At 64.8% G+C, this 55331-nt stretch carries 59 protein-coding genes and 1 pseudogene (1 of these 60 running past the window's edge); 27 read left to right on the forward strand and 33 right to left on the reverse strand.

The genetic code is table 11. The features are described 5' to 3' along the window. Window positions 1-117: 117 nt before the first annotated feature. Entirely contained in the window at window positions 118-2064 is a 1947-nt protein-coding gene (locus tag AX729_RS11170) for a sigma 54-interacting transcriptional regulator (protein ID WP_061022929.1), read from the reverse strand. Window positions 2065-2223: 159 nt separating this feature from the next. On the opposite strand from AX729_RS11170, the gene AX729_RS11175 reads away from it, so the two are divergent. The 5 genes from AX729_RS11175 to AX729_RS41110 all read left to right on the forward strand — a co-directional run bounded on the left by AX729_RS11175 (window position 2224) and on the right by AX729_RS41110 (window position 6392). Continuing rightward, window positions 2224-3606, forward strand: coding sequence for a CmpA/NrtA family ABC transporter substrate-binding protein (locus tag AX729_RS11175; protein ID WP_061022932.1), 1383 nt, complete (start codon window positions 2224-2226; stop codon window positions 3604-3606). 9 nt (window positions 3607-3615) lie between these two features. Continuing rightward, window positions 3616-4455 carry a nitrate ABC transporter permease gene (ntrB, locus tag AX729_RS11180; protein WP_061022935.1) on the forward strand — a complete coding sequence of 280 codons (840 nt, stop codon included), beginning with the start codon at window positions 3616-3618 and terminating at the stop codon, window positions 4453-4455. Window positions 4456-4460: 5 nt separating this feature from the next. Next, window positions 4461-5384 carry an ABC transporter ATP-binding protein gene (locus AX729_RS11185; RefSeq protein WP_061022937.1) on the forward strand — a complete coding sequence of 308 codons (924 nt, stop codon included), beginning with the start codon at window positions 4461-4463 and terminating at the stop codon, window positions 5382-5384. Window positions 5385-5401: 17 nt separating this feature from the next. Beyond that, window positions 5402-5890 carry a cyanase gene (gene cynS, locus AX729_RS11190; protein ID WP_061022938.1) on the forward strand — a complete coding sequence of 163 codons (489 nt, stop codon included), beginning with the start codon at window positions 5402-5404 and terminating at the stop codon, window positions 5888-5890. 112 nt (window positions 5891-6002) lie between these two features. After that, window positions 6003-6392, forward strand: coding sequence for a hypothetical protein (locus tag AX729_RS41110; protein ID WP_061022940.1), 390 nt, complete (start codon window positions 6003-6005; stop codon window positions 6390-6392). Between the two features lie 16 nt (window positions 6393-6408). Here the strand turns inward: AX729_RS41110 and AX729_RS11200 are convergent, their stop codons facing one another. Beyond that, entirely contained in the window at window positions 6409-6732 is a 324-nt protein-coding gene (locus tag AX729_RS11200; protein ID WP_061022941.1) for a DUF1476 domain-containing protein, read from the reverse strand. A gap of 321 nt (window positions 6733-7053) precedes the next feature. Between AX729_RS11200 and purC the strand changes: the two genes are divergently transcribed. Together purC and purS are read left to right on the forward strand one after the other, a co-directional pair. Continuing rightward, window positions 7054-7821 (forward strand): phosphoribosylaminoimidazolesuccinocarboxamide synthase, encoded by a 768-nt coding sequence (gene purC / locus AX729_RS11205; protein ID WP_173015815.1) that lies wholly within the window; start codon window positions 7054-7056, stop codon window positions 7819-7821. Between the two features lie 13 nt (window positions 7822-7834). Then, window positions 7835-8077: a phosphoribosylformylglycinamidine synthase subunit PurS gene (purS, locus tag AX729_RS11210; protein ID WP_061022943.1), complete on the forward strand. Its 243-nt coding sequence runs from the start codon at window positions 7835-7837 to the stop codon at window positions 8075-8077. A 102-nt stretch (window positions 8078-8179) separates the two neighbouring features. Here purS and AX729_RS11215 read toward each other — a convergent pair whose 3' ends face one another. Beyond that, window positions 8180-9196 carry a magnesium and cobalt transport protein CorA gene (locus AX729_RS11215; RefSeq protein ID WP_061022944.1) on the reverse strand — a complete coding sequence of 339 codons (1017 nt, stop codon included), beginning with the start codon at window positions 9194-9196 and terminating at the stop codon, window positions 8180-8182. A gap of 167 nt (window positions 9197-9363) precedes the next feature. On the opposite strand from AX729_RS11215, the gene purQ reads away from it, so the two are divergent. The 3 genes from purQ to AX729_RS11230 all read left to right on the forward strand — a co-directional run bounded on the left by purQ (window position 9364) and on the right by AX729_RS11230 (window position 11954). Further along, window positions 9364-10065, forward strand: a complete 702-nt coding sequence (purQ, locus tag AX729_RS11220; RefSeq protein WP_061022947.1) for a phosphoribosylformylglycinamidine synthase subunit PurQ — start codon at window positions 9364-9366, stop codon at window positions 10063-10065. Then, window positions 10062-11036, forward strand: a complete 975-nt coding sequence (locus AX729_RS11225) for a tripartite tricarboxylate transporter substrate binding protein BugD (RefSeq protein ID WP_061022948.1) — start codon at window positions 10062-10064, stop codon at window positions 11034-11036. Before purQ ends, AX729_RS11225 begins: the two co-directional genes overlap by 4 nt. A 180-nt stretch (window positions 11037-11216) precedes the next feature. Further along, on the forward strand, window positions 11217-11954 hold the full coding sequence (locus AX729_RS11230; protein WP_061022950.1) for a tetratricopeptide repeat protein: 738 nt from the start codon (window positions 11217-11219) through the stop codon (window positions 11952-11954). A gap of 90 nt (window positions 11955-12044) precedes the next feature. On the opposite strand, the gene AX729_RS11235 is transcribed toward AX729_RS11230, so the two are convergent. Beyond that, a complete protein-coding gene (locus tag AX729_RS11235; protein WP_061022951.1) occupies window positions 12045-13010 on the reverse strand; it encodes a DMT family transporter in 966 nt (321 codons plus the stop codon). Between the two features lie 74 nt (window positions 13011-13084). Beyond that, the gene (locus AX729_RS11240) at window positions 13085-13564 is read right to left on the reverse strand and encodes a PaaI family thioesterase (protein ID WP_061022953.1); all 480 of its coding nucleotides are present in this window, start codon (window positions 13562-13564) and stop codon (window positions 13085-13087) included. 184 nt (window positions 13565-13748) lie between these two features. Between AX729_RS11240 and purL the strand changes: the two are divergent. After that, window positions 13749-15988 (forward strand): annotated as a pseudogene (purL, locus tag AX729_RS11245) (phosphoribosylformylglycinamidine synthase subunit PurL). Window positions 15989-16108: 120 nt separating this feature from the next. On the opposite strand, the gene AX729_RS11250 reads toward purL, so the two are convergent. Continuing rightward, window positions 16109-17296, reverse strand: a complete 1188-nt coding sequence (locus AX729_RS11250) for an acyltransferase family protein (protein WP_156456875.1) — start codon at window positions 17294-17296, stop codon at window positions 16109-16111. A gap of 156 nt (window positions 17297-17452) precedes the next feature. Here AX729_RS11250 and AX729_RS11255 point away from each other — a divergent pair, with 156 nt between their 5' ends. Next, on the forward strand, window positions 17453-17626 hold the full coding sequence (locus tag AX729_RS11255; protein WP_035707576.1) for a DUF1328 domain-containing protein: 174 nt from the start codon (window positions 17453-17455) through the stop codon (window positions 17624-17626). A gap of 117 nt (window positions 17627-17743) precedes the next feature. Here the strand turns inward: AX729_RS11255 and AX729_RS11260 are convergent, their stop codons facing one another. Next, entirely contained in the window at window positions 17744-18103 is a 360-nt protein-coding gene (locus AX729_RS11260; protein WP_061022955.1) for a DUF427 domain-containing protein, read from the reverse strand. Between the two features lie 180 nt (window positions 18104-18283). On the opposite strand from AX729_RS11260, the gene AX729_RS11265 reads away from it, so the two are divergent. Continuing rightward, window positions 18284-18520: a BolA family protein gene (locus AX729_RS11265; protein ID WP_011088461.1), complete on the forward strand. Its 237-nt coding sequence runs from the start codon at window positions 18284-18286 to the stop codon at window positions 18518-18520. A 23-nt stretch (window positions 18521-18543) separates the two neighbouring features. Beyond that, entirely contained in the window at window positions 18544-19737 is a 1194-nt protein-coding gene (locus tag AX729_RS11270; RefSeq protein WP_061022957.1) for a low temperature requirement protein A, read from the forward strand. A gap of 9 nt (window positions 19738-19746) precedes the next feature. Here AX729_RS11270 and egtD read toward each other — a convergent pair whose 3' ends face one another. After that, a complete protein-coding gene (gene egtD / locus AX729_RS11275) occupies window positions 19747-20718 on the reverse strand; it encodes an L-histidine N(alpha)-methyltransferase (RefSeq protein ID WP_061023118.1) in 972 nt (323 codons plus the stop codon). A 50-nt stretch (window positions 20719-20768) separates the two neighbouring features. After that, the gene (egtB, locus tag AX729_RS11280; protein ID WP_061022960.1) at window positions 20769-22067 is read right to left on the reverse strand and encodes an ergothioneine biosynthesis protein EgtB; all 1299 of its coding nucleotides are present in this window, start codon (window positions 22065-22067) and stop codon (window positions 20769-20771) included. Between the two features lie 237 nt (window positions 22068-22304). Here egtB and grxD point away from each other — a divergent pair, with 237 nt between their 5' ends. From grxD to AX729_RS11300, 4 genes are read left to right on the forward strand one after another with little or no spacing between them, the layout of a single operon-like run. Further along, a complete protein-coding gene (gene grxD / locus AX729_RS11285) occupies window positions 22305-22631 on the forward strand; it encodes a Grx4 family monothiol glutaredoxin (RefSeq protein WP_014494143.1) in 327 nt (108 codons plus the stop codon). Between the two features lie 3 nt (window positions 22632-22634). Continuing rightward, window positions 22635-23186, forward strand: coding sequence for an O-acetyl-ADP-ribose deacetylase (locus AX729_RS11290; protein WP_061022963.1), 552 nt, complete (start codon window positions 22635-22637; stop codon window positions 23184-23186). Between the two features lie 46 nt (window positions 23187-23232). Further along, window positions 23233-24519, forward strand: coding sequence for a serine hydrolase domain-containing protein (locus AX729_RS11295; protein WP_061022967.1), 1287 nt, complete (start codon window positions 23233-23235; stop codon window positions 24517-24519). After that, window positions 24500-25780, forward strand: a complete 1281-nt coding sequence (locus tag AX729_RS11300) for a serine hydrolase domain-containing protein (RefSeq protein ID WP_061022969.1) — start codon at window positions 24500-24502, stop codon at window positions 25778-25780. Before AX729_RS11295 ends, AX729_RS11300 begins: the two co-directional genes overlap by 20 nt. A gap of 102 nt (window positions 25781-25882) precedes the next feature. Here AX729_RS11300 and AX729_RS11305 read toward each other — a convergent pair whose 3' ends face one another. From AX729_RS11305 to murI, 7 genes are all read right to left on the reverse strand, one after another. Further along, complete coding sequence (locus AX729_RS11305) at window positions 25883-26950, reverse strand: threonine aldolase family protein (RefSeq protein ID WP_061022971.1); 1068 nt, start codon at window positions 26948-26950, stop codon at window positions 25883-25885. A gap of 12 nt (window positions 26951-26962) precedes the next feature. Then, complete coding sequence (locus tag AX729_RS11310) at window positions 26963-27259, reverse strand: type II toxin-antitoxin system RelE/ParE family toxin (protein ID WP_061023123.1); 297 nt, start codon at window positions 27257-27259, stop codon at window positions 26963-26965. Then, on the reverse strand, window positions 27252-27467 hold the full coding sequence (locus AX729_RS11315; protein ID WP_061023121.1) for a hypothetical protein: 216 nt from the start codon (window positions 27465-27467) through the stop codon (window positions 27252-27254). Before AX729_RS11315 ends, AX729_RS11310 begins: the two co-directional genes overlap by 8 nt. 69 nt (window positions 27468-27536) lie before the next feature. Continuing rightward, complete coding sequence (gene rpsD / locus AX729_RS11320; protein ID WP_061022973.1) at window positions 27537-28154, reverse strand: 30S ribosomal protein S4; 618 nt, start codon at window positions 28152-28154, stop codon at window positions 27537-27539. A gap of 283 nt (window positions 28155-28437) precedes the next feature. Then, window positions 28438-29205, reverse strand: coding sequence for a hypothetical protein (locus tag AX729_RS11325; RefSeq protein WP_061022975.1), 768 nt, complete (start codon window positions 29203-29205; stop codon window positions 28438-28440). 343 nt (window positions 29206-29548) lie between these two features. After that, window positions 29549-30322, reverse strand: a complete 774-nt coding sequence (locus tag AX729_RS11330; RefSeq protein WP_061022977.1) for an HpcH/HpaI aldolase family protein — start codon at window positions 30320-30322, stop codon at window positions 29549-29551. Between the two features lie 63 nt (window positions 30323-30385). Then, the gene (gene murI / locus AX729_RS11335) at window positions 30386-31183 is read right to left on the reverse strand and encodes a glutamate racemase (protein ID WP_061022981.1); all 798 of its coding nucleotides are present in this window, start codon (window positions 31181-31183) and stop codon (window positions 30386-30388) included. A 203-nt stretch (window positions 31184-31386) separates the two neighbouring features. Between murI and AX729_RS11340 the strand changes: the two genes are divergently transcribed. Beyond that, window positions 31387-32028, forward strand: coding sequence for a glutathione S-transferase family protein (locus AX729_RS11340; protein WP_061022984.1), 642 nt, complete (start codon window positions 31387-31389; stop codon window positions 32026-32028). 14 nt (window positions 32029-32042) lie between these two features. Here the strand turns inward: AX729_RS11340 and AX729_RS11345 are convergent, their stop codons facing one another. The 8 genes from AX729_RS11345 to AX729_RS11380 all read right to left on the reverse strand — a co-directional run bounded on the left by AX729_RS11345 (window position 32043) and on the right by AX729_RS11380 (window position 39616). Next, window positions 32043-32849 (reverse strand): Crp/Fnr family transcriptional regulator, encoded by an 807-nt coding sequence (locus AX729_RS11345; protein ID WP_061022986.1) that lies wholly within the window; start codon window positions 32847-32849, stop codon window positions 32043-32045. Window positions 32850-33091: 242 nt separating this feature from the next. Continuing rightward, the gene (locus AX729_RS11350; RefSeq protein WP_061022988.1) at window positions 33092-34189 is read right to left on the reverse strand and encodes a SecDF P1 head subdomain-containing protein; all 1098 of its coding nucleotides are present in this window, start codon (window positions 34187-34189) and stop codon (window positions 33092-33094) included. Between the two features lie 115 nt (window positions 34190-34304). Continuing rightward, on the reverse strand, window positions 34305-35060 hold the full coding sequence (gene cnbZ / locus AX729_RS11355) for a 2-amino-5-chloromuconate deaminase CnbZ (RefSeq protein ID WP_061022990.1): 756 nt from the start codon (window positions 35058-35060) through the stop codon (window positions 34305-34307). A gap of 53 nt (window positions 35061-35113) precedes the next feature. Further along, entirely contained in the window at window positions 35114-35845 is a 732-nt protein-coding gene (locus tag AX729_RS11360) for an ABC transporter ATP-binding protein (RefSeq protein WP_061022992.1), read from the reverse strand. Continuing rightward, a complete protein-coding gene (locus AX729_RS11365; RefSeq protein WP_061022994.1) occupies window positions 35838-36587 on the reverse strand; it encodes an ABC transporter ATP-binding protein in 750 nt (249 codons plus the stop codon). Before AX729_RS11365 ends, AX729_RS11360 begins: the two co-directional genes overlap by 8 nt. Beyond that, a complete protein-coding gene (locus tag AX729_RS11370) occupies window positions 36580-37515 on the reverse strand; it encodes a branched-chain amino acid ABC transporter permease (RefSeq protein WP_061022996.1) in 936 nt (311 codons plus the stop codon). Before AX729_RS11370 ends, AX729_RS11365 begins: the two co-directional genes overlap by 8 nt. Beyond that, window positions 37512-38378, reverse strand: a complete 867-nt coding sequence (locus tag AX729_RS11375; protein ID WP_061022998.1) for a branched-chain amino acid ABC transporter permease — start codon at window positions 38376-38378, stop codon at window positions 37512-37514. Before AX729_RS11375 ends, AX729_RS11370 begins: the two co-directional genes overlap by 4 nt. Window positions 38379-38395: 17 nt before the next feature. After that, window positions 38396-39616: an amino acid ABC transporter substrate-binding protein gene (locus tag AX729_RS11380; protein ID WP_061023000.1), complete on the reverse strand. Its 1221-nt coding sequence runs from the start codon at window positions 39614-39616 to the stop codon at window positions 38396-38398. A 162-nt stretch (window positions 39617-39778) separates the two neighbouring features. On the opposite strand from AX729_RS11380, the gene AX729_RS11385 reads away from it, so the two are divergent. Both AX729_RS11385 and AX729_RS11390 read left to right on the forward strand, forming a co-directional pair. Then, window positions 39779-40681, forward strand: coding sequence for a LysR family transcriptional regulator (locus tag AX729_RS11385; RefSeq protein WP_061023001.1), 903 nt, complete (start codon window positions 39779-39781; stop codon window positions 40679-40681). A gap of 164 nt (window positions 40682-40845) precedes the next feature. After that, on the forward strand, window positions 40846-42753 hold the full coding sequence (locus tag AX729_RS11390) for an acyl-CoA synthetase (protein ID WP_061023003.1): 1908 nt from the start codon (window positions 40846-40848) through the stop codon (window positions 42751-42753). A 124-nt stretch (window positions 42754-42877) separates the two neighbouring features. Here AX729_RS11390 and AX729_RS11395 read toward each other — a convergent pair whose 3' ends face one another. Continuing rightward, window positions 42878-44050 carry a M20 aminoacylase family protein gene (locus AX729_RS11395; RefSeq protein ID WP_061023005.1) on the reverse strand — a complete coding sequence of 391 codons (1173 nt, stop codon included), beginning with the start codon at window positions 44048-44050 and terminating at the stop codon, window positions 42878-42880. 112 nt (window positions 44051-44162) lie between these two features. After that, on the reverse strand, window positions 44163-45470 hold the full coding sequence (gene purB, locus AX729_RS11400) for an adenylosuccinate lyase (RefSeq protein WP_061023007.1): 1308 nt from the start codon (window positions 45468-45470) through the stop codon (window positions 44163-44165). Between the two features lie 581 nt (window positions 45471-46051). On the opposite strand from purB, the gene AX729_RS11405 reads away from it, so the two are divergent. Continuing rightward, window positions 46052-46639, forward strand: coding sequence for a TetR/AcrR family transcriptional regulator (locus AX729_RS11405; protein WP_061023009.1), 588 nt, complete (start codon window positions 46052-46054; stop codon window positions 46637-46639). Between the two features lie 44 nt (window positions 46640-46683). Here AX729_RS11405 and AX729_RS38555 read toward each other — a convergent pair whose 3' ends face one another. The 3 genes from AX729_RS38555 to AX729_RS11420 form a co-directional block, all read right to left on the reverse strand. After that, window positions 46684-46989: a hypothetical protein gene (locus AX729_RS38555; RefSeq protein ID WP_082770407.1), complete on the reverse strand. Its 306-nt coding sequence runs from the start codon at window positions 46987-46989 to the stop codon at window positions 46684-46686. Window positions 46990-47096: 107 nt separating this feature from the next. Continuing rightward, complete coding sequence (locus AX729_RS11415; protein ID WP_061023015.1) at window positions 47097-47750, reverse strand: response regulator; 654 nt, start codon at window positions 47748-47750, stop codon at window positions 47097-47099. Window positions 47751-47757: 7 nt separating this feature from the next. Beyond that, window positions 47758-49128 (reverse strand): sensor histidine kinase, encoded by a 1371-nt coding sequence (locus tag AX729_RS11420; protein ID WP_061023016.1) that lies wholly within the window; start codon window positions 49126-49128, stop codon window positions 47758-47760. A gap of 196 nt (window positions 49129-49324) precedes the next feature. On the opposite strand from AX729_RS11420, the gene AX729_RS11425 reads away from it, so the two are divergent. From AX729_RS11425 to AX729_RS11445, 5 genes are all read left to right on the forward strand, one after another. After that, window positions 49325-50095, forward strand: a complete 771-nt coding sequence (locus tag AX729_RS11425; protein WP_061023018.1) for a MotA/TolQ/ExbB proton channel family protein — start codon at window positions 49325-49327, stop codon at window positions 50093-50095. Further along, window positions 50092-50763 carry a DUF2135 domain-containing protein gene (locus tag AX729_RS11430; protein WP_061023020.1) on the forward strand — a complete coding sequence of 224 codons (672 nt, stop codon included), beginning with the start codon at window positions 50092-50094 and terminating at the stop codon, window positions 50761-50763. The genes AX729_RS11425 and AX729_RS11430 overlap by 4 nt, the downstream gene beginning before the upstream one ends. Further along, window positions 50756-51361, forward strand: coding sequence for a hypothetical protein (locus tag AX729_RS11435; RefSeq protein WP_061023022.1), 606 nt, complete (start codon window positions 50756-50758; stop codon window positions 51359-51361). Before AX729_RS11430 ends, AX729_RS11435 begins: the two co-directional genes overlap by 8 nt. Before the next feature lie 116 nt (window positions 51362-51477). Beyond that, complete coding sequence (locus AX729_RS11440; RefSeq protein WP_061023024.1) at window positions 51478-52218, forward strand: metallophosphoesterase family protein; 741 nt, start codon at window positions 51478-51480, stop codon at window positions 52216-52218. A gap of 5 nt (window positions 52219-52223) precedes the next feature. Further along, complete coding sequence (locus tag AX729_RS11445) at window positions 52224-53663, forward strand: serine/threonine protein kinase (protein ID WP_061023026.1); 1440 nt, start codon at window positions 52224-52226, stop codon at window positions 53661-53663. Window positions 53664-53698: 35 nt separating this feature from the next. Here the strand turns inward: AX729_RS11445 and AX729_RS11450 are convergent, their stop codons facing one another. The 4 genes from AX729_RS11450 to rpe all read right to left on the reverse strand — a co-directional run. Further along, window positions 53699-53890: a hypothetical protein gene (locus tag AX729_RS11450; protein ID WP_061023027.1), complete on the reverse strand. Its 192-nt coding sequence runs from the start codon at window positions 53888-53890 to the stop codon at window positions 53699-53701. 209 nt (window positions 53891-54099) lie between these two features. Next, window positions 54100-54234, reverse strand: a complete 135-nt coding sequence (locus AX729_RS41510; protein WP_283807791.1) for a hypothetical protein — start codon at window positions 54232-54234, stop codon at window positions 54100-54102. A 92-nt stretch (window positions 54235-54326) separates the two neighbouring features. Continuing rightward, window positions 54327-54926, reverse strand: a complete 600-nt coding sequence (locus AX729_RS11460) for a hypothetical protein (protein WP_061023031.1) — start codon at window positions 54924-54926, stop codon at window positions 54327-54329. Between the two features lie 49 nt (window positions 54927-54975). Then, on the reverse strand, window positions 54976-55331 hold the 3' portion of the coding sequence (gene rpe, locus AX729_RS11465) for a ribulose-phosphate 3-epimerase (RefSeq protein WP_061023033.1). It continues 346 nt past the right edge of the window; the window shows 356 of its 702 coding nt (coding positions 347-702); its start codon lies off the right edge, out of view; it ends in the stop codon at window positions 54976-54978.

Consider the following 55331-nt stretch of genomic DNA (forward strand, 5'->3'; position numbering starts at 1 on the left):
GCGCACGCCTCGTCCTTCGAGACGACCGCTTCGCGGTCTCCTCAGGATGAGGCTACGCGGTATCAGTGCACGCTGATACTGCTGCCGCACGCTCCGTCCTCATCCTGAGGAGCCCGCCTAAAGCGGGCGTCTCGAAGGATGGGCCGCTTGCGGACGAGGCGCAATCCCCAGCGCCTTGATCCGCGAGGCCAGTGTGGTCGGCTTGAGATCGAGCATCTCGGCCGCGCCGCCGGGACCAAAGACCTTTCCCGCGCAGGCCTCGAGTGCGGCGAGAATGTTGGCGCGCTCGTGATCGCGCATCTCGGATGAGGTCATGATCGCCGGGCGGGCGTCGGCCTTCGGGCGCGCGGCGCCGGTCAGAACTTGTGCGCCGGAAACGTCAGGCAGATCGATGCGCAGACGGCCGTTCTGGGACAGGATCGCAGCGCGCTCGATCACATTCTGCAATTCGCGGACGTTGCCGGGCCAGTCGTAGCGGGTCAGCCGCCGCGCATCGCCCTCGGACAGACGCAGGTTCGACTTCAGCGCCTTGCCCTCGCGCGTCAGGAAATGCTGGGCGAGCAGGGGGATGTCCTCGCGCCGTTCGCGCAAGGGGACGGTCTCGATCGGAAACACGTTGAGGCGAAAATAGAGGTCCTCGCGGAAACGGCCGCGCTGCACTTCCTGCTTGAGGTCGCGATTGGTCGCGGCGATGACGCGGACATCGACCGCGCGCGTGCGCTCCTGGCCGACGCGCTCGAAATGGCCTTCCTGCAACACGCGCAGCAGCTTGCCCTGCAGCTCGAGCGGGATCTCCCCGACCTCGTCGAGGAACAGCGTGCCGCCGTCAGCGAGCTCGAAGCGGCCGATGCGGTCGCGCGTCGCGCCGGTGAAGGCGCCGCGGACATGGCCGAAGAACTCGCTCTCGAACAATTCGCGCGGGATCGCGGCGCAGTTGACGCGGATCAGCGGCCGGTCGCTGCGGGTGGAATCCTCGTGGATGGCGCGCGCGATCAGCTCCTTGCCCGTGCCGGATTCGCCGGTGATCATTACCGCCGCCGTGGTCGGCGCCACCAGCTTGACCTGGCGCAGCGTCTTCTGGATGGCCTCGCTCTGGCCGATGATGCCGCGGGGATTGGTCTCGATGCGGATTTCCTCCTGGAGATAGGCGTTCTCCAGCTCGAGCCGCTCGCGCAGACGGTCGACTTCGGCAAGCGCCGCGTGCAGCTTCTCGTCGGCCTCGCGCCGCTGGCTGACGTCGCGAAACACGACCACCGCGCCGACCACGACACCGCGGTCGCGGATGGGAGTGGAGGTGTATTCCACCCAGGCCGGCGAGCCGTCCTTGCGCCAGAACACCTCGCCGTCGACCTGGTGCACCGCGCCGTCGCGGAACGCCGCATAGATCGGGCAATCATGGTTGTGATAGTGCCGGCCGTCGTGATGGGTGTGGTGGACGATCGGGTGGATTTCCTTGCCGACCAGCTCTTCCGCGGTCCAGCCGAGCATGCGTTCGGCTGCCGGGTTCACGAAGGTGGTCTTGCCTTCGGCGTTGACGCCATAGATGCCTTCGCCGGCGGCGCGCAGGATCAACTGGTTCTCGCGCTCGATGTCCTGGAACACGCGCTCGACCCGCTGCCAGGTCGAGATGCCGCTGCGCATGTGGTCTTCGGCAGCGGCATCGACGTTGCGGCGGCGGCGCGCTTCGAGGTCGGTCAGGGTGAGCAGCAGCAGGGTGCGGTCGTCATGGCTGACGAGGCAGCCCGAATATTCGACCTGCAGAGTCTCGCCCGTGGCGTGCCGCGGGGTCAGTGCGGTGGTCCAGTACGCGCCCTTGTGCATCACCGCCTGGGTGAAGACGGTCAGCGCCGGAAGCTGGCCGGCGTGAAGGATGCTGGCCCTGGTCTGCCGGAGCAGCGCGCGGTCGTAGCCGAGCAGCGCGCAGGCGGCCGGATTGGCGTCGATGATCTGGTCGCCGTAGGGATCGACCAGCAGCGTCGCCTCGATGGAGGATTCGAAGACCGCGGCACGCAAATCGAGGTCTTGGGCCGCTTCGCCGGGGCCCAGCGTTGGCGTCGTTGCCATTACGAAATCTCGTTATTCGACTACGAATTTTCGTATATCACGAGTTTTCGTAGTCACCAAGCCGCAGCGAAATCTTTGAGTCATCAACATGCTGGCCTGAGCCGAAGGGGTGGCATGCTCCTTGCGTAATTCCTCCTGCGATGACGCGCAGGAGGTCCGATGTCCACGTTCGACAACCCGTTTGATCCAGATCGACGCCTGCAGGCCGGCTGTGCCTGCGGCCAGCATCGTTCCGCCGCCGAACACGAGCAATCGGCCGCGGCATTGCGTTGTGCCCCCGTCGAGAGCGAGGAGAAGCGCTACGAGGACGTCGTCGCCTCCGCAGTGATGCGCGCGATGTTTCCGCAGGACATGGCGCGGCGCGCGTTCCTCAAGTCGGTCGGCGCTTCGACTGCGCTTGCGGCACTGTCGCAGTTCTTCCCGCTGCAGACTGCAACCGAGGTGTTCGCGCAGGCCGGCGCGCCCGAGAAGAAGGACCTCAAGGTCGGCTTCATTCCGATCACATGCGCGACGCCGATCATCATGGCGGCGCCGATGGGTTTCTATTCCAAGCACGGCCTCAATGTCGAAGTGGTCAAGACCGCCGGCTGGGCGGTGATCCGCGACAAGACCATCAACAAGGAATACGACGCCGCACACATGCTGGCGCCGATGCCGATTGCGATCTCGCTGGGCCTGGGTGCCAACGCCATCCCGTTCGCCGTTCCCGCGATCGAGAACATCAACGGGCAGGGCATCGTGCTGGCGACCAAGCACAAGGACAAGCGCGATCCGAAGGACTGGAAGGGCCTGAAGTTCGCGATCCCCTTCGACTATTCCATGCACAATTACCTGCTGCGGTATTATCTCGCCGAGCACGGCATCGATCCCGATACCGACGTGCAGCTGCGCTCGGTGCCGCCGCCGGAGATGGTCGCCAATCTCCGCGCCGACAACATCGACGGCTTCCTCGCGCCGGACAACATCTGCCAGCGCGCGATCTATGACGGCGTCGGCTTCATGCATCTGCTGTCCAAGGAGATCTGGGACGGCCATCCCTGCTGCAGCTTCGCCGCCAGCAAGGAGTTCATCACGACAGCGCCGAACAGCTTCGCGGCGCTGACGCGGGCCATCGTCGATGCCACCGCCTACGCGTCGAAGGCGGAGAATCGCAAGCAGATCGCCGAAGCCATCGCGCCGGCCAATTACATCAACGCGCCGGTCACGGTGCTGGAGCAGGTTCTGACCGGCACCTATGCCGACGGCCTCGGCGGGGTGAAGACCGATCCCAAGCGGGTCGATTTCGATCCGTTCCCCTGGCAGTCCTTCGCGGTGTGGATGCTGACGCAGATGAAGCGCTGGGGCCAGATCAAGGGCGAGGTCGATTACAAGGCGATCGCCGAGCAGGTGTACCTCGCCACCGACACCAAGAAGCTGATGACCGAGATGGGGCTGTCGCCGCCTGCGAGCAGCTACAAATCCTTCGCGGTGATGGGCAAGACGTTCGATCCGGCCAAGCCGGAGGATTACGTCGCGAGCTTCAAGATCAGGAAGGCGTCGTGAGGTGAGGAGATGACCACCTCTCTCCGCCTCCGCGCCGGCCTCGTCTCCATCGTGCTGCTCGCCGCGTTCCTCGGCGTCTGGCATCTCGCCACGCGCTCGACGGCCCCGGTTGCCACGATGAGTCCGGAATACGCCAAGCTGATGGGTTTGACCGCGACGCAGGGCAAATCGGCGATGCCCGGGCCGCTCGACGTCGGCGCCAAGCTCTGGGATCATCTGAAGCGGCCGTTCTACGACAACGGTCCGAACGACAAGGGGCTCGGCATCCAGCTCGGCTATTCCATCGCGCGGGTCGGCACCGGCTATCTGCTCGCCGTGCTGGTCGCGATCCCGCTCGGCTTCCTGATCGGCATGTCGCCGCTGCTCAGCAAGGCGCTCGATCCCTTCATCCAGGTGCTGAAGCCGATCTCGCCGCTGGCCTGGATGCCGCTCGCGCTCTACACCATCAAGGATTCCTCGGTTTCGGCGATCTTCGTCATCTTCATCTGCTCGATCTGGCCGATGCTGCTCAACACCGTCTTCGGCGTTGCGAGCGTGCGCAAGGAATGGATCAACGTCGCGCGCACGCTCGAAGTGGGGACCGTCAGGCGCGCCTTCACGGTGATCCTGCCGGCGGCGGCGCCGACGATCCTGACCGGCATGCGCATCTCGATCGGCATCGCCTGGCTGGTGATCGTCGCCGCCGAGATGCTCGTCGGCGGCACAGGCATCGGCTATTTCGTCTGGAACGAGTGGAATAATTTGTCGATCACCAACGTCATCATCGCGATCCTGCTGATCGGGGTCGTCGGCATGCTGCTCGACCAGATCCTCGCGCGCTTCACGCGCATGGTCACGTTTCCGGAGTAGGGCAAGTGACCGACAAATTCGTCTCCATCGAAGGCATCGCCAAGCGTTATCCCGGTACGGGCGGCGCGACGACGACCGTGTTCGAGAATTTGTGGCTGTCCATGGCGCGCGGCGAATTCGCTTGTGTGATCGGCCATTCCGGCTGCGGAAAGACCACGGTGCTCAACATTCTCGCCGGCCTCGATGCGCCGAGCGAGGGCGCCGTCATCGTCGACGGGCAGGCGATCTCGGGCACCAGCCTCGACCGCGCCGTCATCTTCCAGAGCCACGCGCTTCTGCCCTGGCGCACCGTGCTCGGCAATGTCGCTTACGCCGTCAGCTCGAAATGGCGAAGCTGGGATCGCGCCAAGGTGAAGGCGCATGCGCAGACCTTCATCGATCTCGTCGGTCTCACCGGCTCCGAGCACAAGCGCCCCTCGGAACTGTCGGGCGGCATGAAGCAGCGCGTCGGCATCGCGCGGGCGCTGTCGATCACGCCGAAGATGATGTTGATGGACGAGCCGTTCTCGGCGCTGGATGCGCTGACGCGCGGCACGCTCCAGGACGAGGTGCGGCGCATCTGCCTCGAGACCGGGCAGACCGCGTTCATGATCACCCATGACGTCGACGAGGCGATCTATCTCGCCGACAAGATTTTCCTGATGACCAACGGCCCGGGCGCGGTGCTGGCCGAGGTCGTCGAGAATCCGCTGCCGCGCGACCGCGGCCGCACCGATCTGCACCGCCATCCGCTCTACTATGCCTTGCGCAATCACATCATCGATTTCCTGGTGACGCGCAGCAAGACCTTCAACACGGAAAAGCCCGATCACGATCCGCGCAACGTGCCGGTGGTGCAGATCGGCAAGCCCGGACTGACGATCGCGGCCGGCAGCGACGAGCCGCGGCAGACCTGGATGCCCGGGACCAGCCCCGGATTGAGTGCCTAACCCAAGGAGACCCCGACATGAAACGCGAAGACCTCACCGAGAAGCTGCTCGACATCAAGCGCGAGAAGGGCTGGAGCTGGAAGCACATCTGCGAGAGGATCGGCGGCTATTCCGAAGTGCTGATCGTCGGCGCGATCATGGGCCAGATGAAGCTGACCAAGCCGCAGGCTGCCAATGCCGGCGAGCTGTTCGGCCTGTCGAAGGCGGAAGTTGCGATGCTCAACGAGGTGCCGATGCGCGGTACCGGCACGCCGATGCCGCCGACCGATCCGCTGATCTATCGCTTCTACGAGATGGTGATGGTGAACGGTCCGGCCTGGAAGGCGCTGATCGAGGAAGAGTTCGGCGACGGCATCATGTCGGCGATCGACTTCGACATGGGCATCGAACGCGTCGCCAACCCGAAGGGCGACCGCGTCAAGATCACGATGAGCGGCAAGTTCCTGCCGTACAAATATTACGGCGCCAGCGGCAACGTGCCGGAATACGGCTTCAAGGAGGAGTGAGGAGCGGTTAACCGGTGGTGAAGCGACGCAACGCTGTTTGCGATCCAGAGTTTGCCTGATCGCAACCTCTGAGAGCTAGCAACGGAGCGTCACTTCAACCACAGGCAATGCAATGAAAGTCAGCTCGCTCCTTGTTTCGGCAGGCATTGGTCTATTGATCGTGACCACCGCCGCCATGGCTCAGTCAGTTGGCCAGCGCGTCATGGTCGAGCAGGGCGGTAGTGCTTCACGGCAGGAAGGATCGGTCCGCGTGCAGACGTCGATCAACTTCTTTGTCGCCGGTCCGACCGGGGACAGCGAGGAGGCCCAGAAATTGCGGGAGCGCGCACGGCGCACGGTCTACGACATGGCCGCGCGCGAATGCGATCTCCTGCGCGAGGTGCTTGCCCGCGATTGCCGGATGGAGTCGGTCAACACCAACATCAACCGGCAATTCGGACCCCAACAAACGGAGGGCTTCAATATCAGCGGCTCGATGTCTTTTCAGATCACGCTGAAATAGAAGCAAAGGGCGGGGTTTACTTCCCCGCCTTCACCTCGGCAGCCGCCACTGCGAGCAGTTCGCTCATCCTGGCACGAATCGCCTGCTCGGTGACGGCGACGTTCTTGGCGGCGAAATCGCCCATGATCTTGCGCAGGACGTCCGCATCGCCGGCCTCCTCGAAATCGGACGCGACCACCTCCTTGGCATAGGCGGTGGCGGCGTCACCGGTAATGCCGAGCTTTTCGGCTGCCCAAAGGCCGAGCAGCCGGTTGCGGCGGGCCTCTGCCTTGAATTTCTGCTCCTCGTCGAGGGCAAACTTCTTCTCGAAGCCTTCCTGGCGCTTGTCGAACTCGCTCATACCTGTTCCAAATCCCCTGCTGAATGGCGCGGGAGCCTTCCGTTGCGGCGACCCGGCTGCATGCCTACATAGATAGCACGAATCGGCAAAACAACGGGCCGTTAAGCCGCAGGCAAGACGGTATAAGTTGGCGCCGGACGGCCGGATCGATTGTGCTCGGACTGCCAATCGGATAGGTTGCCTAAGGCTTGGTTCCCGTTCTGTTTCCAAGGGTTTATGAATGGGTTTCGAGCTGTTCACGGCAGCTCCGCTGTGGGTCGTAGTCCTAGTCAACCGGAGCACACCAAATTCATGGATTTCAACAAAACACGGTACATCCCCATGAGCCGTCGGCGTCGCATTTATGAAGGCAAGGCAAAGGTTCTTTACGAAGGCCCCGAGCCCGGTACCCTGATTCAGCACTTCAAGGACGACGCCACCGCGTTCAATGCGAAGAAGCATCAGGTGATCGAGGGCAAGGGAGTCCTCAACAACCGGATCTCGGAGTACCTGTTTCAGCACCTCAACGACATCGGGGTGCCGACCCATTTCATCCGCCGCCTCAACATGCGCGAGCAGTTGATTCGCGAGGTCGAGATCGTGCCGCTCGAGGTGGTGGTGCGGAACGTCGCCGCCGGCTCGCTGTCGCAGCGCCTCGGCATCGAGGAGGGCACGCAGCTGCCTCGCTCGATCATCGAATTCTACTACAAGAACGACCAGCTCAACGACCCCATGGTGTCGGAAGAGCACATCACCGCCTTCGGCTGGGCCACGCCGCAGGAGATCGACGACATCATGGCGCTCGCCATCCGCGTCAACGATTTCCTCACAGGTCTCTTCCTCGGCATCGGCATCCGCCTCGTCGACTTCAAGATGGAGTGCGGGCGCCTGTTCGAGAACGAGATGATGCGCATCATCGTCGCCGACGAGATCTCGCCGGATAGCTGCCGTCTGTGGGACATCAAGTCGAACGAGAAGCTCGACAAGGATCGCTTCCGCAGGGATCTCGGCGGCCTGCTCGAGGCCTATACCGAGGTCGCAAAGCGTCTCGGCATTCTCATGGAGAACGAGCGTCCGCAGGGCTCCGGCCCGGTGCTGGTGAAGAGCTGAGAGAGGTTTGGACGTGAAGGCACGTGTCACCGTTACCTTGAAGACGGGCATCCTCGATCCGCAAGGCAAGGCCATCGAAGGCGCGCTGAAGTCGCTCGGCGTCGACGGCGTCGCCAGCGTCCGCCAGGGCAAGGTGTTCGACATCGAACTCGCCGGCGCCGACAAGGCCAAGGCCGAAGCCGCGCTGAAGGAGGCCGCCGACAAGCTGCTGGCGAACACCGTGATCGAGAATTATCGGGTCGAGCTGATCAGCTAGGCCTGCGCTCGTAGCCCGGATGGAGCGAAGCGAAATCCGGGTCGATCCGCGGTGGCACTGTCCCGGATTGCGCTTCGCTCCATCCGGGCTACAAGGCAATGCTCACAGCCAACCCACCCGCCGAAAACGCCAGTACAGCGAGCCGCATGCCGTCAGCATCACGCCGAGCAGCATGTAATAGCCGTACTCCCATTCCAGCTCCGGCATGTGCTTGAAGTTCATGCCGTAGATGCCGGCGAGCGCGGTCGGGATGGCGATGATCGCGAGCCACGAGGCGAGCTTCTTGGAGACCGCCGTCTCCTGGGCCTGGCCGACTAGCAGGCTCGCCTCGAAGGCGAACGCTAGCACCTCGCGCATGGAATCGATGCGTTCCTGGATGTTGCGGACGTGGTCGGTGACGTCGCGGAACAGCGGCTGCATGGCCTGCCGCACCATCGCCAGCTCGTCATGCTCGAGCCGGCGGCAGACCTCCACCAGCGGGCCGATCGCGGTCCTGAGCCGCAGCAGGTCGCGGCGCAGCATGTAGAGCCGCTCGATCTGCGCCTTGCTGAGCGGCTTGGAGAGCACGTCGTCCTCGATGCCCTCGACCTCGTCGTGGATGCTCTCGAGCACGGGCGAGTAATTGTCGACGATGAAATCGAGAATGGCGTAGAGGATGTAATCCTCGCCGCGCGCGAGCGCCCGCGGGCAGCTCTCGCAGCGTTCGCGTACCGGTGTGTAGGACGTCGAGGCGCCGTGGCGCACCGAGACCAGATAGCCTTCGCCGATGAAGATGTGCGTCTCGCCAAAGGCGATCCGGCCCTCGATCAGTTGCGCCGTGCGCGCGACGATGAACAGGGCCTCGCCATATTGCTCGATCTTGGGCCGCTGATGGGCGTGGTTGGCGTCCTCGATCGCGAGCTCGTGCAGGTCGAACTGCTTCTGCACCGCGCCGAGCAGCGTCATGTCCGGCTCGTGCAGGCCGATCCAGACCACGTGGCCGGGCTTGGCCCGCCAGCTCGAGGCCTCGCTGATGGCGATGTTGGCGACGCGCCGGCCATCGACATAGGCGCCGGCGGCAACGACCCCCTCGGTGGACACCGGTTCGGCGGGGGATGTGGGCAGCGACGGGACATTCATGGCTTCAATCCCAGGCGATCGATCGGCCAGACTGCGTGCGACGATGGCCTGTGTACAAGGCCCTCTGCTGAGGCTAGCACTGGTAAAATCCCCGTCAAATGGTTATGTCTCTTCACGAATTGGCCCGTTGGCCAACCCCGATTCCCAGCTCCATCGGAACCTCTGCCATGAAAGCCGCCATCCTCGTCTTTCCCGGAATCAACCGCGAGCGCGACATGGCGCGTGCGTTGAGGCTGATCTCGGGCAGCGAGCCCGCGATGGTGTGGCACGCCGAAACGTCGCTGCCTGCGGGGACCGATCTCGTGGTGGTGCCGGGCGGCTTTTCCTACGGCGATTACCTGCGCTGCGGCGCGATCGCGGCGCGCGCCCCGGTAATGGATGCGGTGCGCGACTATGCGGGCAAGGGCGGCCTCGTGCTCGGCGTCTGCAACGGTTTCCAGATCCTCTGCGAGTCGGGCCTGCTGCCCGGCGTCCTGATGCGCAACGCGCGGCTGAAATTCATCTGCAAGGACGTGCATCTGCGCGTCGAGCGCTCCGATACGCCGTTCACCCGTGGCTACAATGCCGGGCAGGTGATCCGCGTGCCCGTCGCCCACGGTGAGGGCAACTACGAGGCGGACGAAGAGACCATCAAGCGGCTCGAAGGCGAGGGGCGGGTGCTCTATCGCTACTGCTCGGCTGACGGCGTGGTCGACGAGAGCCACAACATCAACGGCGCGGCGCACTCCATCGCCGGCATCGTCAACGACGGTGGCAACGTGCTCGGCATGATGCCGCATCCGGAAAACCACGTCGAAGACATCATGGGCTGCACCGACGGCCGCGGCCTGTTCGCCGGCCTCGTCCAGCACCTGGAAAAGGCTGCGTGATCTCGTCCGTGCTGAAGCGGCTGTCCGCCGCCGTCGCCGTCATTGTGATCGCGACGGCCGCATTCGCGCAGGACTTCCCCAAACGCCCGATCACCATGATCGTGCCGTTCGCGGCCGGCGGCACCTCGGACGTGATCGCGCGTGCGGTTGCCGAGCAGATGGGCATCGCCCTCGGCCAGACCATCGTGATCGAGAACGTTGCCGGCGCCGGCGGCTCGACCGCGCTGGCGCGGGCCTCCCGGGCCGAGCCCGACGGTTACACCATCGCGATTGGCAATGCCGGCACCAATGCCGCGGCCTACACGATCTATCCAAAACTGCCGTTCACGCCTGAATCCTTCGTGCCGATCGCCATGGTGGCGAAGACGTTCGGCATCATCGCTCTGCGCAAGGACTTTCCGACCAAGGACCTCAAGGAATTCATCGCCTACGCCAAGGCCAACCCGGGCAAGATCAATCTCGGCCATGCCGGCGTCGGCTCCTCGAACTATTTGATCTGCAAGAGCTTCGTGACCGCTGCCGGGATCGACGCGACACTGGTCGGCTATCGCGGCGCCGCGCCTGCGCTGACCGATGCCGTCGGCAGCCAGATCGACGGCGTCTGCGATGCGGCGGCCTCTGTCTCGCAGTCGATCAACGAGAAGCTGGTGAAGGGTCTGGTGGTCGGCTCGACCGCGCGGCTCGCCACGCTGCCGGATCTGCCGACCTCTGCTGAAGCGGGCCTGCCCGAATTCGAGGCGCAGGGCTGGAACGGCCTGTTCGCGCCCAAGGGCACGCCGCCGGCAATCATCGCCAAGCTGAATGCCGCCGCGCGCACGGCTGTGGAAACCGACGCGGTGAAGAAGCGCTTCGCCGACCTCTCGACCGTTGCGCCCGATCCCGACGAGCATACGCCCGAGGTGCTGCAGAAGCTCGTGACCCGCGACGTCGAAAAGTACCGGAAGATGCTGGCGGACGACGCCAAGCAGTAGATGCATTCGGCTGCAATCCCATGAACCCGCATCGCGTTTGGGACGACTGACTCCTCGTCGCCGTCAAGGCGCGGCGTGCGGGTTCGCTGATTTCAGCGGGTGATGGCAACTCAAAGTTGTTTCATCGCTTCAGCTGCGATATCAGGAGGCCGACGCTTTCGTTGTGCTCGTGGATGTCACATGCCCGTCGCTTTGGTCGTTCTGCTGCTCGATATCAGTCTGATCTATCACGCCTCGCGGACCGGACGGTTGCGGCCCTGGGCCTTCATCATCCTGATGGTGCCTCTGATGGGGGCGCTGGCCTATATCGCGGTCGAGCTCATTCCCGAATGGTTCTCCAGCCCCGGCGCGCGCCAGGCGCGCCAGCGTGTCGCCAATCGCCTCGATCCCGAGAAGCGCTATCGCGAGTTGTCCGACCGGTTGACCGGCGCCGACACCATCGCCAATCGCGCGGCGCTGGCGGAGGAGTGCGCAAATATCGGCCGGTTCACCGAAGCGGAAGCGCATTATGATCACATCCTGAAGCTGCCTATGGGCCACGATCCCGCCTATGCGCTCCGCAAGGCGCAGACCGAGTTTGCCGCCAAGCGCCCCGCCGATGCGCTCGCGACGCTCGATGATCTCCAGAAGCAATGGCCGGATTTCGATTCCGCCGACGCGCATCTCCTGTATGCCCGCGCTCTCACCGAGGTCGGGCGTCTCGACGAGGCGCTCGAGGAATATCACGCTCTCTCCAGCTATTTTCCCGGCGCCGAAGCACGGGTGCGCTACGGTCTGCTGCTGCAAACGGTCGGCCGCAGTGCCGAGGCGCGGATGGTCTTCAACGAGTTGCTGATCCAGATGCGCCGCGCGCCGAAATATCTGCGCAAGACTCAGGCCGAGTGGCTGTCGATCGCGGAGAAGCAGCTCTCGACGTGAGCGGTGGCCGGACTCGGCTCCCTCTTCCGCCTGCGGGAGAGGTGATCCGTGTGCTGGGCCCGGACCGATTCAAGCAAGGCTCATCCAGCTTCATCGCAATTTCAGCCGCTCCGCGGGCACCGTCATCGCGGCGACACCGGCCATCACGAGCAGCAGGCCCAGCGCCAAATTCGACGGCACGCTTTCGCCGAGCAGCAGCACGGAGAGGCCAACGCCGATCGGAATGCGCAAATAGCCCTGCGCGTTCGTCGTCAGCGTGCCGAGCCTGCCGAGGCAGACATAGAACAGCATCAACCCCAGCGCACTGGAGACGATGCCCATGACGATGGTGGCGACGATCGCGGTCGGCGTCGGGTGCAGCGTCCAGGGCTGGTCGATCAGCAGCGAGGGCGGCAGCAGGATCATGCCGCCGAACAGCAGCGAGCCGGCCGCGACCACCATCGGGTCGTAGTCCGACAGCCTGAGGCCAAAGATCGTCGCGCAGGCAAAGGAGATGGTGGCGAGCAGGATCGCGATCTCCGCCACGATCTCGCTTTCGAAGCCGCGCAGCGCATCGAGGCCGACGATAACGATGGTCCCGGCAAGTCCGAGGATCGCGCCGGCGAGCTTGAGCAGCGTTGCCGGCTCGTGCCGCGTGATCAGCGAGGTGATCAGGAACGCGAAGATCGGCGTCGTCGAGGCCAGCACGACCGTGTTCGACGCGGGCACATATTGCTGCGACCAGGTGATGATCAGGAACGGGAAGGTCGAGTTGATCAATTGCTGGGTCGCGAACAGTTTCCAGGCTTTTGCGTCGGTCGGGATCCTGACGCCGCGCATCCACAGGATTGCGAACAGGAAGGCGGCCGCGATCAGCGAGCGCGCAGAGATGAAGGTGATGGGAGGGATCGTATCCAACGCCAGCTTCGCCAGCGGATAGGTGGAGCTCCAGCAGCAAGCCAGCGCGAGCAACAAGGCGTAGTCGCGCCAGCTGCGCGCGCCGGTGGCGGGCATGGACGGCAACGGCGTTGATGCGGATGCCGCCGCGCGACCCGCCTTCGATGTGCTCTGCGGCACCTTGTTCCTGCTCCCCGGCGCACGAGCGCTCGGCCAACTGTGGGCGAGGGGGCACGAAAAGGGAAGCGGTCGAGCTATGCGTTTGGCTGTGGTGCCGGTTTCCGCTTCACCCGCTTGATCGTACCGGAGAAGGTGAACAGCGGCCGTCCGCCGGATGTCAGCCTCCCGCGCAGGAAGATCAGCGAGCCGCCGGCGCGAGACACTTCGCCGACGCATTCGACCAGCTCGCCCTCGCGGGCCGCGTCGAGAAAATCGCAGGCAAAATTGGTCGTCACCGCCGGTCCGTCCAGCTCGTGGGTGGCGATTGCGAACAGGCAATAGTCGGCAAACGCCATGAAGCAGCCGCCGTGGACGTTGCCGGAGCCGTTGAGGTGCTTTTTCTCGACCCGGAAGGCGCAGCGGACGCTGCCGTCCGCCTCGATCCGGTGCCAGAAGGGGCCGACATGGGACTCAAAACTGTCGCGAATCCAGGTCCGCCAGCCCTGAAATTCTCCCTCGGTGGCAACGTGGAGGTCCGGGCGGCGCGGCGGGGGTGATTTGGTCAATTCGTGCAAGGAAATAGGCCTTCAATTGCGGGTGTTGAGTCCTTAAATCCGATCCGTTCGCGCAGTGCAATTCCTGTTCCCGCGGGGTCCCCGGCGCAAAACGTGGGACAGCGGGAAAATGCGCCATAAAGGGCTTTTCCAAGCCGCCCGATGTTCCTAAGAACGGCCAACCGCCGCCGAAAGCCCCGAATCCATGAAGAACGAACCCAAGATCACCCCCGAACTGGTTGCCGCCCACGGGCTCAAGCCCGACGAGTATGAGCGCATCCTGAAGCTGATCGGGCGGGAGCCGACCTTCACCGAACTCGGCATCTTCTCGGCGATGTGGAACGAGCACTGCTCGTACAAGTCCTCGCGCATCCATCTGCGCGGCCTGCCGACCAAGGCGCCCTGGGTGATCCAGGGCCCCGGCGAAAATGCCGGCGTGATCGACATCGGCGACGGCCAGGCCGTGGTCTTCAAGATGGAGAGCCACAACCACCCGAGCTATATCGAGCCGTATCAGGGCGCGACCACCGGCGTCGGTGGTATCCTGCGTGACGTCTTCACCATGGGCGCACGTCCCATCGCCTGCCTCAATGCGCTCAGCTTCGGCGCTCCCGAGCACCCGAAGACGCGGCATCTCGTCTCCGGCGTCGTGGCGGGCGTCGGCGGCTACGGCAATTCCTTCGGCGTGCCGACGGTTGGCGGCCAGGTGCGCTTTCACACCCGCTATGACGGCAACATCCTCGTCAACGCGATGGCTGTGGGCCTCGCGGACACCGACAAGATTTTCTATGCGGCCGCCTCCGGCGTGAACATGCCGATCGTTTATCTCGGCTCCAAGACGGGGCGCGACGGCATCCACGGCGCCTCGATGGCGTCGGCCGAGTTCGACGACAAGTCCGAGGAGAAGCGCCCGACCGTGCAGGTCGGCGATCCCTTCGCCGAGAAGCTGCTGCTGGAGGCCTGCCTCGAGATCATGGAAAAGGGCTGCGTCATCGCCATCCAGGACATGGGCGCGGCGGGCCTGACCTGTTCGGCGGTGGAGATGGGCGCCAAGGGCGACCTCGGCGTCGACCTCGATCTCGACGCGGTGCCGACCCGCGAGACCGGCATGAGCGCCTACGAGATGATGCTCTCGGAGAGCCAGGAGCGCATGCTCATGGTGCTCAAGCCCGAGAAGGAGCAGGAAGCCGAGGCGATCTTCCGGAAGTGGGGACTCGACTTCGCGGTGGTCGGCTACACCACGCCGAGCAAGCGTTTCGTGGTCAAGCATGGCGGTGACGTCATGGCCGACCTGCCGATCAAGGAGCTCGGCGACGAGGCGCCGCTCTATGACCGCCCGCATGTCCCATCCGCGGCGCTGCCGGTCGTGCACGCGCGAGATGTGCCGGCGCCGATGGGCCTCGGCGCTGCGCTGGAGAAGTTGATCGGCACGCCGGATATGTGCAGCAAGCGCTGGGTCTGGGAGCAGTACGACCACGTCATCCTCGGCAACACCATGCAGCGCCCCGGCGGCGATGCCGCCGTGGTGCGCGTGCAGGACGGGCCGAAGGGCCTGGCGCTGACCGTCGACGTTACGCCGCGCTATTGCGAGGCCGATCCGTTCGAAGGCGGCAAGCAGGCGGTGGCGGAAGCCTGGCGCAACATCACCGCCGTCGGCGGCAAGCCGCTCGCGATCTGGCCCATGATCTCCGGCCGCTCGCGATCACCGACAACCTCAATTTCGGCAATCCCGAGCGGCCGGAGATCATGGGCCAGTTCGTCGGCTGCCTGAAGGGCATCTCCGAAGCCTGCCGTACGCTGGATTTCCCGGTCGTCTCGGGCAACGTGTCCCTCTACAACGAGACCAACGGCCGCGCGATCCTGCCGACGCCCTCGATCGGCGGCGTCGGCCTGCTCGACGATTTCACCAAGTCAGCTTCGCTCGCCTTCAAGGCCGAAGGCGAGGCGATCCTCTTGATCGGCGAGACTCACGGCTGGCTCGGCCAGTCCGTCTACCTGCGCGACATCTGCGGCCGCGAGGAGGGCGCACCGCCGCCGGTCGATCTCGCCGCCGAGAAGCGCAACGGCGATTGCGTGCGCGGCATGATCCATGCGGGCACTGCGACCGCCGTGCACGACCTCTCCGACGGCGGCCTCCTGATCGCGCTCGCCGAGATGGCGATGGCGAGCGGCATCGGTGCCAAGCTGCTGGCGGCGCCGACTGCGCTGGTGCCGCAAGCCTACTGGTTCGGCGAGGATCAGGCGCGCTATCTCGTCACCGTGCCGGAAGCGGAGGCAGGCCGCGTGCTCGCCAAGATGCGCGGCTGCGAGGTGCCCTGCGTGCGTATCGGCACGACCGGCGGGGACGCAATTGCCATCGCGGGCGAGGCGCCGGTTGCGATCGACAGCTTGCGGGCATCGTTCGAGCGGTGGCTGCCGGACTATATGGGCGGCAAGGCGGCGTAAGGCGCTGCCACACACGTCGTCATTGCGAGGAGCAAAGCGACGAGGCAATCCAGACTACCTCCGCGGAGGGATTCTGGATTGCTTCGCTGCGCTCGCAATGACGAGTGGAGAGACCGCGCCTCACAACACTTTCGATGCCCCCGGGATCTGCCGCAACGCTCGCGTCAGCGCCCAGCTCGCCGCGACAGTCAGCACAAACCCGATCGTGGCCTTGACGATCGCCGGCAGGTCATAGTCGAACAGCCAGTATTGCAGCCACAGCGCGATCGGATAGTGCACCAGGAACATGCCGAACGCGTCGCCCTGCATTGGATCGAGCAGCCTGGCCGAGCCTGATTGCTTGAATCTCTGAAAGAAGGCCAAGATCAGAAACATGATGGCCACGCTGAAGACAGTGAAGAAGATGGCATAGAGCGCTTCATACCAGTCCGGCAAAGGCGACGGGTTGCCCAGTATTTCGCGCTTGATGAAGATCAGCACCCACAAGAGGCAATACGGAACGATCGCCAGCACCATCCAGTCCCAGCTGACCTTCGCCATGCGGCCGTCGACAGCTAGCAGCCCGCGATCCATTTGCGCAACGCCGATGCCGGCACCGAAAAAGAAGTAAGTCGCATACAGCATCACGCGCCCGTGCTGGACCGAGAACGGCCCGAACTCGAACCAGTTGCTCGGTCCGAAGTGAACCCGCCCGGGAATGTAGAACGCCGCCGTGACCGCCAGCATGACCGCGAAGAACACGGCGGGCCGGCGGCGACCATGCAGCGAGAGGCGATTGATGGGATCGAGCAGATTGGGTGACAGCCGGTACATCAGGCAGGCCACCAGGTCGAAGCCGAACAAGACCCACAGGAACCAGATCGGCCCGCTAGGCCACGGGCCCTTCGTGACCATATTCCACCAGAATTCCGCAAACCCGATCTCGGGATGCTGCCGCAGGGAGATCGCGTAGTAGGCGAGCGGAATGACCGTAAGGGCGCAGATCGCGAACGGTAGGCCAAGCCGAAGCAGGCGATCTGCCATGTAGCTCCGGACTCCCTTCCGGGCGATGCCGGACCAGGCGAACAACCCCGACAGGAAGAAGAACATCGCCATGAAGAAACTGTCGGTGGCGAGCACGATCATGTCGAAGCCGAAGAAATAGGTCGGATCGGTATGACCAAAATAAGTATAGGGGATCACCGCGTGATGCAGCAGCACCACCAGGGTCAGGAAGGTGCGGGCGCGATCAATCGCCAAATTGCGCACCTTGCTCTGCGGCGCGGCATGCACTTCTGCGCCGATCGTCGCTGAATGTGACATCGTCATCGTGGCCGCCCACACTTTCTGTCTCGGCCGGACTCTGCCGCCGGGAACCTGATTCAGCAAGGGCCCCGGACTACCTCTAGGAACCAGTTCCGCGCAACCACGTTGGCATCCGCCGGATGGCGAGGGCCGCACGAAAGCGGCAGTTTGGAGCTGGCGATGACGATCCTGAAATGGGCGCTGATCTTCCTCCTGGTCTCGATCGTGGCCGGCGTGCTCGGCTTCACCGGCATTTCGGCCGCCTCCGCCGACATCGCCCGTTTCCTGTTCTACGTCTTCGTGGTGATCTTCCTGGTGCTGCTGGTACTGGGGCTCACGATCTTCAGGGCGTAGTTGCAGTACCCATTCCGGCGCTCCGCAGGACCGAACGATGGTGCGCAATTGCGCATCTAAGAATATCGGGATTCCGGGTTCGATGCTTCGCATCGCCCCGGAATGACGCATCCAAGACTACCCCACTTCCTCGATCTTCACCTTGTCCGGATAGAAGGCGAGACGGCCGGAAATCTCCGCCATCGCGGGGAAGGGGGTCTCATAGCTCCAGATCGCGTTGTCCAGCGTCTTGCCGTCGGCCTTGACGCTGTAATAGCTCGCGTCCCCCTTGTAAGGGCAGTGGGTGACACGGTCGGTGCGCTCCAGCAGGGCCATGTTGGTGTCCTCCCGTGGCACATATTGCACCGCCGGATATCTGGCTTCCTTCAAGGTCAGCGCCTTTTCGGTCTCGGCGATCACGATGTCGCCCGCGGTCACACGAACGCGCCGGGGATTTGGGGTGATGGTGATGGGGTGGTCGGGCCCTGGAAGCTTCATGATTTCACGCCTTTTCGATCAATCTGCCGCGCGCGGCACTTTGTCGTGCCTTTATCCTGATGGGATCATGGATATAGTGCCGGAAGGCGTGACCTAGAAGGCCGTTCACGCTAAGTTTGGGCCTGCCGGCGAGGGGACCCCGGCAGCGATTCGAACGCCTAGAGAAGGAGCACGACCCGAATGCCCATGGACGCCCACGATATCGAGGCGATGATCAAGGCGGCGATCCCCGATGCCGAGGTGACCATCCGTGACCTCGCCGGCGACGGCGACCACTATGCCGCGACCGTGATCTCGGAATCCTTCCGCGGCAAGTCCCGCGTCCAGCAGCACCAGATCGTCTACCAGTCGCTGCGCGGCCAGATGGGCGGCGTGCTGCACGCGCTTGCCCTGCAAACCGGGGTACCCGGCACCTGATCCAAGCGCGACGGGGGGCGACGATGGCTGCGGACAATCCACGCGGCGCGATGTTTCGCGTCACCGGTCCGAACCAGCACAGCCGCGTCACCTATGCCGAGCTGTTCTTCGACCTCGTCTTCGTCTTCGCCGTCACGCAGATCTCGCACACGCTGCTGCACCATTTCACGCCGCTCGGCGCGGTGCACGTCCTGGTGCTGTTTCTGGCGGTGTGGTGGGTTTGGGTCTTCACTGCCTGGGTCACCAACTGGCTCAATCCCGACCTGACGCCGGTCCGCATCCTGCTCTTTGCGATGATGCTGGGCGGCCTCGTGCTGTCGACCACGATCCCCACTGCGTTCGAGGGGCGTGGCCTCTGGTTTGCAATTGCCTACGCGACCATGCAGGTCGGACGTACCGCGTTCTGGCTGTTCGCGACCCCGCATCACCAAACCGCGGTGCGGCACAACGCGATCCGTATCCTGACCTGGCTCTCGGTTTCCGCGGTCTTGTGGATCGCAGGCGGTCTGTCCGAGGGAGATACGCGGCTATGGCTGTGGATCGCGGCGGTGAGCTGGGAGTACATCTCGCCGGCGGTGCGGTTCTGGGTCCCGAAGCTGGGCTTCTCTTCGGTCGAGGCCTGGGCCGTCGAAGGCGCGCACATGGCCGAGCGCTGCTCGCTGTTCGTCATCATCGCGCTCGGCGAGGCCATCGTGGTCAACGGCGCGACCTTCGCTGAACTGGAGTGGACCGCGAGCAATATCCTGGCCTTCGTCTCGGCGCTGGTCGGCGCCATCGCGATGTGGTGGATCTATTTTCACAAGGGCGCCGAGGCCGGCTCCGAGCGCATCTCGAAGTCCGCCGAATCCGGCCGGCTGGCCCGGCTCGCATACACCTATCTGCACACGCCGATCGTCGCTGGCATCATCCTGACGGCGGTGTCGGACGAACTGGTGCTGAAGCATCCGGCCGGACACTCCGACATGCGCACGGTCGTGAGCACGATCGGCGGGCCCCTGGTGTTCTTGGTCGGCACCATCCTGTTCAAGCATGCGATCCGCGGCTTCCTCCAGCTCTCGCATGGCATCGGCATCATGCTGCTGCTGGCGCTGTGGTGGTTTGCCGCCGACCTCTCGCCGCTCTGGCTGTCGGTCGCGACGACCGCGATCATGATCGTGGTGGCGGTCTGGGAGTCGGTGTCGCTGGGATCTCAGCCGGAAGAGCAGGCGGGGCATTGAACCCCGGCGCTACTCCGCAACCTCCAGCGCATGCACCGAGAACATCTTTGCCGCGTCCGTCCAGCTCTCCCGCACGCGCCAGCCGGCGCCCTGCGCCAGCGCGGCGAAGCGCTCGAGGCTGTATTTGTAGCTGTTCTCGGTGTGAATGCTCTCGCCCGGCTTGAACGAGAAGCTGGTGCCGAGCAGCCGCACGGTCTGGCTCTTCCTGCTGATCAGGTGCATCTCGATGCGGTGCCGCTCGCGATTGTAGATCGCGCGGTGGGTGAAGGCGGACAGGTCGAAATTGCCGCCGAGCTCGCGGTTGATCCGCACCAGCACATTGAGGTTGAAGCGCGCGGTGACGCCGGCGGCATCGTTATAGGCGTCGTGCAGCACGCGCTCTTCTTTCTCGAGGTCGGCGCCGATGATCATCTGCGCGCCCTTGCCGAGGATCTTGCGGGCGCTCTTCAGGAAAGCCTGCGCTTCCTGCGGCTCGAAATTGCCGATGGTCGAGCCGGGAAAAAAGCCGACCTTGGGCATGGACGCGACCTGCCTGGGCAGCTCGAACGGCGTCGTGAAGTCGGCTGCGACCGGATAGATGCCGAGCGAGGGGAAATCCCGCTTCAGCCCGTTCGCCTGCGCCTTCAGGAAGTCCCCGGAGATGTCGACGGGGACATAGGCCGCGAACTTGCAATGACCCAGCAGCAGGCGAACCTTCGTGGTCGCGCCGGCGCCGAACTCGACCAGGGCCGCGTGCTCCGGAATGATCTTCGCGATCTCGCCGCCGCGCTCTTTCAGGATCGCAAGTTCGGTGCGCGTCGGATAATATTCCGGCAGCCGGGTGATCGCCTCGAACAGCTCCGACCCGGTCGCATCGTAGAAATATTTCGGCGACAGCTTCTTCGGCTGCCGCGAGAGGTCCTCGATGGCCTCGCGGGCGAAGGCGGTGGTTTGCTCGTCGGGAAGATGGGCTTCGGCCAAGGCGCTGGCGTGCACATTCATGATACTCTCCTGAACGCGCTGTCCGGCGCGCATTTGTCGTCGGATGATTTCTACTCGTAGTCGGCGAGCCGCAGCCCCGTGAATTGCCAGCGGTGGTGCGGATAGAAGAAATTACGATAGGTAATACGGCTGTGGCCCTCGGGAGTTGCAAGCGAGGAGCCGCGCAGCACCAATTGATTGACCATGAACTTGCCGTTGTATTCGCCGAGCGCCCCTTCGATGGCGCGATAACCGGGGTAGGGCGAATAAGAAGAGCGGGTCCATTGCCAGACGATGCCGAAGGCGTCGTTGAGCTGACCCGCGCGTGCGGCGACCTCCCATTCCATCTCGGTCGGCAGGTGTTTTCCGGCCCAGCGCGCGAAGGCGTCGGCTTCGTAATAGCTGACGTGGCAGACAGGCGCGTTGGGATCGACCGGCTTGAGGCCGGCGAGCGTCATCACATGCCATGCGCCATCGACCTCGCGCCAATGCCCCGGGGCCTGCCAGTCTTCCTTGCCGGCGGCGGCAAAGCCGTCCATCAGCCACAGCGTTGCAGTCCGATAGCCGCCATCCTGCATGAAGGCGAGCCATTCGGCGTTGGTCACCAGATTGCGGGCGAGCTTGACCGGACCGACGAGGGCGCGATGCGCCGGTTTCTCGTTGTCGAAATGGAAACTGTCGTCGACGTGGCCGACGGTGTGGATGCCCTCGTTGAGTTGCAGCCAGTCTTCGCCCCTGCGCGTGGCGGTTGGGAAGCGCCAGTTGGGGTCGTACGCGGGGTAGACCGGGTTCTGCGCAAAGGCGTGCAGGATGTCCGTGAACATCAATTCCTGATGCTGCTGCTCGTGATTGAGCCCGACCTCGACCAGCGGCGCCAAGGCCTGGAGCTTGCCTGCCTCGGCCTCGCGGAAGAATGTGACGACGGCGGCATCGACGTATTTGCGATATGCGCCGACCTCGTCGGCACCGGGCCGGGTGATGTCGCCGCGATGGTTGCGGGCATGGCGCGGGCCGGCGCTGACGTAATACGAGTTGAACAGAAACGCGAAATCGGGATGGAAGGGCCGGTAGCCCGGACAGTGCTCGCCGAGCAGGAATTGCTCCCAGAACCAGGTGGTATGCGCCCGATGCCATTTCGCCGGGCTCGCATCGGGCATCGACTGGATCTGCTGGTCCTCCGGCGACAGCGGCGCCGCCCGCCGCTCGGTCTCGTTGCGGACGGTGAGAAACGCCTCTTCCAGCCGCCGGGCGAGGTCGCCCCGGTCGAAGGACGGCGACGAAAGCTGGGGGGCGGCCGTAGCGGAGGCTGGTTTCGTCACGTTTTTCTCCAGACAGGACAAGAGAACGTTGTTCGCCTCAGCCGGTTCCACGACCAGGGTTCGTCCTAGATAGGGGCTCCGTTACGGTATGAAAGTCCTCTCCGGCGATGATATTGATGTCGTCAGCCTATGGACCTGGTGGGCTCCAGTTGCGCCCGTGTGGCGTGTCGCCGCCATTTTACTTTGGATGCACAACGGTTTGGGCTACATATATGGGCAGGTATCGGGTTAAATCGGCTGAGCCGGCCCGAGGGATCGTTGAGGGCTCAGCCCCAGAAGGACACGGATATGAGCATCGAGGAATTCATCGCCAACGAAGTGAAGTCGAACGACGTGGTTCTGTTCATGAAGGGCACGCCGCAATTTCCGCAGTGCGGTTTCTCCGGCCAGGTCGTCCAGATCCTCGACCACATCGGCGTGGGCTATAAGGGCCTCAACGTTCTCGAATCCGCCGAGCTGCGCAACGGCATCAAGGAATACTCGAACTGGCCGACCATCCCGCAGCTCTATGTGAAGGGCGAGTTCGTCGGCGGATGCGACATTGTCCGCGAGATGTTCCAGGCCGGCGAATTGCAGCAGCTCTTCTCCGAAAAGGGCGTCGCCGTCGCGGCCTGATCCGTGACCCGGCTGAGGCGCCGGATCGGCGGCGCCGAGCTTGAGGTCATCGTTGCCGACATCACCACGCTCGGCGTTGACGCCATCGTCAACGCCGCCAATGCGTCGCTCCTCGGCGGAGGCGGCGTGGACGGTGCAATCCACGACGCTGCCGGTCCCGAGCTTCTTGCCGAGTGTCAAACGCTCGGAGGATGCCCGACCGGGGATGCCAGGATCACCAAGGGTTATCGTCTGCCCGCACGCCATGTGATCCACGCGGTCGGCCCCGTCTGGTACGGCGGCAGCCGTGGCGAGGCGCAGGCGCTGCGCTCCTGCTATCGCCGTGCGCTCGAGCTCTGCCAAGCCAATCAGTTGACCTCGCTGGCCTTCTCCGCGATCTCGACCGGCGTGTATCGCTTCCCGTCCGACCAGGCCGCGAAGATTGCGGTTCTCGCGACCATTGAAGCCCTGACGGCGCCGCCGCTGGTTACCCGTGTCATATTCTGTTGTTTTTCGGAGAGCAGCGCCGCTCTCCACACCGACGTTTTGGCGCGGCATGGCAGCCCTTGTGCCTGATGGCGCGGCCGGTACACTCCGTCCGAACGTGTTCCGGGGAGGGGATATGATTTCACAGTATGGGTTGCGTGTGCTCGCCTGCGGCGCGCTGGTGTCGCTTGCCGCGATGTCGTCCGCGCGGGCGGAGGGCACATACGAGATTCCGGCCGGCGCGCATTTCAATCGGGACAAGCTCGCCAAGGTGAGCGAGTTCTTCAAGAACGAGGTCGCGACCGGCAAGATCGCCGGTGCAAACGTGCTGATTCAGCAGCATGGCAAGCCGGTCTATCACGAAGTCTTCGGCGTGCAGGACGTGGTGAGCAAGGCCCCCATCACCGACAAGACGATCTTCCGCCTGTTCTCGATGACCAAGGCGATCACCTCGGTGGTCGCGATGCAATTGATCGAGGACGGCAAGATCAAGCTCGACGATCCCGTCTCGAAATACATTCCGTCCTTCGCCAACGTGAAGGTCGGTGTCGAGAAGAAGGCCGATGACGGCAGCAAGTCGCTCGAGCTGGTGCCGCCCAACCGGCCGATGACGGTGCTCGACCTGATGCGCCATACCTCGGGCATCACCTATGGATTCTACGGCGACAGCCTGGTGCGCAAGGCCTATCGCGAAGCCAACATCTATGCCGGCGATTTCGATCTTGCCGAGTTCGCCGAACGCATCGCCAAGCTGCCGTTGCACAACCAGCCGGGCGCGCTCTGGCAATACGGTCACTCCACCGACGTGCTGGCGCGCGTGATGGAGGTCGCCGCCGGCAAGCCGCTGATCGAGATCATGCGCGAGAAGCTGCTCGATCCGCTCGGCATGGTCGATACCGGCTTCTTCGTGGCCGACCCCGAGAAGCAGAAGCTGCTGGCGCAGCCGGTGCCGAACGACTCCGATTTCCGGGTCGGCCGGATCAATGATCCGACGGTGGTCAAGAAGATCCAGTACGCCAGCGGCGGCATGGTGACGACCATGGCGGATTATCAGCGCTTCGCGCAGATGCTGCTCAATGGCGGCAGCCTGGACGGCAAGACCATTCTCAAGCCCGAGACGTTCAAGCTGATGGTGACCGATCAGGTCGGGCCCAACTCCGGCGTCGATCGAGACTTCTTCTACTTCCCCGGCGACGGTTTCGGCTTCGGCCTCGGCCTTGCGGTCCGCACCGATCCCGGCAATGCCAAGCCGCCGCCGCCCGGCAATCTCGGTGAGTTGAAGTGGGACGGCGCCTCCGGCTGCTACTTCGTGATCGACCCCAAGCAGGACATGTTCTTCGTCCTCCTGGAGCAGACCCCGAGCGAGCGCCAGCGCGTGCAGCGGACATTGAAGCAGTTGGTCTATGAAGCCATGGAGAAGTGACTGGAGCGGGCCCCGTGCGTTCATCGCGGCGCTCGTTCTTCTGGTTGGCGTGGTCGGCGCGCATGCGGGCTCCGAGCGTGCTGAGCACAGGTTCTCGCCTGAGGGCCTCGCCAAGGTCTCCGACTACATTCGCAACGAGATTGCGACCGGGAGGATTCCCGGCGCCATCCTGCTGATTCAACAGCACGGCGAGCCGGTCTACTACGAGAATTTCGGCGTCCGCGATGTCGCGACCCAGCTTTCGATGAGCGCGGACACGATCTTCCGCCTCTATTCGATGTCGAAGCCGATCACCTCCGTCATGGCGATGATGCTGGTCGAGGACGGCAAGCTTTCGCTCGACGATCCGGTGTCCAAATACATTCCGGCGTTTGCCGGCATGAAGGTGGGCATCGAGAGGAAAACAGCGGATGGCAAGGTTTCGCTGACGCTGGAGCCGCAGGAACGCCCGATCACCATCAAGGACCTCTTGCGCCACACCGCGGGGCTGCCTTACGGCTTTCATGGCGGTGGACTGGTGCGCGAGCTCCACGCTGCGGCGGACCTCTTCAACAGCGATCTTTCCAATGCCGAGTTCGTCGCGAAGATCGCCACGCTGCCGCTCGCCGAGCAGCCTGGTACGGCGTGGACCTACGGTTTTGCCACCGATGTGCTCGGCCGCGTCGTCGAGGTGATCTCGGGCAAGACGCTGCTCCAGTTCGAGAAGGAGCGGCTGCTCGATCCACTCGGCATGACCGAGACGGCGTTCTACGTTGCCGATCCGGCCGGGTTTGCCCGTATCGCCGAGCCGATGCCCGAGGACCGCAACATCAGCCCGACGACTGAGGTCCGCGACATCAGGCGGCCCGTGAAATGGGAATCGGGCGGCGCCGGCATGGTCGGTACCATCGGCGACTATGCCCGTTTCGCCCAGATGCTGCTGAATGGCGGCACTTATCAGGGCCGTCGCTATCTCAAGCCCGAGACCGTTGCGCTGATGGCTTCGGACCACGTCGGACCCGAGACAAAGATCGCACGCGACCAGATGTACTATCCGGGCGGAAACTCGGGCTTCGGCCTCGGCTTTGCGGTGCGCACCTCGGTGCCGCCGGGGACGTCCTGGCCTACAGGCGAATATCGCTGGGACGGCGTCGGCGGCACGTTCTTCTTCATCGATCCCGAAGACGATCTGTTCGGAATCTTCATGGTGCAGACGCCCTCTCAGCGCGGCCGGATTCAACTCGCGCTGAAGACGCTGATCTATCAGGCCATGGGGCGGTAAATTCTCGCGGTCTGCGTAGCCCGGATGAGCGCAGCGATATCCGGGACTTCTGCGCGCGGATTCCCGGGTGTCGCTGCGCTCACCCGGGCTACGGGACTACGTCTACGCTCCGCGCACGATCTCTCTGATGTGGCCGATCGTCTCCTCGATCTGACTCGCATTGACGTCGAGATGGGTGCAGGCGCGGATGCGGCCGTCCATCATCGCAAGCGTCACGCCGCGCTGGCGCAGTGCTGCGACCATCTTGTCGCCGGCAATGCCGGCGCCGTCGGGCTTGAAGAACACGAGATTGGTTTCGGGCTCCTGCACCTCGATGCCTGAGATCTGCGACATCCCGCGGGCGAGCGCACGCGCATTGGCGTGGTCGTCGGCGAGGCGCTCGACGTGATGGTCGAGCGCGTAGATGCAGGCCGCGGCGCAGATTCCGGCCTGCCGCATCGAGCCGCCGAGGCGCTGCTTCCATTGCCACACCGCGTCGATGAAGGCGCGCGAGCCTGCAAGCACGCCGCCGATCGGCGCGCCCAGGCCCTTGGAGAAATCGATCCAGGCCGAATCCCATCCCGCGGTCATGTCGCGGGGCGAGATGCCGCTCGCCACCGTGGCGTTGAGCAGGCGCGCGCCGTCCATGTGGGTCACGAGGCCGTGCTGCTTGGCGATCGCCACGATTTCGTCGAGCGCCGCCTTCTTCCAGATCGTGCCGCCGCCGATATTGGCGGTCTGCTCGACGCTGACGACGGTCTGCGGCGGCTGGTAGCGCGTGCGCGGATGTAGCGCCTTGCGAAGAGTCTCCGGCGTGAACTGGCCGCCCTCGCCCTTGAGCTGGGTGACCTGGAAGCCGCCGATTGCGGCATGCGCGCCGCCCTCGCGGGCGATGATGTGCGCGGTTTCATGAGCCAGGATCTCGTCGCCGGGACGGCAATGCACCAGCGTCGCGGTCACGTTGCACATCGTGCCCGAGGGCATGTAGACCGCCGCTTCCTTGCCGAGCAGATCGGCCACGCGCTCGCACAGCGCATTCACGGTCGGGTCGTCGCCGACCTGCTCGTCGCCGACCTCCGCCCGCGCCATGGCCTCGCGCATCCCGGCCGTCGGCTTGGTCTGCGTGTCCGAGAGCAGGTTGATGCGCACCGGCGGCGCCTTGGGATCGATCGGGGGAGGGGTGTAGAGCATGGCTGGTCTCGTCTAGTCGAACAGTTGCGGCCTGATGTCTTGCGCACCGTGGAGAATGGCGCGGATTTCGACGTGGTCGGATTGCACCGTGTAGAAAATCAGATGTGATTGGAAGCGGAAACGCCGATAGCCAGCCGCGAGTTCATCCACTTGTTGGCCAATGAGAGGGAAATCGGCGAGAAGCCCGAAGGAGCGGATCAGACCTGCATAGTAAGCCTCGGCCTGATATTTGCCGAACCGGCTTTCGGTGAAGTCGTAGATGTCGATCAAATCGGTTCGGGTACGCTCCGATAACCGGTATTCAGCCATGGCGGCGTTGAGCAACGCGTTGGCGTGCGGCAGCCAGAATGTCGTCCGGCGTGTCCGAGGTGAATTCGTTGCAATCGGGCTGCGCAAACAGCGCTTGATATCGGCGGACCTGTTCGTCGCGGGGCAGCTTGGCCCACGCCTCAAGCTCCGCCTCGCTAGGCGTAGCCGATGGGGTGATGTTGGCGAACTGGTCGGTCGTCTGGGACATCGACAGCACGTTACCACAACAAAAAGGCCCCGGAAACCGGGGCCTTTGAACGTTGATCTGCCGAAACTATCAGCGCGAATAGAATTCGACGACCAGATGCGGCTCCATCTGCACCGGGAAGGGCACGTCGGAGAGGTGGGGGATGCGCGTGTATTTCGCGGTCATCTTGCCGTGGTCGACTTCGAGATAGTCGGGCACGTCGCGCTCCGGGAGCTGGCTGGCTTCGAGGACGTGGGCGAGCTGCTTGGAGGCTTCCTTCACCTCGACGACGTCGCCGACCTTGAGCTGGTAGCTCGAGATGTTGACCTTGCGGCCGTTCACCTTGACGTGGCCGTGGTTGATGAACTGGCGCGCGGCGAAGATCGTGGAGACGAACTTGGCGCGGTACACGACCGCGTCGAGACGACGCTCCAAAAGGCCGATCAGGTTTTCGCCGGTGTCACCCTTGAGGCGACTGGCTTCCACGTAGATGCCGTGGAACTGGCGCTCGCTGATGTTGGCGTAGTAGCCCTTCAGCTTCTGCTTGGCACGGAGCTGCACGCCGAAGTCGGAGAGCTTGCCCTTGCGGCGCTGGCCATGCTGGCCGGGGCCGTATTCGCGGCGGTTCACGGGGCTCTTCGGGCGGCCCCAGATGTTCTGGCCCATACGGCGATCGATCTTGTACTTCGCCTCACTGCGCTTAGTCATCGCGTCCTCTTCAGGTGCATGGTTTGAGGAAACGCGCCCTCCTGTGTGACGGGATGATCCCGGCACCGACAGGTCCGATCCCCAAAGCTTAAGGGATAGGACCACGGGTCGCGAAACGCTTCGCGGGCCGAAACCGGCCCGCGAGCAGGCGGCTTTTAGGGGAGTTTGGGGCTCGCTGTCAATTCTTTAGCCGTCATTCCGGGGCGATGCGCGAGCGGCGAACCCGGGCTCTCAAGATCCCAGATCGGTGCTATCGCACCGCTCCGTGATGACCGCTACGCCGTCAGGTGCCCACCGCCCGGATCGGCTTCGTCCCGGCCGACCGCAATTCGGCAGCGATCTCAGTGTTCAACACCTGTTCCAGCCGGGTCAGGACGCGGGCGATCGGGGCGGCGTCGGTGACCCGATGGTCCCAGCGGATCACGACATGGATGGTTTGATCGGGCTCGACGAGCCCATAGCTGAGGATAAAGGGGCCCGGCGTGATCGGGTGGAGCTCGCCGCCGCCATAGGCGGCCACCGAGCTCACCGCGAAGCTGCCGAACCAGTTGCCGCGCTGACGGCCGAAGTTCAGACCGATGGCCCAGCACAGGCGCCGGAGCGGCAGCGGCAGGCGCGTCGCCCGCATGATCTTGCGGAACATGCGGACGTCCTCAACCGGGGCCGTCTTGCCGCGCCGGATCTCCGCGTCGACCGCAGCCAGCGAAAGGGCCTCAGGCGCGGCGATTCGCTGCGGCAGCACGCATTCCTCGCCTTCCTCGACCCGGGCGATGGCGACCGTCGCAACGCTCTTCGGCAGCTCATACAGGGCCGGCCAGGGCCATTTGACGTAGACGGTGCGCAGGATCGGCTCGTCCCTGGCGACCAGGGCGAAAGCCTTGACGAATATTGCGGCCCAGCCGGCGGGTGCCGTTGTTCCTGCGCGGGCCTCCACCACAGGGCGAATATGGAGAGAACGGGATAACGACACGAAGGGGATGCCCATCGAGGCGTGCATGAGGTCGCAGATCAGACGGCGTCGCAGCGAGATGGTCTTGGGTGTCCCGCGCATTGGGCTCCGGTTCCTGAGGATCAAAGGATTAAAATATGTGCAGCGAGCGGCCGCCCGCTCGTTGGCTCTAGCACGAACCAACCCGCTTGGGGCCGGTCGGTTCGCCGCATCAAGGCGCAAGCGAGGCCAGCGGCCTGGTTTTATCAACGACGTAAATGAGAAGCAATTTCAATAACTTGTTGCCATGAGTCCGCCGCCTTCAGACGTTGGCCGGCTGCCCGTCGACGAGGAAATCGAGCTCGTCACCAGTACAATGTTTTCTCGAGCATGGCCCTCCTCACTGACCGCGGACCTTGGCAGCGTCGCGGTTCCCGGCAAGGCCGACCACACCTGTCGCGGTGATTCAGCGCTTGATCCCCTCGAACGCCGTCATGATGCCCCGCTGGAACAGCGACCAGTCGAAGCCAAGCGCGATCGCGCGGTAGCCGCGGTCGATCAGGGCATTGGCCTGGTCGGCGGTGCGCGCCACGCCGCCGATCGGCACGCCGCTTCTGAGAATGCCGGCCTCGGCGCGCGCGATCAGCTCGAGCAATTCCGGGTCGTCCATCTGGCCGCGCTTGTTGATGGATGTCGCGAGATCGCCGGGGCCGATGACGGCGACGTCGATGCCGGGCGTGGCCATGATCTCGTCGATGCGGTTGACCGCGTCGACATGCTCGATGGTGATCATGCAGATCATCTCGTCGTCGGCGCCCGCCATGTAGTCCGGCATCGACTGGCCCCAGCGGAACGGCGCGTGGAACGGACCCCAGAGACGGTCGCCGCGCGGTGGATAGCGCACGCTGCGCACCGCTTTCTCAGCCTCCGCGCGATTGGTGATCATGGGGAAGTTGATGCCGAAGGCGCCGATGTCCATCGGCGCCTTGGCAAGCCATGGCTCGTTCGCCGCGATCCGCACCAGCGGCGTGCAAGGCGTGCCGGTCGTTGCCGCGATCATCGCATGGGCTTCGGTCAAGCCGATCGGTCCATGCTCGAGATCGACGATGATCCAGTCGAGCGAGCGCGCCATGATCTGCACCGTCTGCACGCTCGGGATGGTCGCGATCGCGCCGAAGGCGGGTCGTCCCTCGCGCCACAATTGGCGGAGACGGTTGAGCGGTGTTGACGGGACCGACATGGAAATAGCCTGCGGGAAAGATGACGACGGCGGAGCCTAGCAGCGGCGCGTTGCCGCGCAAGGTCAGGCCAATGCGCGGCCGCCGAAGAACGGCGTCAGCGTGGCCGACAGGCCGTGCGCGCGGTTCGAGGTGAAGATCATCTCGGCGCCCGACTGTGCGATCGCGCCGATCCGCGGGCCAAGCAGATCGGAGACGCGGCGGGCGATCGCCGGGGCCGGATCGATCCAATCGACCGGCCAGGGTGCGAGCCGCCTGAGCCGATCGAGCAGCAGCGGATAATGCGTGCAGGCGAGCACCACGGTGTCGGTGCGCGACGTCGTATCGGCGGGATCGCCGACGAAACAGGGCGCCAGTTCGGCGGCGATGGCCTCGTCGCTGACCGGCGTGCCGCTGAGCTCAGCTTCGGCCAGCGACGCAAGCTCGGGCGAGCCGACCAGCGTCACCTCGCAGCCTTGCGCGAAATCGCGGATCAGCGCCTTGGTGTATTCCCGCTTCACCGTGCCCTTGGTGCCGAGCACCGAGACGCGGCGGGTCCTCGACTTCGCGCAGGCCGGCTTGATCGCCGGCACCGTGCCGACGAAGGGCAGGGGATAGGCGGCGCGCAAGTGAGACAGAACCAGGGTTGAGGCCGTGTTGCAGGCGATGACGACGAGGTCGGGATCATGCGTGCCGATCAACTCGCCCATCAGCGGCACCACGCGGGCGATGATCTCAGCCTCGTCATGGTGGCCATAGGGGAAGAAGGCGTCGTCGGCGACGTAGACGTAATGCGCATCCGGGCGTGCGGCCACGACCTCACGAAGCACCGTGAGCCCGCCAAGGCCGGAATCGAACACCAGGATGGTCTCAGAATTGGTCACGCTGTTACCCTAGGGCGATATGGTTACCATTGAGTTTTTGGGGCGATTTTGCGGCGGGCTGCCCTGGGCCCCTAATGCAAGGACTCGACTTTGCTGGCCTATCCCCGGGGGCGCGGTTGCGGGGAATACCATGGAATCGACATCGCAATCGCGGAGTATGATGCGGTACCACAGTGCTGTAATTTGCGCTCGCAGGAGGCTTCATGCTCACCGTCCATCATCTCGGCAAGTCTCAGTCGGAGCGCATCGTCTGGCTATGCGAGGAGCTGGGACTTCCCTACGAGCTGAAGCGCTATGCGCGCGATCCCGCGAACATGCTGGCGCCGCCGGAGTACAAGGCGCTGCATCCGGCCGGGACGGCGCCGGTCATCAGCGACGGCGATCTGGTGCTGGCCGAATCCGGCGCCGTCGTCGACTATATCGTTGCGAAATATGGCGACGGCCGGCTCGTGCTCGGCCCCAATGATCCCGCCTTCACGCAGTTTCTGTATTGGCTTCATTTTGCCAACGGCACCTTGCAGCCCGCCATGGGGCGGATGATGATCCTGAGCCGGCTCGACCTCGCCAAGGACAACCCGACCCTTCTCGCGATGAAGCGGCGCCTCGATCGGGCCTACGACCTTCTCGAAGCAAGGCTTTGCGAGGCGGACTATCTGGCTGGCAACGCCTTCACAACCGCCGACATCATGACGGTGTTCTCGCTCACGACGATGCGCTACTTCCAGCCCTATGATCTCGCGCGCTGCCCGAACGTGGTCAAATATCTCGGCCGCATCGGCGCCCGCCCGGCCTACAGGCGGGCCATGGAGAAGGGCGATCCCGGCATGGCGCTGCTCTTGAGCTGAGCGGCGGCGGGCCCTCACGCGATCTTGTTGGTGGTGGCCGCACGCTCGGCGGCCAGCTGCTTCTGCAAGCGATCGATGTTCTGCAACAGGCGCTGGCTGGTCAGCACCAGGAAATAGTAGCCGAACTGCGGATCCTGGAAATAGATCTCGAGCAACCGGTCATAGGTGATCGTCAGCACCTGGCCGTCTTCGATGCATTCGACCGTTCCCGTGCGCCGGTTGTCCGGCGTGAGGAAGCCGAGCTCGCCCATGAGCGATCCGGGCAGGATCTCGACATTGATTTCCTTGACAAGGAACTTGCCGGTGACGGTGAGGAACATCTCCTTCGCGGGATCGCGCAGCTTGAACAGCGTGTCGCCCCGGCGATATTTGCGCTCGGTCATGAACGGCTTGAGCCACTCGATCGACATGTCGCCTTCGGCCGCATGGCGTGCCTTCTTGACCAGCTTGAGCATCTGCCGCAGGCGCAGGGCGTTGATCGGAAGCAGCAGGAGATAGAGAAGGAACGTCGCAACGTTGGCGGAGAGCGCGCCGAAGACGGCGAAGAACCCGCAGCCGATCATGTTGGCGACACGCAGCGGCACCATCGTCCGCATCAAGAGCGTAGCGACGAAGAAGCCGGCGCCGACCGCGGCAAACAGATTGGCCAGCGTGATGTTCTGGACGAAGATCTCCAGCAGCCGGTTGAACAGCGCCTCATAGGTGATGTTGTCGGGATCGAGGCCCATCTGGACCAAAATCTTCGCGATCCTGAGATTGTCCGCCGCCGCGTTGAGAATGCGGTCGAGGATCGACGAAATGTCTGCGCTGCCGGACGGCATGGTACTAACCCCGCGTAAGGCCTTCAGTCCTGGTCGGTATGCTCGCCACGTATAGCCGAAATCGGATGACGACCGCTTGAATGAAGCCTTTGGCCGTCATGCCGCAAGAGGCAAATTTTAGCCTGATCGGGCGTTTCGGCCAATCGCTCGTTGGTGGACGCATGGCCATGGCACCGGCGATTCGGTCGGTGCGGGAGTGGTGGATGCATCAGGGTGCCGGCGAGGCGAGGGGGGCCTCTGCCTTAGGGCTTGGCGGCGGGGGGCACGACCTGCTGCTCGACGAGGCCAAGGCGTCCCGGCAGCGAACCCGCGCGCAGCAGCATGGCGACGCTGTTGGCCTCCTCCAGGGTGAAGTTGCCGGCGATCTGGCCGGAGCCCCCGGTGATCGGCTCGCGGATCACGGGAGCAGAGATCACCTTGTCCTCGAGCACGATGGCGAAAGGCTTACCAACGTTCTCGGCGGTGATGTGGGCGAAACGCCGCGTACCGCGGCCGTTGAAGCGGAACGACGCGATCGGTTCCTTCGTGTCGCGCGTAAATCCCGGTCCCGCATAGCTGATATCGTCGCCGTCGAGCGCGCTGTCCTTGGCGACCAGATATGGCAGCTTGTCCTTGAAGCCGAGCAGGACTTCCGTGCCTGTCGGGGGCGTGCCGGTCTTTGCCTGCTCGGCCGGCATCGAGAGGTCGATCAGGCGGAAGCCGACCCGCACCTTCCTGGCGAAGATCGCCGTGATGCGTTCGGGCTCCATCACGCCCGGCAGAACGATGCGGATGCGGTCCGCTCCCTCCGGCTGAACGCTGGCGAGCGTGATGCCGGCGTCCTTGAGGCGCTGCTCGATCATCGCAATGGAATCTTCCACGAGGTCACGGAGCCGCGCGGCGGATGCGGGAGCGGTCGGCGCGAGCCTGATCAGACCATCTCCGCCATCGGTCACGGTGAGCGCGTAGCCGGGCAGCCCCTCCGCCGCCGACGTAAGCTTGCGCGTGAGCTGTTCGCGGCCCTTCGCGTCGGCGATCTTTACGTCGACGCCGCCGTCGCGGATCGCAAGCCCGGAGAAGGCGATCCGGCCCTCGCGCAGGGTCTTGTAGACGTCGTCGCGCAGATCCGTGACGACCGCCTCCCGCAAGCCATCAGTGTCGACCTTGTAGACGATGCGGGACCCGCCAAGCTTCTCCATCTTGTCGGCGACGAAAGCCGCGATCCTGGCGCGCATCTTGTCGAACTGGCCGTCATCGGCGAGCGCGGAGCGGGGCAGGGTGATCGCTGCAGCCATGACCGCTGCTGTCATGGTCAGCGCGGCGATCAATCGTGTCATCCGGTCCCGCAGGAGCAGGGTCATGGTGGTGTCCTCGCGCGTCGCAGCAGGGGGAGGCCGGCAACTCTCCCGCCAGTCCTTGGTCCTGCGATCGCACGAGGAGGTTCAATCGGCCCGCAGCTGGCCCGACTCTCCTCCTTTAACCCTGGATCACCCGCTCGGTGTGGACGCAGCGGCAGTCCATCTCGTAGTCTAGGCCGACGACCGGGGGCCGGTTGAAGTGCCAGGTCACGCCGTGACGCACTGCGCCGCGCCGTCCCAGTTCGCTGGCGAGGAACGGGTGGATATCTTGCACGGTATATATCTGGACGCCGGTGGTGTCGCGCCAGGTGCCGCCAAAGGCGCTCATCCGGCGCTCCATCTCGCCGAGCACGTACTTTGCCTTTTCCAGCATGCCCTCGGGGCTGGTGTCGCCCAGCCGCACCGTGTGGTCGCGGTAGTTCGCCTTGCCTTCGACGGATTCGCCGCTGCCGGCGACAATGAAGGAGGGGCCTGCGTCCTTCGCCGGTACGGTGAAGGAGAACGCGTGAAAGCTCGGCTCCGCGGGTGGGTCGATCTCGGGACAGACATTGCTGCGTGCCACGGGGTTGACGCCGTCCTTCATGACGCCCCATTCGATCAGGGTCTCGATGTAGATCTCGTTGAAGGCCTTGAACCCGTCTTCGGTGAACGGCGCGGGTGAGCGCAATTCGCAGGCACCGAACGCGGTCAGCGGGCGGCCGGCCTGCTTCAGGATTTCGGCGATCCGCTCAAAGCCTGCCTTGAGGGGGACGGGATCGGCGAAGCGCACCCGCTCGATCGAGAAACCGGGCAGGGCGGCGACGCCGCAGGAATACTGGCTGACGCCCGGCATGAACCGATAGCCGCTGTTGGGGGCTTCGACAGTGCTGATCATGGTGCCTCTTTGACCTCAGGGATCGACGGGTTGATAGCGCGCTCACTCGCTCATCATTCCTGGAGCACGCCGAGATAGGCGTCGCGCACGATGGGGTCGGCGAGCAACTCGGTGCCGGATCCTTCGCGAACGATGCGCCCCATGTCCATGACGAAAGCGTGGTGACAGAGATCGAGCGCGGTGGTGACGTCCTGCTCGACCAGCAGGATCGACATGCCCTTGTCGTTGAGGGCGCGGAGTGCGGCGACAAGCTGCTCGACCAGAAGCGGTGAAAGGCCCAGTGACAATTCGTCGATCATCAGCAGCAGAGGCGCGCTCATCAGGCCGCGGCCGATGGCGCACATCTGCTGCTCGCCGCCCGAGAGCGTCGCAGCGGCCTGGCGGCGCCGTTCGAGGAGCCGGGGGAAGGTGGCGTAGACCTGATCGAGATCCCGCGCGACCGCAGCCCGGCCGTCCTTGCGCAGATAGGCGCCCATCAGCAGGTTTTCCTCGACGCTCATGGCGCCGAACAGCCGCCGTCCTTCCGGCACATGCACGATGCCGTGGCCGAGGATCTCCGCCGCACTGTTGCCGGTGAGGTCGCGGCCTTCGGAGAAGCAACTGCCTGCCGACATCGGCACCAGGCCGGAGAGCACGCGCATCAGGGTGGACTTGCCGGCGCCGTTGGAGCCGATCAGCGCGGTGATCTCGCCGCGGCGCACGGTGATGTCGACGCCCCACAGCACCTGGATCTCGCCGTAGCCCGCGCACAGCCCCTTGGTTTCCAGGATCAGCGAGCTAGCCATGGCCGGCGCTCCGCTGCGCGTATTTCTGTCCGAGATAGGCTTCGACCACTGCGGGATTGCTGATCACCTCGCGCGGTGCACCGTCGGCAATGAGCGCCCCGTTGTGCAGGACCACGATTCTCGTGCAGACGTTGAGCACGACCTTCATCAGATGCTCGATCATCACGATGGTGATGCCGCCAGCCGCAAGCCCGTGGATCAGTCTGGTGGCGCGCTCGATTTCGGCGCTGTTGAGTCCCGCATTGACCTCGTCGAGGAACAGCAGCTTCGGCTTCATCGCGAGCGCCTTGGCCAGCTCCAGCCGCTTGCGCATCGCAAGCGTCAGGGTCGCGGCGGGCTGCAAGGCCTGCGCCTCCAGCCCGACGAAGGCCAGATGCGCGCGCGCGGCCTCACGCGCTCCCTTCAGGCTGGCGCCCGGCTGCGAGAACAGCGCGGCGGCCGCGACATTGTCGAGCGCGGTGAACTCGGAGAAGGGCTGCACGATCTGGAACGTGCGCGACAAGCCCAAGCGGGCGGCCTGATAGGTCTTGATGCGGGTGATGTCGGTGCCGTCGAAGGTCACGGTGCCGGAATTGGCGGGCGTGACGCCGCAAATCGTGTTCACCAGCGTGGTCTTGCCGGCGCCATTCGGGCCGATCAGGCCGAGGACCTCGCCCCTGTCGACGGACAGCGTGACGTCGCGCAGCGCCTGGAGGCCCGAGAAGTGCCGCGATACGCGCTCGAGGCGGAGCAGCTCAGGCATGCCTCAGCCTCCGCCAGAGACGGTCGGCACGAAGCGAGCTCAGCCCGTGCGGCAGGAACAACAGCAGCAGCACGATGAGCAGGCCGAGCACGCCGGTGTGAATCTGGATGTAGTTGCGCCAGACCACCTCCTCGAGGCCGAGATAGAGGAATGCGCCGCAGGCCACGCCGAAAGGCGATCCGAGCCCGCCCATCAGCGCCATGACGATCGGCTTGACCGAGTAGAGCACGTCGAACACGTCGGACGGGTCAATGTAGTGGACCCAGGCGGCATAGATGCCGCCGGCCGCGCTGACGAAGCATGCCGACAGGCCGAAGGCGATGGCCTTGTAGAGCGTGGTGTTGAGCCCGACCATGCTGGAGGCCGTCTCGTTCTGCCTGATGCAGGCTAGCGCGAAGCCGAGCTTGGAGCCACCGACGATGATCGCCATCAGCGCCGTCGCCAGCAGCACACCCCACATCGCGAAGAAGAAGAAGGTCGCCTCCGCCATGATGCCAGCGCCGGCGGCGAGCGGAATGTTGAGACCCATGCCGCCACCGGTGAGATCAGTGGCGTTGTTGACGAGCTCGCGCAGAACTTCGGCCAGCGACAGGCTGGCGATCGCGAAGTAGTGCCCCCGCAGCCGCAGCAGCACCGCGCCGAGTGTGCCGGCCGCGACGAGCGCGCTCAGCGTTGCAAACGCGATCGCAGCCCATAGCGGCCATCCGTGGCCGAGCAGGACGCCGGCGGCATAGGCGCCGTATCCGAAGAACGCGGCCGTCGCGAAGGACGGATAGCCGGCGAGCCCGCCGACGATGTTCCAGGACAGCGCCAGCACGGCATAGAGGCAGGCAATCGTTCCGAGCCGCAGCGCGTAGGCGCCGCCGAATAGCGGCAGCGCGGCAACGCAGGCGACCAGGACCAGAAGTGCGATGTTGCCCCGGGTCATTCGAAACCCTTCCGGCCGACCAGGCCCTGCGGCCGCAGGATCAGGAAGACGATGAGCAGGATGAAGGACAGCGTCGTCGCGTGCGACGGGCCGAGGAAGGTCGATCCCACGCCCTCGACGAGCGCCAGCAACAGGCCTCCGGCGAGCGCGCCGGAGACGCTGCCGAGGCCGCCGAGCACGCAGACCACGAAGGCCTTGCCGAGATAGGCCGACGACGTCAGCGGCGAGATCGGGAAGATCAGCGCCATCAGCACGCCGGCGCAGCCCGCGAGCGCGGCGCCGAGGCCGAAGGCGACGGCGTAGATCGAGGGCACGTTGACGCCCATCAGCACGGCGGCGTCGCGGTCGAGCCGGACCGCAACGATGGCACGGCCGATCCTGGAACGGCGCAGCAGCAGGTAAAGCAGGCCGGTCAGCGCCAGCGCCGCTGCGGTCGCGATCAGGCGGTCGATCGGCACCACGACATCGAAGATCGAGACCGACCCCAGCGACGGTGTCAGCGTCAGCTTGCGATAGTCGGCCTTGAAGAAATAGATCATCGCGTTGTTGAGGATCAGGTCGAGGCCGAAGGTCAGCGTCAGGGTCACCAGCACGGGCGCAGTGATGACGCGGTTGAGGATCAGCCGCTGCAGGAGATAGCCGAGCGCGAAGAACAACGGCGCTGCGACGATGACGGCGTACCAGGGCGGGATATGCAGGGCGTTGTAGAGCCCGAACGCCAGATAGGCGCCGAGCACGATGAAGGAGCCGTGGATCAGGTTGATGACGTTGAGAACGCCCCAGACCAGCGAAAAGCCGATCGCGATACAGGCATACAGGCAGCCCAGAACGAGTGCGTTGATCAGGATCTGGGCGGCTTGCATGAGAGCGGCGGCGCGGATCAGTTGACGCCGATCTTCAGGTCGCCCTGCTGGATCGCCTGCGGAAACAGCACCACGGGCTTGCCCCCCTGGATCTGGAAGACCGGCGGGTCAAGCGAATTGATCTGGCCGTTGGCGCCGAACTTCACGGGGCCGAAGAAGGTGACGACGTCGAGCTTGGCGAGCTCGTCGCGCACCTTGTCGCGATCGAGCGTGCCGGCCTTTTCGATCGCGATCTGGAACAGCGCGCCGCACAGCGCAGCAGAGGCCTGGCCGTAATCGGGCTCGCTGTTGTACTTGGCCTTGAACAGCTTCACGAAATTCGCGGTCGTGCCGAAGATGTCCTTGCCGTCATATTGCTCGGCCGGGTGCCACCAGGCGGCGCTGGAGACGTTCTCGGCTGCAGGTCCCAGTGCGTCGATGAACTCCTGATAGGCGGGGCCCGCGATCATCGTGACGACGGGCGCCTTCATCTGCTGGTCGATCATCTGCTTGCGCACCAGCAGCAGGTCGTTGGTGTAGCCGGTGACGAAGATCCATTGCGGCCCCAGCGACTTGATCTGCGACAAGGCTGCCGAATGATCGAGCGTGCCGATCGCATATTTCTCGGAATAGACCACCTCGTAGCCTGCCGCCTTCGCCGACTTTTCCATCTCCTGCGCGATCGCGAGCGGAAACAGATCGTTGCGGGCGAGGATCGCGACCTTTTTCACGTCGGGGACTTTGGCCTTGATGATCTTGGTCAGCGGGGTGGTAAGTGTGTCGTTCGGTGTGAAGGTCCCGAACAGGTATTTGTAACCCTGGTCGTAGACCTGCGACGACGAGGCGGTCGCGGCCAGCGTCGGCACCTTGTACTTCTCGGACACCGTGCTTGCCGCCTTCGCAGCGCCCGAGCCGAAGGCGCCGAACATGAAGTTGACGTTGTCCTGGCTGATCATCTGCTCAGTGGCCTGCACCGCGCGCGGCGTGTTCGACTGATAGTCGGTGTAGACGATCTGTACTTTGTACTTCTTGCCGCCGACCGAGATGCCGCCGGCCTTGTTGGCCTGCTCGGCCCAGAGATCGTAGCCCTGCTGCTGCTTGACCGCCTCGGGCGCCAGCGCGCCGGTGATCGGCAGCGGTGCGCCGAAGCGGATGACGTCCTCGGCGGCGGCCACAGACAATTGCGCTCCCAGCGCCAGCACGGCGGCGCTCAAGGGTGCGGATTGGCGAACGCAGCGAGCAACCCACGACTGATTCATCTCAGGAATTCTCCATGGCGATCTCTCTGCGATGAAGCATTGCAAATCCACCATTCGAATAAAAGCATTGAAATTAGACATGTTGGGTCGAATAATTAGAACGATAGCCACGCGCCTGCTCCCCGGTTGAGCAGCGCTGATGTCTCGAGGAAAGGCCCGCCCGTGATCGAGTCCGCCGCCGTCCGTTATTTTCGCGAAGTGACCGAAAGCGGCTCGATCAAGCAGGCCGCGGCTGCACTGCGGATCGCGCCGAGCGCCATCAGCCGGCAGGTCCAGGCGCTCGAGGAGGAGTTGTCGGTCAAGCTGTTCGAACGCGGGGCGCGCGGCATGATGCTGACCGACGCGGGCCGGTTGCTCTATCGCTATGCAGTCGAGAACCGCCACCAGCTCGACGGTATCCGGGTCAAGGTGCAGGAATTCGAGACCATGCGCCGCGGCCAGGTCAAGTTCGCAGCCGTCGAGGGCATGGTGACGAACTTCCTGTCCAATTTCGTGATCGATCTGTCCGCCGACTATCCCGGCATTTCGACGTCGATGACGGTGGTCGGTTCGCGCGCCGTTGCGGAGATGGTCAGCCGCAACGAGGCCGATCTCGGGCTGGTGTTCGGACGCGCGCCGCGCCGCGAGCTAATCGAGCTTTCGCGCATGCGCCAGTCGCTGTGCCTGATCGTCTCACCGAAACACTCGCTGGCCTACCGCGAGAGCTGTTCGGTCAAGGAGCTCGCCGGCCTGCGGGTGGTCGTGCCCGATCCATCCTTCGGCATCCGCCAGGAGATCGATCGCGCCTGCGCCAATGCCAAGGTGCGGCTCGAAATCTGCAACGAGACGAATTCGCTCGCCTTCGCGCAGACACTGGCTGCGCGTACGGACCTGGCGACGTTCCTGCCGCGCGATACCGCAATGCCGTCGATCGAGGCGGGCCGGCTGGTCGCCGTGCCCTTGCGCGACAAGCGGCTGGAAGCGACGCAGGTGACGCTGGTCCAGCTTGCCGGCCGCAACATGTCGCCATCGTGCAGGCTGGTGGCGGACCTGCTGATCGGCCGGATGAAGGCCTCGCGGGAGTGACGGTGCTCGCATGCTGTCTCGCGATTCCTGCGCGACGAGCCATGGACGAACGCCAAATCATCCATCATTGTGCTCCCGCTTGACCGGCCAATCGGTCGAGGCCTCGCCGAACCAAGATGTCAAAAGACAAGGGCGGGGAATGCACTGAGGGAGGACGGAATTCCATGGCGGGCATCCACGCGCTCGATCGGCTGATCGGCAACGACTATCCGGACCTGGCGACCGACGAAGAGGTCCGCGCGTTCGAGCAGGTCCCTTACGCTGACCGCGTCGCGGCCGAGAGCACCTATGATGCGATCCGGTTAGGCGCAGCGCGCAACCCCGACGGGGCGGCGATCCAGTTCCTGCAAAACGCCGATCCCGCCGACACGCCGGTCGTGGTCACGTACCGCGACTTCGTCGCGCGCGTCACGCAGGCCGCCAACATGTTCCACGCACTCGGCGCGGAGAAGGGCGACGTCATCAGCTTCATGCTGCCGCTCGTCCCCGATGCCTTCGTGACACTGTTCGGCGCCGAGGCCGCGGGCATTGCCAATCCCGTCAATCCGCTGCTCGAGCCGCACCAGATCGCCGAGATCCTGGAGGCCGCGAACACGAAGATCCTGGTCGCGCTCGGGCCGATGCCCGGCACCGACATCTGGCAGAAGGTCGAGCAGATCCGCCCGCAGCTCAAGCACCTCAAGGCCATCGTGCAGGTGTTTGGCGGCGGCGATCCCGCCAAGGGCATCTTCGCCTTCGGCGATCTGATCAAGCAGCAGCCCTCGGACCGGCTGCTCAGCGGGCGCAAGATTATGGGCAGCGACATTGCCGCCTATTTCCACACCGGCGGCACCACCGGTACGCCGAAGCTGGTGCGGCACACCCATACCAACCAGGTCTACCAGGCCTGGGCGCTCAACCTGCTGCTGAAGGCGAAGCCGGGCGCGAACCTGCTGTTCGGCATGCCGCTGTTTCACGTCGGGGGCTCGCTGACGCAGGTGCTGCTGACGCTGTCGAGCGGCGGCTCGCTGGTCGTGCTGTCGCCGAGCGGCTGGCGCAACCCGAATGCGGTGAAGAACATCTGGAAGCTCGTCGAGCGCTTCAAGCCGGACGCGCTGTCGAGCGTGCCGACCGTGCTTGCCGCCACGCTCGCGGTGCCGCCGGGCGATGCCGACATTTCCAGCCTGAAATATGCCGCCGGTGGCGGCTCGGCGATCCCCGTCGCCGTGGGCTCGGCGATCCAGGACAAGCTGAAGCTGCCGGTGGTCGAGGTCTACGGCATGACCGAGACCTCGAGTGTGCACACCCTGGCCTATCCGTCGCGGCCAATCCGGCTCGGCTCGGTCGGCCTGCCGATGCCCTATGCGCGCGTACGCGTCGTGCAGCTCGATGCCGAGGGGCGCCTGATCCGCGACTGCGCGCCGGACGAGATCGGCGTCGTCATCATGGCCGGGCCCGGCGTGTTCGGGGGCTATCTCAACGACGAGCACAACAAGGGCGCTTTCGTCGACGAGGTCTGGGTCAACTCGGGCGATCTCGGCCGGCTCGATGCCGACGGCTATCTCTGGATCACCGGCCGCGCCAAGGATCTCGTGATCCGCGGCGGCCACAATATCGATCCCGCGCCGGTCGAGGAGATCATGTTCCGACATCCCGCGGTCGGCTTCGCCGCGGTGGTCGGCCAGCCCGACGCCTATGCCGGCGAGCTGCCGGTGGGCTATGTGCAGTTGAAGCCGGGCGCGAAGGTCGAGCCGGGCGAGCTCGAGGCGTGGGTGCGCGAGCGCACGCCCGAGCGCGCCGCCGTGCCGGTCCAGGTCATCCCGATCGATCCGATGCCGGTGACGGGCGTCGGCAAGGTGTTCAAGCCGCAGCTGCGCTGGGACGCGGCGCAGCGTGTGTTCACCAAGGTGCTGGCGCCGCTGGTCGAGCGCGGCATCGATTGCAAGGTCAAGGTCGGTCCGCACGGCAGCCACGGCTCGATCGCTACCGTGACGCTGACGGGATTGCCGCCGGACCAGCGGGAGATGATCGCCGGCGAAGTGCACACGCTGCTCGCGCCGTTCGTGATGCGGCACGAAGTGGTGCAGGGGTAGACGCTTGCGTTGAATCGTAGCCCGGATGAGCGAAGCGATATCCGGGACTATACTAGCCGGTGTGGTTTCCCGGGTGTCGCTTCGCTCACCCGGGCTACAAGCTACAAGCGCGGCGAAGGCGATCCTACTCCGCCGGCATCCGCGTTTCGATCAGGCGCACCCAGTACGACGCGCCGTGGCCCAAAATGTTGTCGTTGAAGACATAGGCCGGGTGATGGCATTCATTGCCATCGCCCATGCCGACCAGGATCATCGCGCCGGGCCGCGCTTCCAGCATGAACGAAAAATCCTCGGCGCCCATCATCGGGACGAACTTGTCGTTGACGCGATCGGTGCCGACGATGTCGCGGGCGACGTCGGCGGCGATGCCGGCCTCGCGGGCATGGTTCATCGTCACTGGATACATCCGCGTGTACTTCGTTTCGGCCGAACCGCCATAGGCGCGGGCGACGCTTTCGGCGACTTCGCCGATGCGGCGCTCGACGAGATCGCGCACGTCAGGATCGAGCGTGCGCACGGTGCCGGCCAGCTCTGCGGTTTCGGGGATGATGTTGAAGGCCGTGCCGGCGTGGAATTGCGTGACCGAGATCACCGCCGATTTCAGCGGATCGACGTTGCGCGCGACGATCGATTGCAGGGCATTCACGATCTGCGAGCCGATCAGCACGCTGTCGACCGACTTGTGCGGACCGGCGCCGGCGTGGCCGCCCTTGCCGCGGACGGTGATCTGGATGTTGTCGGAGGAGGCAAGCATCGCGCCGGGGGTGGTTGCGAAATGGCCTTCGGGCAGGCCCGGCATGTTGTGCATGCCGTAGACCTCCTGGATGTTCCAGCGCGTCATCAGGCCGTCCTCGACCATGGCCTTGCCGCCACCGCCGCCTTCCTCGGCGGGCTGGAAGATCATGATCGCGGTCCCGTCGAAATTGCGCGTCTCGGCGAGATATTTGGCGGCGCCCAGCAGCATGGCGGTGTGGCCGTCATGCCCGCATGCATGCATCTTGCCGGGGACCTTGGAGGCATAAGGCACGCCCGACGTCTCCATGATCGGCAGCGCGTCCATGTCGGCGCGCAGGCCGATGGCCTTGCCGGAGGCCGACTTGCGGCCGCGGATCACGCCGACCACGCCGGTGCGGCCGATGCCCGTCACCACCTCGTCGCAGCCGAACTCGCGAAGCTTGTCCGCGACGATGCCGGCGGTGCGGTGGACTTCGTAGAGCAACTCGGGGTTCTCGTGGAAGTCATGGCGCCAGGCGGCCATTTCGTCGGAGAGGGCGGCGATGCGGTTGACGATGGGCATGAGGGATCCGTTTCTTGTTCTGCTGTAGCCCGGATGAGCGAAGCGATATCCGGGGTCTTTGTGAGCGAAATCCCGGGTGTCGCTGCGCTCACCCGGGCTACGGAAGAGGCGTTCAGCTTTCGCCGAACACGCGCTTGAAGATCGTGTCGACGTGCTTGAGGTGGTAGCCGAGGTCGAACTGCTCCTCGATCTCGGCGTCGGAGAGATATTTCTTCACTTCAGCGTCCTTCTTCAGGAGCTGGAGGAAGTCGCCTTCGCCGCGCCAGACCGGCATCGCGTTGCGCTGCACGAGCTTGTAGGCGTCCTCGCGGCTGGCGCCCTTCTGCGTCAACGCCAAGAGCACGCGTTGCGAATGCACGAGACCGCCGAGGCGGTCGAGATTCTTCTGCATGTTGGCGGGGTAGACCAGCAGCTTGTCGATCAGCCCGGCGAGGCGCACCAGCGCGAAGTCGAGCGTCACGGTGGCGTCGGGGCCCATCATGCGCTCGGCGGAGGAGTGCGAGATGTCCCGCTCGTGCCACAGCACGACGTTCTCAAGCGCCGGCGTCACATAGGCCCGCACCATGCGCGACAGTCCGGTGAGGTTTTCCGACAGCACCGGGTTGCGCTTGTGCGGCATCGCGGACGAACCCTTCTGGCCCTCCGAGAAGAACTCTTCGGCCTCCAGCACCTCGGTGCGCTGCATGTGGCGGATCTCCACGGCGATCCGCTCGATCGAGGATGCGATCACGCCGAGGGTCGAGAAGTACATTGCGTGGCGGTCGCGCGGGATCACCTGCGTCGAGATCGGCTCGGGCACGAGGCCCATCGCCCTGGCGACGTGCTCCTCGACGCGGGGATCGATTTGCGCGAACGTGCCGACCGCGCCGGAGATGGCGCAGGTTGCGACCTCCTTACGCGCCGCGATCAGGCGCTCCTTGGCGCGCGTGAATTCGGCATAGGCATAGGCGAGCTTGAGACCAAAGGTGACAGGCTCGGCATGGATGCCGTGGCTGCGCCCGATGGTCGGCGTCATCTTGTGCTCGAAGGCGCGCTTCTTCAGCGCCGCCAGCACCTTGTCGAGGTCGGCAAGCAGCAGGTCGGCGGCGCGGGTGAGCTGGACGTTGAGGCAGGTGTCGAGGACGTCCGATGAGGTCATGCCCTGGTGCACGAAGCGTGCTTCGGGGCCGACGATCTCGGCGAGGTGGGTGAGGAAGGCGATGACATCGTGCTTGGTCTCGCGCTCGATCTCGTCGATGCGGGCGACGTCGAACGTGGCGTCCTTGGCCTTGGCCCAGACCGTCTTGGCGGCCTCCTTGGGGATGGTTCCGAGCTCGGCGAGCGCGTCCGCCGCATGCGCCTCGATCTCGAACCAGATCTTGAACCGGGTCTGCGGCTCCCAGATCGAGGCCATTTCCGGGCGGGTATAGCGGGGGATCATCTGACGGCTCCAGCAAGGTAGGCGGGCGGCCCCAGGGGGCTGTGCCGGCCAAAATGTTTTTTACGCCGTGATTTAGCAGAGCGGGGAGGGCGAAACAAACGGCGGGAGCAAGGTTAGCGGGGGATGACTTGGACTGAGCGGCAGCCATCGCCCAGGCTCGGCCGGCAGCCCGGGGCAGGGCTAGGCCGGGCGAGGCGCAGAAATCAGCGGTCAATCACGGATCATTGACTGACAGATATTGATATCTGTCAGCGAGACGTGTATATCCATCTCTGGACGCTCCGATTGGGCGTCCCGCGACAAGCCCCGGGGAGCCCGACATCCGAAACGAGCGCGGATCGGAGGGTGATTGAAGAACGGGGACCGCGGACGAATGGAGACTTACGACAATGACGACCGAAATCCTCAATTTGACCGGCGTGATTGGGCAATGGCTCAATTTGCTGGTGGCGCGCCAGATCGCGGCGCAGGCTGCAAAACTGCCTCACTAAGGCATAGGCTTTCCGAACGACCGGCAAGGGCGCTTCGGAAGCAGCCCTACTGCCGGGTAACTGAGCCCCAAACGGGAACATGGTGCTGGCATGAATGAAGCAGTTGTCTTGACGCCGGAGCGGATCCTCGAAGTCACCGAGGACGTGCTCAGGCGTTACGGACTTGCCAAGGCCACCGTGGTCGACGTTGCCCGTGCGCTCGATGTGAGCCACGGCAGCGTCTATCGCCATTTCCCGAGCAAGGCCTCGCTGCGCGAGGCCGTTGCCAAACGCTGGCTGGACCGCATCGATGCTCCGTTGCTGGCGATCACCAAGGAGCAGGGGCCGGCCCCTGACAGGCTGGACCGTTGGCTGCGCACGCTGTTCGCAGCCAAGCGTTCGCGTGTGCTCGACGATCCCGAGATGTTTGAGACTTATCTGACCCTGGCGCGCGAGGCCTGTGCGGCCGTCAAATGCCACAAGGACACCATGATCGATCAGATCGCGGCGATCCTGACCGACGGCGTGAAGCAGGGCGTATTTGAAGTAAGCGACCCGAAGATCACGGCGCGCGCCATCTTCGATGCCACCGTCCGCTTTCACCATCCGGCCCATGCCGACGAATGGAAGGACGTCGATCTCCCTGCGCGCGTCGACGCGGCGCTGGCGCTGCTGCTTCGCGGATTGAAGGCGGCCTAAAGCGCTTTAGAGACGAGATCGCCAAACCTGTAGCTGCGGACCAGTCAGCCTCGCGCCTTGTGAAGAAGGGCACCGTTGTGAGCCGGTGGCGAGGACGTCGAGCGTCTTCGCGCATGGAAGTTCGGCTCGGACGATGGCACGACCGGCGGACTATCCGGGTATGCATTGACCGCGATTTCGACCACGTCCTTCGACCGCTTTCGCAGGCGGTAGAACGTGAGCTCCTGATCGAGCATGGGGCAGCGGAAATGGACGACGGCGGTGTCCGGCAGGCGGCAAAGCTCGTCGATGAGTTCGCCAACTGTAATGATCGGGGGATGGTCGACTGCTTTGTGGTGACCCTTGCTCATGACCTTTTACTCCTTCACTGCCGTACTAACCGGCGCCGGATCGGCTCCGTTCCAATCAGGTTCAGCAGGTTGAGGGGCAGGGACGAGGCAGTGCGGCAGTCTTGCTGCTAGATCCTCGTCAGGCCGCTCGTCGCAGCGAGCCGCACGAGCTGCGCATCGGTGCGCGCCCCGGTCTTCGATTTGATCAGATAGTGGTAGTTCTGAACAGTCTTCACGCTGAGATTGAGATGCGCGGCGATCTGCTCGGTCGTGGCGCCGCCGGCGAACTGGCGCAGGATCTCGATCTCGCGCTCGCCCAGTTGATCGAGCGCCGAGCCTGCCGGCGACAGACTGTCCTCTGCCAGAATATGCGCGATGTCATCGCTCATGGCACGCTCGCCGCGCGCCACGCTGCGGATGGCGCGCACCACGGCCGACGGCTCGCTACTCTTGGTGACGAAGCCGCTGGCGCCGGCGCCGAAGGCGGCTTTCACCAGCACGGCCTCGTTGTGCATGGTGAAGACGAGAATGCGCGCCCGCGGATTGCGCGCGCGGATGTTGCGGATCGCCTCCAGGCCGCTCGCGCCCGGCATCGAGATGTCGAGCACGACGACGTCGGGATCATGCGTCTTGAACGCGCCGTAGGCGTCCGCGGCATTGTCGGCTTCCGCCACGACATGCAGATCGCCCTGGCTCTCCAGCACGCGCCGGTAGCCCTGCCGCACGATCGGGTGGTCGTCGACCAGCAGCACCGAAATCCCTGTTGCCGCAATCTCGCTCATGCCGGCCTCACGCCGCGAGCGGGATGGTGGCGGCGACGCTGAGGCCGCCGGTCGCAGGCAGGATCGACAGCGATCCACCGGCTGCCGCGACGCGCTCGCGGATGCCGGTGAGGCCGAAACCGGCCGATCGCGCGACGCGTTCCGCATCGCCGCCGCCGTCGTCCTCGACACGGATCAGGAGCGTGTCATCGTCGCCGGCCTGCCGTTCGACCCGCAACGAAATCTCGCTGGCCGCGCTGTGGCGGAGCGCGTTGGTCAGGCATTCCTGGGCCACGCGATAGGCGGTGGTGGCCGCCGGGCCCCTGATGTCGGTGAGGTCGCCTCTGAGGTCGAGCTGGATCGTCGGCCGCGCCGCGCTCTGCGAGCGCCAGCTGTCGACGAGATTGACGAGGCTCGCCTCGAGCCCAAGCTCCTCGGGCAGGGGATTGCGCAGCCGCTTCAGCGCATCGCGGAGCGAGGCCATCAGATGATGGGTGGCCTGCGAGATCATTCGCGCATCCTGCGCGCTGCCTTTGTCCCTGTCGTCCTTCGCGCTCGCGGTCTCGATGGTGTTGGCGAAGGCGAGGATGGCGGAGAGGTTCTGTCCGAACTCGTCGTGCAGCTCGCGGGCGAGCGCGCGCCGCTCGTCGTCGCGAATCTCGATCAGGCGCCGCGTCAGTGCCGCGCGCTGCTCGGTCGCTTCCTCCAGCCGGCCGCCGAGCGCATCGACGGCGTTGCCGATCATCGCAAGCTCCATCGAACGGAAACGCGGCAGCTTGGTGCGATACTGGCCGCGCGCCATGCGTTGCAGCGCGGTGACGATGGTGCGCGCCGGCGCCAAAGCGTGCGCGATCGCGAGCGACGCCAGCAGGGCGATCGCCGCCGCCATCAGCAGCGCCACGTCGACGACGTTGAGGATGTACTCCCAGGCCAGCGAGATTGCGGCGGCGGCATCCGGTGTTGCGACCACCGTGCCGGCAGATGCAGCACGCGGGCTGACCGGTCGCACCACTTCGGCGTGTCTGCCGAGAAAGATCGGCACGATCGCTGCAAACCAGCGCGGCGGTGTCTTGCCGAGCCCCTCGCTCTGGCCACAAAGCGGCTTTTCGAACGCCGTGGACGGCTGGAACTCGACGCAAACGCCGGGCGAAATCAGCTTCACCGTCTCCAGCGAACGCCAGTCTGGAACCGGCAAGAGATGCTCCCGCGCTCTGCTGCTCCGCAACAAGAGTTCACGCCAGTACAGCGCCTGGAGCGCCTGGGCGACCCGCTGCGCCGAGGCCGCAGTCGCCCGATCGACGCTGCGATAAGCATCGAACGTGGCCCACACGGTTGCGGCTCCAAGACAGAGCACGACGATGAGCAGCAGACGGGCGACGAGCTGAAGCACGAGGCGCATGCGATCACCCCCAACGTTTGATAAGCTCAGCCTAACAACGCCGCTGCGCCTTGCCAATTGCAGGGTGGGCCAGGATTGCGGCTCGGGCAAATTTCCCAGTCCGGATTGGGCATGGCTCTTTGGACCAGGCGCGGCGGCTTTGATCTAATCGGCGGGACGTTGCAGGCCTCTGCTTGCAGTCCAGGAGCGGTGCAGCATGAGTTCGATCACGATTGGACCGACCGCGGGGACTGCGACCGACCCGTCCGAGCGCAGTGCGCTCCTGTTCTGGATGATCTTCACCGGGCTCTCGATCTTTGCCGTGGTGCTGCTGTGGCGCTTCGGCCTCATCCACCTGATGCTGACCTCGGACCGGACCTACATTTCCAGCGTGATCGCGCTGCTTTACGTCCTCACCTGCGGCCATTGCTTCCTGCGCACGCGGGCGATTGCGCGTGAAGGCGCAGCAGCGCGGCGCTGCCGCGAGGTGCTGGCGGCGCCGGACGGCAGCAAGGCGCTGGATGCGAGCGCGGCGGCGCTGCCGCGCGGCCTCGTGCGCGACCACATCCAGAGCCTGGTGACGAAAGCCGCGGCGCAGGACTACCGCCGGGTCGACCAGACGCTGCTGTTGCGAAATCTCGCCGATCGCTTGCGCGGCTCCAATGGCTTCGGTGCTTTCGTCTCGGACACGCTGATGAAGCTCGGTCTGCTCGGCACCATCATCGGCTTCATCATCATGCTGGCGCCGATCGCGGGGCTGGATGCCGCCGACAAGGTCGCGATGCGGTCCTCGATGGGCCTGATGAGCGACGGCATGGCGGTCGCGATGTACACGACGCTCGCCGGCCTCGTCGGCTCGATCCTGGTCCGCATCCAGTACTACATGCTGGACGCCGCGACGCAGCGGGTATTCTCGGATGCGGTGGTGCTGACGGAAACCCATGTGACGCCGGTACTGGAGCGCAAGGGTTCCGGTGCGCCGCGATGATGGATGATTACGGTCTTTATCCGCGCGAGGAGCCGTTCGATCCGCTCGGCGTGATGCTGTTCAAGGCGCTCCAGGTGATCGCGTTCCTGTTCTTCCTGGCGCTGCTTGCGGTCGCGCCGGACGCCAAGGAGGGCAAGATCGACTCCAAGGCGGAGTTCATCATCACGATGGACTGGCCGGACAATCATCCGGACGACCTCGACCTCTTCGTGCAGGATCCCGCCGGCAACATTGCGTGGTATCGCCACCGGGAGGCCGGCTTCCTGACGCTCGACCGCGACGACCGCGGCGGAGCCAATGACTTCATCATAGTCAACGGCAAGAAGATCGCCTCGCCGATCCGCGAGGAGATCGTCACCGTGCGCGGCATCCTCGCCGGCGAATACACCGTCAACGTCTCGCATTTCCAGGCCACCACCGGCGAGCCGGTGACGGCCAGTGTGAAGGTGCAGAAGCTCAATCCGACCGCGCAGGTGATCTTCGACAACAAGTTCGTGCTCGACCACACCGGTGACGAGAAGACCGCGGTACGGTTCCGGCTCGATACCGAGGGCAAGGTCATCAATGTCGACCAGCGGCCGAAATCGTTGATGGAGACGTTCCGCAACGTGCGCGCCAACGGAGCCGATATCGATCCCAAGACCGGCGTGAGGATGCGCCGTGAGTAGTCTGCAAACGGTCATCCTCAGCCTCTCGGTCGCCTACGCCGTCATCGGCGCGCTTCTTCTGGTCGTGCTGGTCTATGCGCGGCTGCACTGGTCATTGAAGGCGGTCGCCGTGGTCGTAACCAGCGGCTTCTATGTCGTCAGCTTCACGGAGATGCGCGGGCTGCTGGGCTGGGCCAGCTCCGACCGGATGCCGACCGCCTTCAAGCTGCTCCAGGCCCGCATCGTCGAGCCGCATTCGCTGGAGGGCGATCCCGGCTCGATCTATCTCTGGGTCGAGGCGCTGGATGAGGACAATCGCCCCAGCGGCATCCCCCGCGCCTTCCGGGTGCCGTACGACGACAGGCTGGCCGACAAGACCCATGCGGCGCAGAACGAGATCGCGGCCGGTCATCCGCAAGGCGGGCGCGCCGCGGATTTCGGCGGCGGCGACGGCAGCCTGATCGACATGGTCAGGGAATATGTCACGCCGAAGACGATCCTCGAGACCAGCGGCGGCGATTCCTCGACCGGCGAATTCAATGCACCGCCGGCCGGTGCGCAGGGCGCCGTGTTCACCCCGCTGCCGCCGCCCCGGATGCCGCCCAAGGACGAGCAGTAGGACCTTCACCATCCTGGCAGCGGCGCGCTGGAAAACCGGCTCGGGCTGAAGCATTGTCTTGACGTCCCTCAATTTGGCCTTATCGGCCTTCGATAAAATCGGAGGGTGGAGGATGCGTGCTGCTAGCTGTCTTTTCGGATATCCATGGCAACCGGCAGGCGTTCGAGGCTTGCCTGAAGATCGCGCGTGAGAGGGGCGCGGAGCGCTTCGTCCTGCTCGGCGATTTCGTCGGTTATGGCGCCGATCCGGAATGGGTTGTGGACACCGCAATGGAGCTCGTTGCGCAGGGCGCCATCGCCGTGCGGGGCAACCACGATCAGGCGGTCAATTCCTCGGCCGAGACCATGAATGCGGAGGCGCAGGTCGCGATCGAATGGACCCGCGGCCGGCTCGACATCGCGCAGCGGCGTTTCCTGGCTGAATTGCCCATGATGGTGGAGGACGACGGCCGTCTGTTCGTGCATTCGGAGGCCTCCAGCCCGCAGCGCTGGCACTACGTCCGGTCGACGGCGGAGGCCGCCAAGAGCCTGATCGCGACACAGGCCCATGTCACCTTTTGCGGCCATATCCACAGGCCAGCGCTCTATTCGATGTCGGTGACGGCGAAGATGACGAGCTTCGTGCCGAAGACCGACGTCCCCGTGCAACTCCTGCGCGGGCGGCAATGGCTGGCCGTGCTCGGCTCGGTCGGCCAGCCCCGCGACGGCGATCCGTCCGCGTCCTTCGTGCTGTTCGACACGGTCTCCTGCCAGATCACCTATTGCCGCGCGCCCTATGACGTCGCGACCGCGGCTGGCAGGATCCGCGATAACGGCCTGCCCCATTGGCTGGCCGACCGTCTGTCTCAGGGGCGCTGACGGCGATGCCAAAACCCCTGGTCAAATCAGGCGCGGAGATCGACGGCTTCACCATCGGCGAATGCGTCCATGCCGGCGGCATGGCGACGCTGTGGACCGTCACTCATCCCGGCATCGACGTGCCGCTGCTGATGAAGATCCCGCGGGTGTCGGAGGGTGAGGATCCCGCCGCGATCGTCTCCTTCGAGATGGAGATGATGATCCTGCCGCGGCTTGCGGGGCCGCACGTGCCGGCTTGCTTCGGCACCGGCGATTTCGCCCGCCAGGCCTATGTCGTGATCGAGCGCATCCCGGGCACGACGCTCTACAAGCGGCTGCCGGACCTGCCGCTGCCTTATGAGGAGGCGCGGCTGCTCGTGGCGAAGATCGCGACGGCGCTCGCCGATTTGCACCGGCAGAACGTGATCCACCACGACATCAAGCCGAGCAGCATCATGTTTCGCGACAGTGGCGAGGCCGTGCTGATCGATTACGGCCTGTCGCACCACGACCATCTGCCTGATCTGCTGCAGGAGGAGTTTCGCCTGCCTTACGGGACCGCGCCCTACATGGCGCCGGAGCGGCTGTTGGGCGTGCGAGACGATCAGCGCAGCGACTTGTTCTCGCTCGGCGTGCTGCTCTATTTCTTCACGACGGGCGAGCGTCCGTTCGGCGAGGGGGAGACGTTGCGCGCGATGCGGCGCCGGCTATGGCGGGATCCCTATCCGCCGCGCTCATTGCGCGCCGACTATCCGCCCTGGCTCCAGGAGGTGGTGCTGCGCTGCCTCGAGATCGAGCCGGTGTGGCGCTATCCGACGGCCTCCCAGCTCGCCTTCGATCTCACCCATCCGGACCAGGTCAAGCTCACCACGCGCTCGGAGCGCGTCAAGCGCGACCCGCTCGGCGTCGCCTGGCGCCGCCGCTTCAACCAGGGTGTCATGGCGCCACGCGCGAAATCGGATGTCGCAGCCCAGATCGACTCCAGCCCGATCCTCGCCGTGGCGCTCGACACGGTGGAAGGCGCGCCGGAACTGAACGAGGCGCTGCGCGTCACCACCGAGCGCATTCTCGCCACGCTGCCGTCGGCGCGGCTCGCCTGTCTCAACGTTCTCAAGCTCAATCGCATCGCGATCGACCGGACGCTCGACGAGCAGGGTTCCAACAAGCATATCGACCGCCTGGTCGCACTCCGGCATTGGGCCACGCCGCTCAAGCTGGACGAGAGCCGGTTGTCGGTTCATGTGCTGGAGGCCGTCGATCCCGCCGCAGCGATCCTCGAGTTCGCCGAGGTCAATCACGTCGACCACGTCATCATCGGAGCACGGCAGAGCTCATTCAGGCGCACGCTGCTCGGCAGCGTCTCGGCCAAGGTGGCCTCTGAGGCGAGTTGCACCGTCACCGTGGTGCGGCCGCCGCGGATGGCGGGGGACGTCGGCGCGTCAGATGCCGGCGAGATGGCCGGTTAGTCCGCCTGACGTCGTGGGGCGTCTTAAGCGGTGGATCAGGCCGCGTGGGCGGAGTGGGCGGCGCGCTTGCGGCGGATGGGCCAGGAGAATTGCGGGCCGGGTTCGCCGTGATCGGCGCTGCCGCCGAAATACTGGATGATCTCGCGGCAGGGCTCGCAATTGAACAGGTTACGCGACGCGGACGCCTTGGTCATTTCCTTCAGGCAGTTCGGGCAATGCGGTTTCATCAGTCTCGAGTCCAATCCAGAATCTTCAATGCCGGTTCGACGGCCGGAGCGGGTAGTCCAGGTCTGCCGTTTCACCTCCCGGATCGTTCCGCATCTCGCCTTCGGCAAGCTCGAGCCGACCGAAGAAATCCTCGAGGCTGGGATGCGGACGACGCGGGATGCGGCACCTGCGCTTCGGCTGACGCTTCACGAGCGCGAATTGCACGGTGTCAGATCCGGTTGCGACGGACGCTGCGCGACGAACGCGCCGGGACCTGCACCGGTCCGGCCGACGGGCCGAACAGAACAAACGCACTGCAACCAAGCCACAACGCCACGCCAGTCCAGACCAGGGTCGTCGTCATGCTGTGCTCCCGTGAAAAACAGGCAACAACCACTAGCAGTGATTTGCGCGAATCAGGGAAGTCCGGAGGAGTACGGAATCAGGTGCAATTTTTCAGCGATTGCCCGCCGCGCCGCCCGGAGGCGCTCCAGTCTTTCGCGTGCGCGATCGCCGCACTTTTCCGGCGCGTGCGCCCTCGAGGATATCCCGGAGGCGCTGAGCGTTTCGAACACAGCGAAACCCGTAGCGGCCGGTGTAGTCGGTATCGGGCGAACGGGTCGATCGTCCCGACGCGAAGTTGAGGTGACCGGCGCCGCGGCCGATGTCGAGGATTTCGAACGCTGTGTCCATCGCCTGGAACGGCGTCTGGCTGACTGTCCGTCTGCCCCAGGCCGTTCGCAGGATCAGCGCGCGGCGATCGGTGATCACATAGAGCGTCTGCAGGTCATGCAGCAGCATCACAAGCGGAGCCGCAATCATCGCAACGCCAAGCATCACGAGAGGTTGGGCCGCTTGTTCGATCCAATCGTTCCTGACGGCGACGGCGGTCAGCAACAGCCAGGGAAAGCCGATCCACCACAGAAATCGCCACATGATCATTCGGGCGATGCCGTCGGGCTGGCCCTGCCAGACCACCTGCTCGCCGTCCTGCAAGGTCTCGGCGAGTAGGCGCCGCAAGCTTGCTAAGAAGAGAGTGGCACGGATCTCATCCATTCCCATTGGTCGCCGCCGCCACAGGGCCGGTTCGGCGCTCGAATAAAGGTCAGATGGCCTCGCCGCGCGCGCCCGCTGCGGCGTTGCGGATAGCGGCGATGTTCGTCTTGTAGGCCTCCTGCGTGCCGCCCCTGAACACCGACGTACCGGCCACGAAGGCGTTGGCGCCGGCTGCCGCGAGGGCGCCGGCCACGTCGGGACCGACGCCGCCATCGACTTCGATGTCGATCGGGCGTCCGGCCGTCATCGCGCGGATGTCGCGGATCTTGTTGATCGCGGAAGGGATGAAAGCCTGGCCACCGAAGCCGGGATTGACCGACATCACCAGAACGAGGTCGACGAGGTCGAGCACGTATTCGAGCGCGCTGATCGGCGTGCCCGGATTGAGCGAGACGCCCGCCTTCT

Source organism: Bradyrhizobium sp. CCH5-F6, from assembly GCF_001556045.1.
In the GTDB taxonomy this organism is placed as follows: Bacteria; Pseudomonadota; Alphaproteobacteria; order Rhizobiales; family Xanthobacteraceae; genus Bradyrhizobium.

Coding starts and splice junctions, on each gene's coding strand:
- AX729_RS11170 (WP_061022929.1), bottom strand. CDS start 2,064: ATGGCAACGACGCCAACGCTGGGCCCCGGCGAAGCGGCCCAAGACCTC.
- AX729_RS11175 (WP_061022932.1), top strand. CDS start 2,224: ATGTCCACGTTCGACAACCCGTTTGATCCAGATCGACGCCTGCAGGCC.
- ntrB (WP_061022935.1), top strand. CDS start 3,616: ATGACCACCTCTCTCCGCCTCCGCGCCGGCCTCGTCTCCATCGTGCTG.
- cynS (WP_061022938.1), top strand. CDS start 5,402: ATGAAACGCGAAGACCTCACCGAGAAGCTGCTCGACATCAAGCGCGAG.
- AX729_RS41110 (WP_061022940.1), top strand. CDS start 6,003: ATGAAAGTCAGCTCGCTCCTTGTTTCGGCAGGCATTGGTCTATTGATC.
- AX729_RS11200 (WP_061022941.1), bottom strand. CDS start 6,732: ATGAGCGAGTTCGACAAGCGCCAGGAAGGCTTCGAGAAGAAGTTTGCC.
- purC (WP_173015815.1), top strand. CDS start 7,054: ATGAGCCGTCGGCGTCGCATTTATGAAGGCAAGGCAAAGGTTCTTTAC.
- AX729_RS11215 (WP_061022944.1), bottom strand. CDS start 9,196: ATGAATGTCCCGTCGCTGCCCACATCCCCCGCCGAACCGGTGTCCACC.
- purQ (WP_061022947.1), top strand. CDS start 9,364: ATGAAAGCCGCCATCCTCGTCTTTCCCGGAATCAACCGCGAGCGCGAC.
- AX729_RS11230 (WP_061022950.1), top strand. CDS start 11,217: ATGCCCGTCGCTTTGGTCGTTCTGCTGCTCGATATCAGTCTGATCTAT.
- AX729_RS11250 (WP_156456875.1), bottom strand. CDS start 17,296: ATGACGATGTCACATTCAGCGACGATCGGCGCAGAAGTGCATGCCGCG.
- AX729_RS11255 (WP_035707576.1), top strand. CDS start 17,453: ATGACGATCCTGAAATGGGCGCTGATCTTCCTCCTGGTCTCGATCGTG.
- AX729_RS11260 (WP_061022955.1), bottom strand. CDS start 18,103: ATGAAGCTTCCAGGGCCCGACCACCCCATCACCATCACCCCAAATCCC.
- AX729_RS11265 (WP_011088461.1), top strand. CDS start 18,284: ATGCCCATGGACGCCCACGATATCGAGGCGATGATCAAGGCGGCGATC.
- AX729_RS11270 (WP_061022957.1), top strand. CDS start 18,544: ATGGCTGCGGACAATCCACGCGGCGCGATGTTTCGCGTCACCGGTCCG.
- egtD (WP_061023118.1), bottom strand. CDS start 20,718: ATGAATGTGCACGCCAGCGCCTTGGCCGAAGCCCATCTTCCCGACGAG.
- grxD (WP_014494143.1), top strand. CDS start 22,305: ATGAGCATCGAGGAATTCATCGCCAACGAAGTGAAGTCGAACGACGTG.
- AX729_RS11295 (WP_061022967.1), top strand. CDS start 23,233: ATGATTTCACAGTATGGGTTGCGTGTGCTCGCCTGCGGCGCGCTGGTG.
- AX729_RS11300 (WP_061022969.1), top strand. CDS start 24,500: ATGAAGCCATGGAGAAGTGACTGGAGCGGGCCCCGTGCGTTCATCGCG.
- AX729_RS11305 (WP_061022971.1), bottom strand. CDS start 26,950: ATGCTCTACACCCCTCCCCCGATCGATCCCAAGGCGCCGCCGGTGCGC.
- AX729_RS11310 (WP_061023123.1), bottom strand. CDS start 27,259: ATGGCTGAATACCGGTTATCGGAGCGTACCCGAACCGATTTGATCGAC.
- AX729_RS11315 (WP_061023121.1), bottom strand. CDS start 27,467: ATGTCCCAGACGACCGACCAGTTCGCCAACATCACCCCATCGGCTACG.
- rpsD (WP_061022973.1), bottom strand. CDS start 28,154: ATGACTAAGCGCAGTGAGGCGAAGTACAAGATCGATCGCCGTATGGGC.
- AX729_RS11325 (WP_061022975.1), bottom strand. CDS start 29,205: ATGCGCGGGACACCCAAGACCATCTCGCTGCGACGCCGTCTGATCTGC.
- AX729_RS11330 (WP_061022977.1), bottom strand. CDS start 30,322: ATGTCGGTCCCGTCAACACCGCTCAACCGTCTCCGCCAATTGTGGCGC.
- AX729_RS11340 (WP_061022984.1), top strand. CDS start 31,387: ATGCTCACCGTCCATCATCTCGGCAAGTCTCAGTCGGAGCGCATCGTC.
- AX729_RS11345 (WP_061022986.1), bottom strand. CDS start 32,849: ATGCCGTCCGGCAGCGCAGACATTTCGTCGATCCTCGACCGCATTCTC.
- AX729_RS11350 (WP_061022988.1), bottom strand. CDS start 34,189: ATGACCCTGCTCCTGCGGGACCGGATGACACGATTGATCGCCGCGCTG.
- cnbZ (WP_061022990.1), bottom strand. CDS start 35,060: ATGATCAGCACTGTCGAAGCCCCCAACAGCGGCTATCGGTTCATGCCG.
- AX729_RS11360 (WP_061022992.1), bottom strand. CDS start 35,845: ATGGCTAGCTCGCTGATCCTGGAAACCAAGGGGCTGTGCGCGGGCTAC.
- AX729_RS11365 (WP_061022994.1), bottom strand. CDS start 36,587: ATGCCTGAGCTGCTCCGCCTCGAGCGCGTATCGCGGCACTTCTCGGGC.
- AX729_RS11370 (WP_061022996.1), bottom strand. CDS start 37,515: ATGACCCGGGGCAACATCGCACTTCTGGTCCTGGTCGCCTGCGTTGCC.
- AX729_RS11375 (WP_061022998.1), bottom strand. CDS start 38,378: ATGCAAGCCGCCCAGATCCTGATCAACGCACTCGTTCTGGGCTGCCTG.
- AX729_RS11380 (WP_061023000.1), bottom strand. CDS start 39,616: ATGAATCAGTCGTGGGTTGCTCGCTGCGTTCGCCAATCCGCACCCTTG.
- AX729_RS11390 (WP_061023003.1), top strand. CDS start 40,846: ATGGCGGGCATCCACGCGCTCGATCGGCTGATCGGCAACGACTATCCG.
- AX729_RS11395 (WP_061023005.1), bottom strand. CDS start 44,050: ATGCCCATCGTCAACCGCATCGCCGCCCTCTCCGACGAAATGGCCGCC.
- purB (WP_061023007.1), bottom strand. CDS start 45,470: ATGATCCCCCGCTATACCCGCCCGGAAATGGCCTCGATCTGGGAGCCG.
- AX729_RS11405 (WP_061023009.1), top strand. CDS start 46,052: ATGAATGAAGCAGTTGTCTTGACGCCGGAGCGGATCCTCGAAGTCACC.
- AX729_RS38555 (WP_082770407.1), bottom strand. CDS start 46,989: ATGAGCAAGGGTCACCACAAAGCAGTCGACCATCCCCCGATCATTACA.
- AX729_RS11415 (WP_061023015.1), bottom strand. CDS start 47,750: ATGAGCGAGATTGCGGCAACAGGGATTTCGGTGCTGCTGGTCGACGAC.
- AX729_RS11420 (WP_061023016.1), bottom strand. CDS start 49,128: ATGCGCCTCGTGCTTCAGCTCGTCGCCCGTCTGCTGCTCATCGTCGTG.
- AX729_RS11425 (WP_061023018.1), top strand. CDS start 49,325: ATGAGTTCGATCACGATTGGACCGACCGCGGGGACTGCGACCGACCCG.
- AX729_RS11430 (WP_061023020.1), top strand. CDS start 50,092: ATGATGGATGATTACGGTCTTTATCCGCGCGAGGAGCCGTTCGATCCG.
- AX729_RS11445 (WP_061023026.1), top strand. CDS start 52,224: ATGCCAAAACCCCTGGTCAAATCAGGCGCGGAGATCGACGGCTTCACC.
- AX729_RS11450 (WP_061023027.1), bottom strand. CDS start 53,890: ATGAAACCGCATTGCCCGAACTGCCTGAAGGAAATGACCAAGGCGTCC.
- AX729_RS41510 (WP_283807791.1), bottom strand. CDS start 54,234: ATGACGACGACCCTGGTCTGGACTGGCGTGGCGTTGTGGCTTGGTTGC.
- AX729_RS11460 (WP_061023031.1), bottom strand. CDS start 54,926: ATGGATGAGATCCGTGCCACTCTCTTCTTAGCAAGCTTGCGGCGCCTA.